Below are 57,052 nucleotides of genomic sequence, written 5' to 3' on the forward strand. Positions count from 1 at the left end.
TCTTCCGCTTCCAGCCAACCGACGCGTCGGCTGTCGCCAAACTGCTGGATCAGGACGCTTACGACCGTCTGATCAAAGCCAACGCCGAAGCCTGAGGAGCGCTGACATGACTCAAGTAAACCTTTCGACCGCCAACGAATTCATCGCCCGCCACATCGGCCCGCGTTCCGGCGATGAGCAAGCCATGCTCAACAGCCTCGGTTTCGACTCGCTGGAAGCCCTGAGCGCCAGCGTCATCCCGGACAGCATCAAGGGCACCAGCGTACTCGGCCTCGAAGACGGCCTGAGCGAAGCCGATGCCTTGGCCTTGATCAAGTCCATCGCCGGCAAAAACCAGCTGTTCAAGACCTTCATCGGCCAGGGCTACTACGGCACGCACACGCCGTCGCCGATCCTGCGCAACCTGCTGGAAAACCCGGCCTGGTACACCGCGTACACGCCGTACCAACCAGAAATTTCCCAGGGCCGTCTCGAAGCGCTGTTGAACTTCCAGACCTTGATCAGCGACCTCACCGGTCTGCCGATCGCCAACGCATCCTTGCTGGATGAAGCCACCGCCGCTGCCGAGGCGATGACCTTCTGCAAACGCCTGAGCAAGAACAAGGGCAGCCACGCGTTCTTCGCTTCCGTGCATTGCCACCCGCAAACCCTCGACGTATTGCGCACCCGTGCCGAGCCGTTGGGCATCGACGTGGTGGTCGGCGACGAACTCGAACTGACTGACGTGACGCCGTTCTTCGGCGCGCTGCTGCAATACCCGGCAAGCAACGGTGACGTGTTCGACTACCGCGAACTGACCGAACGCTTCCACGCTGCCAACGCACTGGTCGCGGTGGCCGCTGACCTGCTGGCGCTGACCGTGCTCACCCCGCCGGGCGAGTTCGGTGCCGACGTGGCCATCGGCAGTGCGCAACGCTTCGGTGTGCCGCTGGGCTTCGGTGGCCCGCACGCGGCGTATTTCTCGACGAAAGACGCGTTCAAACGTGACATGCCGGGCCGTCTGGTCGGTGTCTCCGTGGACCGTTTCGGCAAGCCGGCCCTGCGCCTGGCGATGCAGACCCGCGAGCAACATATCCGCCGCGAGAAAGCCACGTCGAACATCTGCACCGCGCAAGTACTGCTGGCTAACATCGCCAGCATGTACGCCGTGTACCACGGTCCGAAAGGACTGACGCAGATCGCCAATCGCGTGCATCACCTGACCGCGATTCTGGCCCAAGGCCTGAAAGCCATCGGTCTGAACGTCGAGCAAGAAAACTTCTTCGACACGCTGACGATCAAGACCGGCGCCCAAACTGCCGCTCTGCACGACAAAGCACGTACTAAACAAATCAACCTGCGCGTCGTGGATGCCGAACGTCTGGGCCTGTCCCTCGACGAAACCACTTCGCAAGCCGACGTGGAAACCCTGTGGGCCCTGCTGGCCGACGGCAAGTCGCTGCCAGACTTCGCCGCCCTCGCCGCTTCGGTTCAAGCGACTATTCCAGCCGCGCTGGTGCGTCAATCGCCGATCCTCAGCCACCCGGTGTTCAACCGTTACCACTCGGAAACCGAGCTGATGCGCTACCTGCGCAAGCTCGCCGACAAGGACCTGGCGCTGGATCGCACCATGATCCCGTTGGGTTCGTGCACCATGAAACTCAACGCCGCCAGCGAAATGATCCCGGTGACCTGGGCTGAATTCGGTGCGCTGCACCCGTTCGCTCCGGCCGCGCAAAGCGCCGGTTACCAGCAACTGACCGACGAACTGGAAGCGATGCTCTGCGCCGCGACCGGTTACGACGCGATCTCGCTGCAACCGAACGCGGGTTCGCAAGGTGAATACGCTGGCCTGCTGGCGATTCGTGCCTATCACCAGAGCCGTGGCGAAGACCGCCGCGACATCTGCCTGATCCCGTCCTCGGCTCACGGCACCAACCCGGCCACCGCCAACATGGCCGGCATGCGCGTGGTCGTGACCGCGTGCGATGCCCGTGGCAACGTTGATATCGAAGACCTGCGCGCCAAAGCCATCGAGCACCGCGAACACCTCGCCGCGCTGATGATCACCTACCCGTCGACCCACGGCGTGTTCGAAGAAGGCATCCGCGAAATCTGCGGCATCATTCATGACCACGGCGGCCAGGTGTACATCGACGGCGCCAACATGAACGCGATGGTCGGCCTCTGCGCGCCGGGCAAGTTCGGCGGCGACGTGAGTCACCTGAACCTGCACAAAACCTTCTGCATTCCGCACGGCGGTGGCGGCCCGGGCGTTGGCCCGATTGGCGTGAAATCGCACCTGACGCCGTTCCTGCCGGGCCATGCCCAGATGGAACGCAAGGAAGGCGCGGTCTGCGCCGCACCGTTTGGCAGCGCGAGCATTTTGCCGATCACCTGGATGTACATCCGCATGATGGGCGGCGCCGGTCTGAAACGCGCTTCGCAACTGGCGATCCTGAACGCCAACTACATTTCCCGTCGCCTCGAAGAGCATTACCCAGTGCTCTACACCGGCAGCAACGGCCTGGTCGCGCACGAATGCATCCTCGACCTGCGTCCGCTGAAAGACAGCAGCGGCATCAGCGTCGATGACGTCGCCAAACGCCTGATCGATTTCGGCTTCCACGCCCCGACCATGTCGTTCCCGGTCGCCGGCACGCTGATGATCGAGCCGACCGAAAGCGAATCCAAGGAAGAACTGGACCGCTTCTGCGACGCCATGATCCGCATCCGCGAAGAAATCCGCGCAGTGGAAAACGGCACGCTGGACAAGGACGACAACCCGTTGAAAAACGCTCCGCACACTGCGGCGGAAATCGTTGGCGAGTGGACGCATCCGTATAGCCGTGAACAAGCGGTTTACCCGGTTGCATCGCTGATCGAAGGCAAATACTGGCCACCGGTCGGTCGCGTCGACAACGTGTTTGGCGATCGCAACCTGGTTTGCGCCTGCCCGTCGATCGAAAGCTACGCTTAAAACTGTGTGGGGCGGTTAATCCGCCCCACCGCATTACCCCTTGTGGGAGCGGGCTTGCTCGCGAATGCGGTGGATCAGTCACCTCAATGTTGCCTGACCTACCGCATTCGCGAGCAAGCCCGCTCCCACAGGGGACCGTGCAAAGTCCCAGATTCCGCGAACTCCTATAACAAGAAACCGGAGAACAACTCATGTCGTTAAGCGTGTTCGACCTGTTCAAGATTGGTATCGGCCCCTCCAGCTCCCACACCGTTGGCCCGATGCGTGCTGCTGCGCGTTTCGCCGAAGGTCTGCGCCGTGAAGGGCTGCTGGCCGCAACCGCCTGCGTCAAAGTCGAGCTCTACGGCTCGCTCGGCGCCACCGGCAAGGGCCACGGCAGTGACAAGGCTGTGTTGCTCGGCCTGGAAGGCGAACACCCGGACACCGTGAACACCGAAACCGTCGCCGCCCGCCTGCAAGAAATTCGCGGTAACGGTCGCCTGAACCTGCTCGGTGAACACAGCATTGCGTTCAACGAAAAAGAACACCTGGCGATGATTCGCAAACCGTTGGCCTATCACCCCAACGGCATGATCTTTCGCGCCTTCGATGCCGCCGGCATACAGATTCGCAGCCGCGAGTACTACTCGGTCGGCGGCGGTTTCGTTGTCGATGAAGACGCCGCTGGCGCCGACCGTATCGTTGAAGACGCCACACCGCTGACCTTCCCGTTCAAAAGCGCCAAGGACTTGCTCACTCACTGCACCACCTACGGCTTGTCGATCAGCCAGGTGATGTTGACCAATGAAAGCGCCTGGCGCCCGGAAGCGGAAACCCGCGCCGGACTACTGAATATCTGGCAAGTGATGCAGGACTGCGTCGCCGCCGGTTGCCGCAACGAAGGCATCCTGCCCGGAGGCTTGAAGGTCAAGCGCCGTGCCGCTGCTCTGCATCGGCAACTGTGCAAAAACCCGGAATCGGCATTGCGCGACCCGCTGTCGGTGCTGGACTGGGTCAACCTCTACGCCCTGGCGGTCAACGAAGAAAACGCCAATGGCGGACGCGTCGTCACTGCGCCCACAAACGGTGCAGCGGGGATCGTCCCGGCCGTATTGCATTACTACATGCGCTTCATCCCCGGTGCCAACGAAGACGGCGTCGTGCGCTTTCTGCTGACCGCAGCAGCCATCGGCATTCTTTATAAAGAAAACGCCTCGATCTCCGGCGCTGAAGTCGGTTGTCAGGGTGAAGTCGGCGTCGCCTGCTCGATGGCGGCCGGCGCCTTGTGCGAAGTCCTCGGCGGCAGCGTGCAACAAGTGGAAAACGCTGCGGAAATCGGCATGGAACACAACCTCGGCCTGACCTGCGACCCGATTGGCGGGCTGGTGCAAGTGCCGTGCATCGAGCGTAACGCCATGGGCTCGGTGAAAGCGATCAATGCGGTGCGCATGGCCCTGCGCGGCGACGGTCAGCATTTCGTCTCCCTCGACAAGGTCATCCGCACCATGCGCCAGACCGGCGCCGACATGAAAAGCAAATACAAGGAAACCGCCCGTGGCGGTTTGGCGGTCAACATTATCGAGTGCTGATGCGCGCGCATTGGCATCTGCACACTTTTTCAGGAGCTGAATATGTCCACCGAACAATTGCTGAAAACCCCGTTGCACGCACTGCACATCGAACTCGGCGCGCGCATGGTGCCGTTCGCCGGCTATGACATGCCGGTGCAATACCCATTGGGCGTGATGAAAGAACACCAGCACACCCGTGAGCAGGCCGGATTGTTCGATGTCTCGCACATGGGCCAGATCCGCCTGACCGGCGCCAATGCCGCCAAGGCCCTGGAAACTCTGGTGCCGGTGGACATCATCGACTTGCCGGTGGGCATGCAGCGTTACGCAATGTTCACCAACGAGACCGGCGGCATTCTCGACGACCTGATGGTCGCCAACCTCGGTAACGACGAACTGTTCCTGGTGGTCAACGCCGCTTGCAAGGATCAGGACCTCGCACACTTGCGCCAGCACATCGGCGATCAGTGCACGATTGAGCCGCTGTTCGAAGAGCGCGCGTTGCTGGCGTTGCAAGGTCCGGCCGCCGTGACCGTGCTCGCTCGTCTGGCGCCTGAAGTATCGAAAATGACCTTCATGCAGTTCGCCCGCGTGAAATTGCTGAGCGTGGACTGCTTTGTCAGTCGTTCGGGCTACACCGGCGAAGACGGTTTCGAAATCTCTGTGCCGGCCGCCAATGCCGAAGCCCTGGCTCGCGCCCTGCTGGCCGAACCGGAAGTGGCTGCCATCGGCCTCGGCGCTCGCGACTCCCTACGCCTGGAAGCCGGCCTGTGCCTCTACGGCCACGACATGAACACCCAGACCACGCCGATCGAAGCGAGTCTGCTGTGGGCCATCTCCAAGCCGCGTCGTGCCGATGGTGCGCGGGCGGGCGGCTTCCCGGGCGCTGAAGCAGTGTTCGCTCAACAACAAGGCGGAGTCAGCCGCAAGCGCGTTGGCCTGCTGCCGCAAGAACGCACGCCGGTGCGTGAAGGCGCGGAGATCGTCAACGAAGCCGGCGAGATCATCGGCAGCGTGTGCAGCGGCGGCTTCGGGCCGACCCTGGGTGGTCCTCTGGCCATGGGTTACGTCGACAGTGCTTATATCGCTCTCGATACGCCGGTTTGGGCAATTGTTCGTGGGAAAAAGGTGCCTTTGCTTGTAAGCAAAATGCCATTTGTTCCACAACGCTACTATCGCGGTTGATTGACTGTTTCTATAAGTAACGGGGTTGCGTTAACAGTGCACTAATCTGTAACGCAACCGCCATAAAACAGTGCAACCGTTCGATAATGAACTTGGCTTATAACGATCGAAAACAATTGAACAGCGCCATCGTATAAGCCCGCACTAGTGGACCGACTAACAGCCACCAACCTGAGTAAAACCGGGCCCCTCACAGGGGCTTGTTTTTTATTGGCTAGTTGGCGTAGAGTTTGTTCACTGTGTTTGCATGGGTCGCTTGGAATCGTGACCTGGGCAGTAGCCTACAAGTTAGCTACATCCCGTTCGACGTCTTCTTACTCTCCTGCAACCAGCCCCAGTACTCTTTCATGAGAAAGAGACTGTCATTAATTTTTGCGTCAAAGGAAATAAGAAATGTCCCAACGTCAGAGCGGTACCGTCAAGTGGTTTAACGACGAGAAAGGTTTTGGTTTTATCACTCCCGAAAGCGGTCCGGATCTGTTCGTGCATTTCCGCGCCATCCAGGGCAACGGCTTCAAGAGCCTTAAAGAAGGCCAGAAAGTGACTTTCGTCGCTGTGCAAGGCCAGAAAGGCATGCAGGCTGACGAAGTACAAGCAGAAGCCTAACCTTCTGTAACGAAAAAGCCCCTGATGCTGACATCAGGGGCTTTTTTGTGCGCGTAAATCCGTAAAATGGCTTCTTTTTCCGCCAGAGGCTGCCATGTCGAAACACCTGCTCAAACCCCAGGGCGACTTTCCCGCCGCCACCTTGGGTCGTCGCCTGGCAGCGATGTTCTATGACTTCCTGTTGTGCACCGCCCTGCTGATCGTCACCAGTGGCGTTTACAAGATGATCCAGATGGCGATCATCGGCGAAGACAAGATGCGCACCCTGACCGAAGCCGGGGCGCTGGACGGCGATCCGTTGCTGTCGACGGTGCTGTTTTTCGTGCTGTTCGGTTTCTTCGCCAAGTTCTGGACCTGGTCCGGCCAGACCCTGGGCATGCAGGTGTGGGGTATCCGGGTGCAGAATGCCGATGGCTCGTCCATCAGCCTGTGGCAGGCGTTGTTGCGGTTTGTGGTGTCGATCGGGTCTTGGCTGTGCGTGGGCCTGGGGTTTCTCTGGCCGCTGTTCGATAAGCAGAAGCGCAGCTGGCATGACATATACTCGAATACGCAGCTTGTGCGAATCCCGAAGAAAACCAAGTAATCCAGCCATACAAAAATCAATGTGGGAGCGGGCTTACTCGCGAAGGCGGTCTATCAGTCGACATTTACAGCGACTGAAACACCGCTTTCGCGAGCAAGCCCGCTCCCACAGTTTTTTTGTGACTCAGGCGTTCCCGGCCAACTTCATCCGCGCCGCCTGGGTGAAATCCAGCATCCGCTTCAACGGCCGAATTGCCTGCGGAATCAACGCCGGATCAACAAAGATCTCGTTCGTCCCTTCCTTCAAGCTCTTGAGCGTGCGCTCAAGGGTATTCATCGCCATCCACGGGCAATGCGCGCAACTGCGGCACGCAGCACCGTTACCAGCCGTTGGGGCCTCGATGAAGACCTTGTCCGGGCACAGTTGCTGCATCTTGTAGAAGATGCCGCGGTCAGTGGCGACGATCAGGGTCTTGTTCGGCAGGCTTTGCGCCGCTGCGATCAACTGACTGGTGGAACCGACAGCGTCCGCCAGCTCGATCACCGAGGTCGGCGACTCCGGGTGCACCAGAATGGCGGCGTCCGGGTACAGCGCCTTCATGTCTTCGAGCTGCTTGGACTTGAACTCCTCGTGAACGATGCAGGCACCGTCCCACAGCAGCATGTCCGCGCCGGTCTTGCGCTGGATGTAAGTGCCCAGGTGCTTGTCCGGGCCCCAGATGATCGTTTCGCCGTTATCCATCAGGCTTTCGACGATCTCCAGCGCGCAGCTTGAAGTCACCACCCAATCAGCCCGAGCCTTAACCGCCGCCGAGGTGTTGGCATACACCACCACCGTGCGTTCCGGGTGCTGATCGCAGAACGCCGAGAACTCGTCCACCGGGCAACCCAGGTCCAGCGAACAGGTCGCTTCCAGGGTCGGCATCAGCACGCGTTTTTCGGGGTTGAGGATCTTCGCGGTCTCGCCCATGAACTTCACGCCAGCGACCACCACGGTCTTGGCCGGATGGGCATTGCCGAAGCGGGCCATTTCCAGCGAGTCGGAGACGCAGCCGCCGGTTTCTTCGGCCAGGGCCTGAATCACCGGATCGCAATAGAAGTGAGCAACCAGCACCGCGTCCTGAGCCTTGAGCTCGGCGGCAATAGCAGCGCGGTAATAAGCCTCTTCTTCGACGGTCAGCGGCTTGGGCTGCTTGGCATCGAGGTGAGCTTGAACCAGTAGGCGTTCAGAAATTTGCGTCATGATCGCAAGACCTGCGGGCGCTTTCGCGCGAAAGTCGAGTATACACCCGGCTCCGGACCCCTTGAGGGTACCGCCGGGAGCGTTAGTATTCATCAGGCACAACGTTGGAGCCGGGCAAGGCTACAGAATATCCCGCGGATGCAAAAGATGATTCTGACCTGCTTCACGCGGTGCAGCCCCGCGTTGAGCCGAGCACAAATCGCGGGCAAAAAAAAATCCGGAAATCCTCACTTGCGTGGGCCTTCCAGACTTTTAAAACTGCTACAAAAATGGTGGGTCGTGTGGGATTCGAACCTACGACCAATTGGTTAAAAGCCAACTGCTCTACCAACTGAGCTAACGACCCGCTGTGTGGTGGCGCGTATAATACTGATTTTTAAGGACTATTCAACACCTAATTTGAAATAAATCAAAAATAAGGTGTTGGGTCACTGATTCCGGCCGCTGCAAAGCCTTCTGCACGCAGGCGGCAGCTGTCGCATTTGCCGCACGCATAGCCTTTATCGTCCGCCTGATAACAGGAAACGGTCAGCCCGTAATCAACGCCCAGCTTCACGCCGGCCTCGACGATCTGCGCCTTGCTCAGGTTTTGCAGCGGCGCCTGTATACGGAAACCGTTACCTTCCACACCAGCCTTGGTCGCCAGATTGGCCATACGCTCGAAGGACTCGATGAACTCGGGACGGCAGTCCGGGTAACCGGAGTAGTCCACCGCGTTCACACCTATAAAGATGTCACGGGCGCCAAGCACTTCGGCCCAGCCCAATGCCAGGGACAGGAACACGGTGTTGCGTGCCGGCACGTAAGTCACCGGAATGCCTTCACCTGGCGCTTCCGGAATATCGATGCTGGTGTCGGTCAGTGCCGAGCCGCCCATACCGTTCAGGTTTAGGCCGATCACCTTGTGCTCGACCACACCCAAGTCGCGGGCGACACGCGCGGCGGCGTGCAATTCTGCGTGGGAGCGCTGACCGTAGTCGAAGCTCATGGTGTAGCAGGCATAGCCTTCAGCGCGGGCCATGGCCACGACGGTTGCCGAGTCCAGGCCGCCGGACAGCAGGATCACCGCGCGTTTTTCGGTCGTGTTCAGTTGTTCAGTCATATCAGCGCCCCGGCTCGTCATTCCAAAGATATTTGTGCAGCTGCAATTGCAGACGCACTGGCAAATTGTCCGCCACCACCCAGTCAGCCAGATCCCGTGCATTAAGGTCATGGTGACTTGGCGAGAACAGGACTTCGCCGGCACGTCGATCAAGACCGTACTGGATCAGCTTGGACACGGCCCAGTCGTAGTCTTCCCGCGAGCAGATGACAAACTTCACCTGATCATTGGGCGTCAGCAGTTCGATGTTCTCATAGCGGTTGCGGTGCGCTTCTTTCGAACCTGGGGTTTTCAGGTCGACGACGCGACTGACCCGGGAATCTACCGCCGAGATGTCGAGAGCACCACTGGTTTCCAGTGACACTTCGTAACCGGCGTCGCACAACTGCTTGAGCAATGGAATGGCATTGGGTTGAGCCAACGGCTCGCCGCCGGTGACACAGACGTAACGCGGACGGAAACCGGCCACTTGCTCGAGGATATCGTCGAGAGGGCGAACGGTGCCGCCAGTGAACGCGTAAGCGCTGTCGCAGTATTGGCAACGCAATGGACAACCGGTCAGGCGCACAAAAACAGTGGGCAGCCCGGCAGTCCGCGTTTCACCCTGCAACGAGTAGAAAACTTCGGTGATTCTCAATGTGTCTTGCATAGTCGCCACGGGCGTAACAGCTAAACAGGCTGTCCGCCTCCGTCAGGCTCTTCAAGGAACCCCGCCAACGCGCGAATCCCAAAAAGCGTGTTTCAGAAAAAGGGCGTGAATTCTAACGAAAAAACCCGCAACGAGTGCGGGTTTCTTCAAAACGGTTCAAACAGGCTTACATGCGCTGCAGATCGCGTTGAGCCAGCTGAGCGGCGGAAGTGCCCGGATATTGGGACACCACCTGCTGCAGAATGCCTTTGACCTTGTCGGTATGACCCAGGCGGCGCTCTACGTCAGCGAGCTTGTACAGCGAGTCAGGCACTTTGGCGTGCTTGGGGTACAGCTGCGAAACCTTGGCAAACGCCTGACCTGCACCTTGCAGATCGCCTTTAGCCAAATTGACTTCGCCCAACCAGTACTGGGCATTGCCCGCATATTGGCTGTTCGGGTACTTGCGTAGGAAAGCGGCGAAAGCCTGGCTGGCCTTGTCGAAATCCTTGGCTTTGATCAGGTCGAAGGCTGCGTCGTAATACAGTTTTTCCTTCGCCGGATCACCCGGTTCACTGCTGGCGGCCGGGGCTTGAGCGGCGACCGCTCCAGCACCTGCGCCTGCGCCTGCGCCTGCAGCGGCTGCTGCACCGGGGGCATTCAACGTGCCACCGGTGGAAGAATTATCAGGAGTCGCGGCTGGTGCACCGCCGGATCCTATGCGCCGATCAAGATCCTGGTATCGCTCCAGGTTCTCTTGCTTCATGCGCGCTACATCATTTTGCAGAACTTCGATCACACCCTGTTGGCGTGAGATCTGCTCCTGCATGGATTGCAGTTGGTTGAACAGCTCGCCCTGTGCCGAGACAGGGGCCGAAACCCCTCCCCCGGCATAGGCGCCGTTCGTACCGTAACCCGCAGGCGGATAACTGGTCCCGCTATTGTTTCCGGAATTGTTATCGACCACAGGAACCGCAGCCCACACCGCAAGCGGTGCGAGACTGAGAGCCAAAACAGTTACAGCACGACGGCACGTTCGCATGACGAATTACTTACGCAGTTCGACGCGACGGTTTTGAGCCCAGGACTGCTCGTCGTTGCCGGTAGCAACTGGACGCTCTTCGCCGTAGGAAACCAGTTCCAGCTGAGCTGGGGAAACACCTTGCAGTACCAGGTAGCGCTGAACGGCTTTCGCACGACGCTCGCCCAGTGCCATGTTGTACTCACGAGTACCACGTTCGTCGGTGTTGCCTTCCAGAACAACGCGAGCGCCGTTTGCTTTCAGGTCTTTAGCGTGAACATCCAGAGCGCGCATGGCTTCTGGCTTCAGGTCCGAGCTATCGTATTCGAAGTAGAAAGTGGTGATTGCGCGCAGAGCAGCTTCTTCGCTCAGGGAGCCGTCAACTGCACCAGTGTTAGCGCCGTAACCAGCGTTTGGATCAACAGCGCCTTCACCGGCATTGTCGCCGCCTTTGGACGAGCAACCTACAGCTACAGCCATGGCCAGAGCCAGCGCAGCAAATTTACCAAACTTCAGCATTTCCATCGTGAAACTCCTAATGAACCCCAGTGTGTTAAGTAAAACGTGTAGCGCCGCGTCAGTTCAGGTAAGGGGACCAGGAAGGTTCTCTGACTTCGCCTTGTGCGGTAGGAAGCGGGAGCCTTACGCGTCCATTAATGGACACGAGCATCAAGACTCCCCGGCCCTGCTGGCGGGTGGCGTAGATTACCATGGTGCCGTTGGGCGCAACAGTAGGCGACTCGTCCAGAGTGCTATCAGTGAGGATTTTTACGCTTCCGCGCTGCAAATCCTGGGCCGCCACCTTGAAATTAGTGAAGCCATCCTGGCGGTGAATCATCACCAGGGTCTTTTCATCGGCCGAAAGTTTCGGGTTTGCGTTGTAGTTACCGATGAAAGTCACACGTTCCGCACCGCCACCACCGACGCTGGTCTTGTAGATTTGTGGCTTGCCGCCACGGTCGGAGGTGAAATAGATGGTCGAACCATCCTTGCCCCAGAACGGTTCGGTGTTGATGCCAGGACCGTTGGTGACACGCGAGATCTGACGCGAACCCAGGTTCATCACGTAGATGTCCGGGTTGCCGTCTTTCGACAGTACGAATGCCAGGCGATTGCCATCCGGCGACCAGGCTGGCGCGCCATTCAGGCCTTCGAAGTTGGTGATCTGCTCACGGCGACCGGTATCGATGTTCTGCATGAAGATGCGCGGGCGCTTCTGCTCGAACGAAACATAAGCGATGCGCTTGCCATCCGGTGCGAAACGCGGCGACAGGATCGGCTCGCGTGATTGCAGCAGAGTCACGGCGCGCGCACCGTCATAGTCCGAACGTTGCAGCGTGTAGCGCGTGTTCTTCTCGGAGAAACGCTCGGCCGTCACGTACAGCAGGCGTGTCGAGAACGCACCTTTAATACCGGTGAGCTTTTCGAACGACTGGTCAGCGATGTAGTGCGCCATGTCGCGCAACTGATCGACGCTGCCCGACACGCTGCCGGTCAGCACTTGCTGCTCGGTGGCGACGTTGAACAAAGCGTACTGAACCTGCAGGCGACCGCCCGCTGGAACAATGCTACCGACCATGATGTATTGAGCGCTGATCGCCTTCCAGTCACGGAAGATGATTTCGCTGGCCTGGCTCGGCTGGCTGATCATCTGCTGCTTTGGAATCGGCGAGTAGTAGCCCGAGTTGCGCAGATCGTTACCAATGATTTCGGCCATGTCGTCCGGCAGGACGGTGCCGCCCTGGAAGCCGAACGGCACTACCGCGATCGGGGTAGCCCGATCACTGCCGCTGGTGACCAGAATGTTTTTTTCATCTGCTACCGCCATCCCTGCCAGGCAGCAGATAACGACAAGCATTCCTCGAAGAAGGTTTCTCACAAGGCTAGATCCTCAGGTGTGAATGTCATCTTGAATGAACGATACGGAGCGAAATCGCTCGTTTTCATTCCCTGCATTTCTGTCAAACGTCCAATATTCTTGACCGCAGCCACAGCAGACGCGTCGAACGGACCATCGCCACTGGACTTGGCAACGCTGACCGAAGTCACCGTACCGTCCGGCAACATGCCGATCTGCAACACGACCGTCATGCCTTTGCGTGCCGAAGGTGGACGAGCCCAGCCTTCCGCTGCACGAGCACGAATCAGGTCATCGAAACTGCCGGCGACTTCGTCACCCTGCTCATCGGCCAACGCCTGCTGACGCTGTGGCGTGTCGGAAAGCAAATCTGCCAAGGCCTGGGCCTTTTTGTCTTCGGTAGATTTACGTGCCGCGTCCTGCGATTTCTTCTTCGCAGCATCGGCAGCAGCTTTCTTCTTCGCTTCGTCGGCGACTTTCTTCTTCGCCTCTTCAGCTTCAGCTTTCTTCTTGGCGTCGTCCGCGGCTTTCTTCTTCGCGTCTTCGACGATCTTTTTCTTCGCTTCTTCAGCGGCCGCTTTCTTGGCCTCTTCTTCAGCAGCCTTCTTGGCTTCTTCTTCAGATTTCTTCTTGGCTATATCAGCCAATTGTTTCTCTTCAGCCTTTTTGGCTTCGGCGGTCTTCTTGGCTTCGTCAGCTTTCTTGGCTTCATCAGCCTTTTTCGCTTCCTCAGACTTCTTGGACTCGTCGGCCTTCTTGGCTTCCTCGGCTTTTTGAGCCGCTTCTTCTTTCTTTTGTTCCGCAGCCTTCACCGCTTCCTGCTCGACCTTCTTCTGTTCCATCTGTTCGACTTCGGTTTGACGCGCAGCAGACTTCACCGCTTCACCCGCAATCTTCTGATTGGTCTGGGTGGTCGCCCGACTTTTCGATTTCAGCTGGTACAGGGTCGCCTGGACAATCGGCTTGGCCGGCGGCAACTCAGGCGTCATGGCGAAACTGACGAACAGCATGCCGAAAACCAGCACGTGCAAGCCAATCGCCCAAACACTAGGCCAGAAGTAGCTTTCCGAGGCTGTTGGCTCTCGTTGTTGCTGCATCAGGGCGCCTCGGTAATCAAGCCAACATTACCGACTCCGGCCTTCTGCAATCCGCCCATGGCGCCCATGACCGAACCGTAGTCGACGGTCTTGTCGCCACGAATGAAGACTTGGGTGTGCTTGCCGTTTTCGTTGCCGGCGCTGATGATTTTGGTCACCGCGCTGGTCATCTGCGGCAAGGTCATGGCCTTGTCCTGCTGCTTGTCGGTGTCGACTTCGCTGCCAAGGTTCCAGTAATAGGTCTTGTCAGACTTGATCGAAATGGTCAGGACCTGGGTGTTGTTGTCCTGCGGCAAGGCTTCGCTGGAAACCTTGGGCAGATCAACTTTCACGCCCTGATTGAGCATCGGCGCGGTCACCATGAAGATGACCAGCAGTACCAGCATCACGTCGATGTAAGGCACTACGTTCATCTCGGCGACCGGCTTGCGCTTTTTGCGAGCTCGAGCGATTAAAGCCATTGGAAATTACCTGCTTATTCTTCGCTGGTGTGCACTTTGCGGTGCAGGATCGCCTGGAATTCGTCGGCGAAGGTGTAGTAGCGGCTCAGCAGGGTTTCGCTGCGAGCAGCAAAACGGTTGTAAGCAATTACCGCTGGGATAGCTGCGAACAGGCCGATGGCGGTGGCCACCAGTGCTTCGGCGATACCCGGGGCCACGGTGGCCAGGGTCGCTTGCTGGGCAGTTGCCAGGCCACGGAAGGAGTTCATGATGCCCCAGACCGTACCGAACAAACCGATGTACGGGCTGACGGAACCGACGGTGGCAAGGAACGGCAAGCTCTGCTCGAGCTTTTCTTCTTCGCGGGAAATGGCCACGCGCATGGCACGGGCCACACCTTCCATGACCGCTTCCGGGTCAACGCCTGGCTGCTGGCGCAGACGGGAGAATTCCTTGAAACCGGCACGGAAGATCTGCTCGACGCCCGAATCCGGATCAGGGTTGCTGCCGGCCTGACGGTAGAGTTTGGACAGGTCGATACCCGACCAGAAGCGCTCTTCAAAGCTCTCCAGGGCACGCCGACCGGCACGCAACAAGTTGCTGCGCTGAAAGATCATGATCCATGAGGTTACCGATGCGGCTACCAGAATCAGCATTACCAACTGCACCACAACGCTGGCATTGCTGACCAGGCTCCACATGGAGGAATGGTCGACGACGTTAGCTTCCACGCTTTATCTCCTGCTTTAAGTGTGTACCCGCGCCGCTCACGTCGGCAAAGGCCGCACGTAGAGCTTCGGGAATGGCCCGGGGTTTCAAACTGTTAGTGCGCACACAGGCCACCAAAAACTGCCCTTCGCAGAGCAGCGCATTATCCGTAGCCCGCCTGACCTGCTGTTTAAAGCGCAGGCTGACACGGTTCAATTCGATTACTTCAGCGCTTACCAGCAGTTCGTCATCCAGTCGCGCCGGCGCGTGGTAACGCGCTTCGCTGGAATGCACGACGAACAACAGGTCCTCCCCTGCCAGCTGGGATTGGGCAAAGCCCAGTTCCCGGAGCCGCTCGGTTCGAGCCCGTTCCATAAACTTGAGGTAATTAACGTAATACACGATGCCGCCCGCATCGGTGTCCTCGTAATAAACGCGACAACGATGTGCGAAAGGCTCAAGCCCGTTTTGCGCGCGCATACTCTAGTGCTTACTCCTCAGGTTGCCAATCCGGCGAGGCAACTGTTTTTCATTGTTCTGCGGCTTTCTAGTGAAAGATTCGTCATGTGAGCCACTAGGACCACACAAACCCCCAATCGATCAGCCCGCAAACGTTAATTAATCGTCCACTGCATCGAGAAATTCGTCTACCACGGGCATCTCGCCCAATCGTGACGGAATGTTTAAACCAAAATGCAGATAGGCGTGCCGCGTCACCACCCTCCCCCGTGGGGTTCGCATGATATAGCCCTGCTGGATCAGGTACGGCTCCAGCACGTCTTCAATGGTGTGACGCTCTTCGCTGATGGCCGCTGCGAGGCTGTCCACCCCCACCGGGCCACCGTCGAATTTCTCGATCATGGTCAACAGCAGACGCCGGTCCTGGTGATCGAAGCCACGTTCGTCGACATCCAGCAGGTTCAGGGCCAGGTCGGCAATCGGCTTGGTGATGTGCCCCTTGGCGCGCACTTCAGCGAAATCCCGCACGCGGCGCAGCAAACGGTTGGCAATCCGCGGAGTGCCACGGGCACGGCGGGCGATTTCAAAGGCGCCCTCCGGGTCCAGCGGCAAGCCGAGAATGCTCGCCGAACGGCTGACAATCGTCGCCAGGTCGGCGGTGCTGTAGAACTCCAGACGCTGGACAATCCCGAAACGGTCGCGTAACGGATTAGTCAGCATGCCGGCACGGGTAGTCGCACCGACGAGGGTGAACGGCGGCAGATCAAGCTTGATCGAGCGAGCTGCAGGCCCTTCGCCGATCATGATGTCGAGCTGAAAATCTTCCATGGCCGGGTACAGCACTTCTTCGACGATCGGCGACAACCGATGGATTTCGTCGATGAACAGCACATCGTGAGGTTCAAGGTTGGTCAGCAGTGCAGCGAGGTCACCCGGACGCTCAAGGACCGGGCCCGAGGTGCTTTTGATCGACACGCCCATTTCCTGGGCGATGATGTTGGCGAGCGTGGTTTTACCCAGGCCCGGCGGACCGAAGATCAGCGTGTGGTCCAGGGATTCGCTGCGACCACGGGCGGCCTGGATGAACAACTCCATTTGCTCGCGGACGGTCGGCTGGCCAATGTACTCGGCCAGACTGAGGGGACGAATCGCCCGGTCCTGGACTTCCTCGCGGTCGCGAGGGCCAGGCGTGGCGGCAATCAGACGATCAGCTTCAATCACTTAAATCATTCCCTTCAGGGCACGACGAATCAGGTCTTCACTGCTCAAGCCTTTCTCCTTGATCGAGGTAATCGCCTTGCTAGCTTCTTGCGGCTTGTAGCCCAAGGAGACCAGCGCGCTGATCGCATCACTCTCGGCGGTGACCACCGAGGCTGGCGCATCCGGCCCACCCGGCTGGTTCGGCACCAGGGCAAACATCGCCGGCACGGTTTCCCAGGCCTTGAAGCGGTCCTTGAGTTCCACCAGCAGGCGCTCGGCGGTCTTCTTGCCCACGCCCGGCACCTTGGTCAATGCCGAGGTGTCCTGGGACTGCACGCAACGAACCAGCTCATCGACTTCCAGGCTCGACATCAGGGCAAGGGCCAATTTCGGTCCTACACCATTGAGACGGATCAACTCGCGAAAAAAGTCTCGCTCACGCTTGCCGTAGAAGCCATAGAGTAACTGCGCGTCTTCGCGTACGACCAAATGGGTGTGCAACGTCAGCGGTTCACCGACCGACGGCAAGCGATACAGCGTGGTCATGGGCACTTCCAGCTCATACCCCAGGCCGTTTACATCCAGAATCAGGTGCGGCGGCTGTTTCTCAGCCAGGGTGCCGCGCAAGCGTCCAATCACGTTTCGAATCCTTGAGCGTTGGCCAGCCCGAGGCCAGCGACTGACAGAGCAAGGGTTTTGCGCCGACAACCCAGGCGCAAAACCCTCATCCCGTAAAAATGATTGCTGATGCTATCAGAGACGCAGGCGCCCGCCACGACTGCGTGCCGCCCCCAGACCATGAGGCAACAGGCTGGAACGGGTATGCGCATGACAAATCGCGATAGCCAGGGCGTCCGAGGCATCGATTTGCGGCTTGCTGGTCAATTTGAGCATGTGCATGACCATCATTTGTACCTGCTCTTTATTCGCCGCGCCGGTGCCGGTTACAGCCTGCTTGACCTGAGTCGCAGTGTATTCGGCGATTTCCAGGCTTTCTTCGGCGCCGGCGACGATGGCTGCACCACGGGCCTGGCCCAGTTTCAGCGCGGAGTCGGCATTGCGGGCCATGAAAACCTTTTCGATGCCCATGGTCGTCGGGCCGTAGGTCTGGATAACTTCCCGCACGCCGCGATAGACGATTTGCAGACGTTCGTGCAACTCGCCGGAGCCAGTGCGAATGCAGCCCGAGGCCACGTAGACGCAGCCGCGCCCGGTATCACGTACCACGCCATAACCGGTAATGCGCGAACCGGGGTCGATACCAAGGATTAAAGTCATAACGCCTGCGGGTTCAGTAAAAGCAAGATATCCAATACACCAAATAAAATGTGGGAGCGAGCCTGCTCGCGAAAGCGGTTTCATATTCAGCAACGATGTTGCCTGAAAATCCGCATTCGCGAGCAGGCTCGCTCCCACATTGAGTCCTTGTCGCCCTTAACCCAGCTGTGCGGCAACCGACTCTGGAATGTCCGCATTGGAGTAGACGTTCTGCACGTCATCCAGGTCTTCAAGCATGTCGATCAGCTTGAGCACCTTCTCGGCGCCGTCCAGGTCCAGTTCGGCACTGGTGGTCGGCAGCATCACGATTTCTGCGTCATCACCTTTGAAACCGGCCGCCTCCAGCGCATTACGCACGGAGTAGAACCCGGCGAACGAGGTGAACACGTCAATCGAGCCGTCTTCGTGGGTCACCACGTCGTCGGCGTCGGCTTCCATGGCCGCTTCCATCAGCGCGTCTTCATCGACGCCCGGCGCAAAGGATATCTGCCCCTTGCGTTCGAACAGGTAGGCCACCGAACCATCCGTGCCCAGGTTGCCGCCGCACTTGCTGAACGCGTGGCGAACAGCCGCTGCGGTACGATTACGGTTATCAGTCATGCACTCGACCATCACCGCCACGCCACCCGGGCCATAGCCTTCGTAGCTGAGTTCGACCATGTCGTCGGTGTCGGCCGCACCGGCACCGCGGGCTACCGCGCGATCAATGATGTCGCGGCTCATGTTTGCACCGAGGGCCTTATCCAGCGCCAGGCGCAGACGCGGGTTGGAGCCTGGATCGCCACCACCCTGACGGGCCGCAACGGTCAGCTCACGAATCCACTTGGTGAAAATCTTGCCCTTCTTGGCATCCTGACGTTCTTTGCGGTGCTTGATGTTCGCCCACTTGGAATGACCCGCCATATCTCGCTCCGAATTCTCTTTGAAACATTGCCCGCCGCGCGTTTCAGCGCAGGCCAGCAAGAAAAAAATCTCGACCTATAAAAAAGGCGCATCCCATAAGGATGCGCCTTCAGGTCAGCCTTACTCAGCCTTTGGCGTTTCGCGCAGACGAATGTGCAGTTCGCGCAATGCCTTGGCATCTACAGCGCCCGGAGCCTGAGTCATGACGTCAGCCGCGCTCTGGGTTTTCGGGAACGCGATCACTTCACGGATCGACTGGGCGCCAGTCATCAGCATCACCAGACGGTCCAGACCGAAGGCCAGACCACCGTGTGGCGGCGCGCCGTATTTCAGGGCGTCGAGCAGGAAGCCGAATTTCTCTTCCTGTTCCGCTTCATTGATACCCAACAGGCGGAATACCGTCTGCTGCATTTCCTTGCGGTGGATACGGATCGAACCGCCACCCAGTTCGGTGCCGTTCAGGACCATGTCGTAGGCACGGGACAGAGCGGTCGCCGGGTTGGCTTCCAGTTCTTCCGGGGTGCACTTCGGTGCGGTGAACGGGTGGTGCAAGGCGGTGAAGCTGCCGTCGTCGTTCTCTTCGAACATCGGGAAGTCGACGACCCACATTGGCGCCCACTTGCAGGTCAGCAGGTCCAGGTCGTTACCGACCTTGATCCGCAGTGCACCCAGGGCTTCGCTGACGATCTTCGACTTATCAGCGCCGAAGAACACGATGTCGCCGTCAACCGCGCCAACGCGATCGAGGATCACATTGAGGTTGGCTTCAGGGATGTTCTTGACGATAGGCGACTGCAGGCCTTCAACACCTTTGGCGCGCTCGTTGACCTTGATGTACGCCAGGCCCTTGGCACCGTAGATGCCGACGAACTTGGTGTAGTCGTCGATCTGTTTACGCGGCATGCTCGCCCCGCCTGGAACGCGCAAAGCGGCAATGCGGCATTTCGGGTCGTTGGCCGGGCCGCTGAACACCTTGAAGTCGACTTCTTTCAGTTGGTCGGCAACGTCAACCAGTTCCAGCGGGTTACGCAGGTCCGGCTTGTCGGAACCGTAACGACGCATGGCCTCTTCGAAGGTCATGTGCGGGAAATCGCCGAATTCCAGATCCAGCACTTCCTTGAACAGGTTGCGGATCATTTTTTCGGTGATGGCCATGATCTCTTTTTCATCGAGGAAACTGGTCTCGATGTCGATCTGGGTGAATTCCGGCTGACGGTCGGCGCGCAGGTCTTCGTCGCGGAAGCACTTGGCGATCTGGTAGTAACGGTCAAAACCGGCAACCATCAGCAGTTGCTTGAACAGCTGCGGCGATTGCGGCAAGGCGAAGAAGGAACCGGCGTGGGTACGGCTCGGCACCAGGTAATCGCGAGCACCCTCAGGCGTGGCGCGAGTCAGGATCGGCGTCTCGACGTCGAGGAAGCCGTTCTCGTCGAGGAAGCGACGGATGCTGGTGGTCATGCGCGAACGCAGACGCAGCTTCTCGAGCATTTCCGGGCGACGCAGGTCGAGGAAGCGATAGCGCAAACGGGTTTCTTCGCCGACGTCGGAGAACTCGTTGAGCGGGAACGGCGGTGTTTCCGATTCGTTCAGCACTTCCAGCTCGTAGCCCAGCACTTCGATCATGCCCGACGCCATGTTGGCGTTGGTGGCACCGGCCGGACGCAGGCGCACCTTGCCGGTGACCTTGACTACGTACTCGCTGCGCACGCGGTCGGCGACGGCGAAAGTTTCAGCGCGGTCCGGGTCGAACACCACTTGGGCCAGACCATCACGATCACGGATATCGAGGAAAATCACCCCACCGTGGTCACGGCGACGGTGAACCCATCCGCAAAGGGTAATTTCCTGGCCTTCCAGGGCTTCGTTCAGTTGGCCGCAATAATGGCTGCGCATCATGGTAGTGGTTTCACTTCTCGTAATCGAAATTCGGTTGGAGACCTTGCAGATGATGCAAGAGCTCGCGCGTGTCGTTCAACTCAGGTTCCAGACCTTAGTCAGCTTTGTCGCCGCCGGCCAGATTCTTCTTGGAACCGGTCTTGAAGTCGGTTTCATACCAGCCGGTGCCACTGAGGCGGAAACCCGGCATGGACAGCATCTTCTTGAGCTCTGGCGCCTGGCACGCAGGGCAGTCGACCAGCGGTGCTGAGCTGATCTTTTGAATGGCTTCCAACTGATGACCACAGGAAGCACATTGATAGTCGTACATCGGCATGGGGGTTGTCTCGGCGATCAGATTGCTACCGCATACGCAGGGTTTTGCGGCAAAGAGCGGGATTATATCCATTAAATGCAGCCTGTGCAGCCGTAAGACTGCACAGACTGACATACCACCCATTCCAGGCCGAAACAGGTGGGCCCAGCGTTACTTCAGGCTGTGCACGACGCAGACGACACGCACAAGTCCGGTGAAATTCTTCACCCCGCCGTGACGCAAATGCACCTCGCGATCCACGTGGGACAACAACGCACTGACCGAACAGCTATTGAGCGTGGCCATTTCGCCCAGGATTTCCCAGTAGACCTGCTCAAGCCGCAAGCAGGTCGCAAAACCGTTCAAGCGCACCGATCGGGATAAAGGCATGGCCAGCCCCATATCGAACTCACTGACGAACGGATCGATCTTTATCGCCTGCGGGGCTCCGAGCCTCCACTCGCCGCGACCTTCTCCATAAACCATACCGTTGACACTCCTTTGTCATCCTTGCTTTTTTATAGGAGCCAGCTCCTGTTCCCTTATAAAAACGCAGGCGCAAAGTTATATCCAGATGACTTTATGACCATCAACGTAGGATAAGCCAACAGGTGAGTGAGGATCATGGACACGGTCCTACGCCGGACCGTTTCCTACAAAACCCGGGATATTTTCTTTAGCGGAAAGGGCATTTGACTGCGAGAAAAAGCTGCACGCGAACAACGCTCCCGGCGTCATTCGCGCACCCGCGAGGTTACTGATCCAGCAACGAGCGCAGCATCCACGCCGTTTTTTCATGGACCTGCATCCGCTGGGTCAGCAAGTCCGCCGTCGGCTCGTCGCTGACTTTGTCCAGCAACGGGAAGATCCCGCGGGCGGTCCGCGTCACCGCTTCCTGGCCGTCGACCAGTTGCTTGATCATGTTTTCGGCACTGGGCACACCCTCTTCTTCTTTAATAGAAGAAAGACGCGCATACACCGAATAGGCACCAGGCGCCGGAAAGCCCAATGCACGAATTCGCTCGGCAATCGAATCAACCGCCAAGGCCAACTCGTTGTATTGCTCCTCGAACATCAAGTGCAGGGTGCGAAACATGGGCCCCGTGACATTCCAGTGGAAGTTATGGGTTTTCAAATAAAGTACGTAAGTGTCCGACAGCAGACGCGACAGCCCGTCGACGATGGACTTGCGGTCCTCTTCGCTGATACCGATATCGATTGCCATGCTTATCCCCTAATGAAATTCATCCGACAAGTGCAGGACCACTGTAGCAAGGCTGCTTACACCCTGCAGCCCGGGATGGCCCGCCGACCTGCGACAAATCGCCCCCAGGGCACCGCCGGACTGCCTGATTTGAGTAGCTGCGGGCTTTGCTGTTAAATAGGCAGTGTGTCGCTATGCCCCTATTTTCCGGGCGCAGCGCATAGGCTGGTAGCGGGTACGTGTCCACCGCCTCTTATTGTTCTGAAGCGGACCGTGCTCAATCAGCTCTTCCTTGTGATCCGTCTTAACGTGAGTCAATCAAAATGTTGAAAATCGTCCACCTGCTAATGGGCGCAGCAGCCTTGCTGCTGTCCTTCATCCCTAGCCTGCGATCCGAAGCGGTACCTTACCTGCAACAACCCGATGCGCTTTACCTGGCCTTTTTCGGCCTGCTTAACCTGACCCTCGCTCCGGTTATCCCTTACTGGAACAAAGGTCCTCGTCACCAACTGCAAAACCTGGTCAGCGCCTTGCTGGTCCTGGCTGTCGTACTGCAAACCCTGACACTGATCGCGCCAATGCCGGTTATCGCCGGTCAACCCGCTGTTCTGTTCAGTCTCGTCGTTACCCTGGTGGCGGTGTTCCTGCACCTGGCCATCAGCTTCTACAAATCGTCACCGGCCGCCGCCTCGCCAAGCTATGACATGAGCAACCGCGATACCGGCACCGTCAAGTGGTTCAACACCTCCAAAGGCTTCGGCTTTATCTCCCGTGATTCCGGCGATGATATTTTCGTGCACTTCCGGGCCATTCGTGGCGAAGGTCACCGCGTCTTGGTCGAAGGCCAGCGCGTAGAGTTCTCCGTGATGAATCGAGACAAAGGCCTGCAAGCCGAAGATGTGATTGCCGCATTGCCCCGTCGCTGATCCCGAGCGATAAAAAAACCGCGAACAGCCTGGCTGTTCGCGGTTTTTTATTGCCCGGCGTTTAGCCGTCTCACTCAACGCCTTTGAGTCAGTAGTGCGGCGGTGGCGCCTCTTCTTCAGAGGACTCGAACTGGCCGGCCATTTCTTCCTGACGCCGCAGCAGCGCAGCCATTTGCAGTTGCAGGCGCTCGACCACCCGCTGTTGCGTCACCAGGATATCGTTCAATGACTGAATGGTGTCGTCCTGGAACGCCAGTTGGCTTTCCAGATCGTTGACGCGCTCTTCCAGGCTCATGGCTCAGCCCTCCAGAAACGTGAATTGATCGGTCAAGACCAGTCGCAGTCGTTCGCGAATCACTGCGACCTGCTCGGCGCTGTAGGGCTTGGCGGGGTGTTTACCCCAGACCGGGGCCGGCCAGGCGGCATCCTCATGTTTGCGCACAATCACATGCATATGCAGTTGGCTGACCACGTTACCAAGAGCGGCGACGTTCAACTTGTCGGCGTCGAACGAGTCCTTGAGCATCTCCGCCAGGGCCGTCGTTTCCTGCCACAGCTGCTGTTGATCGGCGACATCTAACTGAAACAACTCGCTGATATCTTCGCGGCGCGGCACCAGGATGAACCAGGGGTAGTTCGAATCGTTGGACAAGAGCAACCGGCAGAGTGGGAAGTCCCCGATCGGTAAGGTGTCTTGTTGAAGTCGTGGATCTAAAGCGAACACTGTGCGCACTCCCGTCGGGTTCATCATTTTCAGCTTAGCGCCCCTCAATAGAGGCTGCGCGCCAAGCGACAGGACCGCAGCATACCTGCGAATGCCCTCGGCTTCACGACGAACCTTGAGCACAGCTCGCCTGGTTAATTCAGTCGCAAGGAACACACGCCCCGACATGAGACATTTTTCGTCGGAGCGCACCATTACAGAACCGATACCGCGACAAAAAACACCGAAATGACCAAGAAACACCCACCCGTTCACACCCTATGCATGGCGCCGCTGTATGAATTGCGTACAGCGATTAAAATTTTTTGCACCAAAACCGCACATCGCGTCTACGCTGAGTCCTTCGGGGATCCGCCGATTACTCACTTTGGGGGTGAACCGGTAACGTTTTTTGTGGTCGCGCAATTGTCACGCTGGCGCAACACTATGCAAAGCATGGCGTCAAGTGCAAACAAAACGCGCTTGAAACCCCCGGTTTTATGAGGTTTTTACAGCAACAAACGTGCGCTCAGAAAAAAACAGCAACAGAATTCTGGTTTGAGCACGCTTGTTGCATTCACACCCATATCGCCTGTAACGCGTCCGCTGGAAGTGGAGGTGTTCAGGCAAATAAAAATAGCGGCAGGATTGCCCGATGGAGATTCAAACGTTTCACCAGGGACTCTTTTTACTGATGCTAAAGCCTTGGAAAACAGCGCTGAAGTTGTTAATCCGCTTGCATCGAGGTTGTAAATTTGCGACATCTACGAAGCTCTTTGCGACAGTGTCGTAAAGAAGCTGAAAGGTTAGATGCGCAAGTATCGCCAACATTGTCGGCGTGATATAAGTTTGCGCCGACACAAAAAGAAAGAGCCGCCCAGATAATAAATCAGGTGGGACGGCAGTACTCTTCTAAAAACCAAAGGAGCAAATCACGATGCGCGTGATGAAGTGGAGCATGATCGCACTGGCTGTTTCAGCAGGCACCTCGCAGTTCGCAATCGCGTCCTCTCAGGACGATTCCAAAGGCTTTTTCGAAGACCAAAGTCTGAAAGCCAAGACTCGTATTGAGTACATGAATCGCGACTTCAAGAATGGCGCCGGTAACGTTGCCAAACCAGGTGGCGGCTTTGAAAGCGGCTATCGCCAGGACACCGGTATCAGCGAACTGCTGACCTATGAGTCCGGCTTCACTCAAGGCACTATTGGCGTGGGCGTTGACGCCATGGCAATGGGCTCGGCCAAGCTTGATGGCGGTTCGGGCCGTCGCGGTAACGGCCTGTTCGCTAACGACAGCGACGGCAATCCAGAAAAAACCCAATCCAAAGTGGGTGGCGCAGTCAAATTCCGCCTGTCCGACACCACTCTGAAATACGGTCAGCAATTCGTTGCCAGCCCAGTATTCGCTACCGATGACAGCCGTCTGCTGCCAGAAGTCGCTACCGGTACCCTGATCACTTCCAAAGAGATCAAAGGTCTGGAACTGAGCGCAGGTCGCTTCACTTCCCTGAGCAAACAAACCGGCATGGGTCGCGACAGCATTGGCGGCCTGCCTGACGAAGATGGTAACGGCGGTAAAGGCCTTACCAACATCAACATCTTCGGCGCAAGCTACGCTTTCACCGACAACTTCACCGGTGCACTGGCTGCGTCCGACGCTGATGACTACTTCAAGAAGCAGTACATCAACCTGAACTACACCCTGCCGATCAACGACGAACAGTCCCTGAACTTCGACTTCAACGGTTACAAGACCGAAGGCGAGAAGCGCGGCGATCTGGTTGACGCAATCGGCGACGGTACCGCCGGTGTGGACAACAAACTGTGGTCCCTGGCAGCTGCTTACAGCATCGGCGCTCACAAGTTCACCGTTGCTCACCAGCGCTCCAGCGGCGACAACGCTTACTACTATGGCGTTGACGGTAACAGCACCATCTTCGTTGCCAACTCCATTCAGATCTCCGACTTCGTGGGCCGCGAAGAGCGCTCCTGGCAGGCTCGCTACGACCTGAACATGAAAACCTACGGCGTTCCAGGTCTGAGCTTCATGACCCGTTACGTGATGGGTGACAACATCAAGACCAACGGTCTGGGTGAAGGCAAGGAAAACGAGTGGAACCTCGAGTCCAAGTACGTTCTGCAAGACGGTCCAGCCAAAGACCTGTCCTTCCGTCTGCGTTTCGCCAACTACCGCTCGAACGGCGCGTACAGTGGCTATGCGTCTGACAACTACGACACTCGCCTGATCGTAGAGTACCCGCTGACCATCCTGTAATCGGGATGTAAACCGGTCGTACTGTAGAGCACTGCTCTAACAAAACCGCTCACCTGTCTCAGGTGGGCGGTTTTTTTATGGCTGTTGCCCGGCAACTTCGCAAGCAAGCTAACTAACTTCAACTAATAACATTAGGCAGCTATCTTTCTTTAGCGATAGTCATAAAAAAACCCAAGAGCCTTATCGACTCTTGGGTTCAGGCCTTTAACTTGACCGGACAGCCAAGTTAAAAAAGCATTGTTACTGTGGCGTTGCTTCCTGAACCACACGAATGACTCGCTGCGGGAACGGGATATCAATGCCGGCAGTTTTCAAACGGTCACGGGACTGCTCGTTGAACATGAACATCACATCCCAGTAATCCGCAGTCTTGACCCACACTCGCAGGGAAACAGTAATCGAACTGTCGCCCAGGGTCGAAATCACGGCCTGAGGAGCCGGTTCGGCCATTACGCGCTCATCTTTGGCCAGTTCCAGCAACACTTCACGGGCTTTCTGCAAGTCCGCTTCGTAGTCCACGCCAACATCAAACACGACTTTGCGGGTCGGTTGACGGTTAGTGTTGGTGATGATGCCGTTCGACAAGTTGCCGTTCGGAACGATGATGGTTTTGTTATCGCCCGTGCGCAGCACCGTGTGGAAGATCTGAATGCTGTCGACCGTACCGGCAACACCTTGGGCTTCGATCCAGTCGCCAATGCGGAATGGACGGAACAACAGAATCAGCACGCCGCCGGCGAAGTTCGCCAGGCTGCCTTGCAACGCCAGACCGATGGCCAGGCCCGCCGCACCGATGGCCGCGACGAACGAGGTGGTTTCCACACCGATCATCGAAGCGACGCTGACAATCAGCAATACCTTGAGAATGATGTTGGCCAGGCTGCTGATAAAACCTTGCAGCGCCAGGTCAGCGTTACGCAGGGCCAGCAGACCACCCAGTTTTTGCGTGACCTTGTTGATCAGCCACCAGCCGACAGCCAGGGTGATTACCGCCAGCAGTACGCGGCTGCCGTACTCCATGATCATCGGAATCCAGGCTTGAGACGCCTTGACCAGATTGTCCACTTCAGTATTCAAGTCCATCTACTTTCTCCTGATTTCCGGCCATCCGGCACGCGAAAAATAAGCGGCAGAATAGAACCGCCGGGGTTTAGCACAATGCAGTGTGGGAGCGGGCTTGCTCGCGAAGAGGGAGTGTCAGTCGACATCGCTGCTAAATGACGCGCCGCTTTCGCGAGCAAGCCCGCTCCCACAAGGTTTCCGCGTCGCAAGGTCAGTCGCGGAAGTTATTGAACTGCAGCGGCATGTCGAACGTCTTGGCGCGCAGGGCCGCGATGGCTTCCTGCAAATCGTCACGTTTTTTGCCAGTGATGCGCACTTGCTCGCCCTGAATGGCAGCCTGGACCTTGAGCTTGGCGTCCTTGACGTGAGCAACGATTTTCTTCGCCAGCTCTTTGTCGATGCCTTCCTTGAGGACGGCTTCCTGCTTCATCAGCTTGCCCGAAGCATAGGCGTCCTTGACCTCAAGGCACTGCACGTCGATCTTGCGCTTGACCAGGGCCAGCTTGAGGATCTCGATCATCGCTTCGAGCTGGAAATCCGCTTCAGCGGTCAGGTTGACGGTCAGGTCCTTTTCCTTGAACTCGAAGGTGCCCTTGCCTTTCAGGTCATAACGACGATCGAGTTCCTTGACGGCGTTCTCGACCGCGTTGGTGACTTCGTGTTTGTCCAGTTCGGATACCACGTCGAACGACGGCATGTAGTTTCTCCAATAAAAAGGCGCGCTCGATCACGATGGAGCGCGCTTGGCTTGCGGTTAAAATCGGGCTCATTATAACGGGTCTTTCCTCACCGATACTGCGAGCCTCACATGCCTGCCTCAATCCGAGCAAAAAGCTGATGTCTACCCCCTGGCATGTTCTGGGCGCCGGTAGCCTCGGCACGTTGTGGGCCACTCGCCTGGCAAGGGCCGGTGTGCCGGTCCGGTTGATCGTGCGCGATGAGCAACGCTTGCAGTCGTACCAGACGGCCGGCGGTCTGACGCTGGTGGAGCATGGCGAAGCAAAAACCTATGCCATTCCCGGCGAAACCGCCGACAGCCGCGAACCAATCAGTCGACTGCTGGTGGCCTGCAAAGCCTACGACGCCGAACAAGCCGTGGCCCGACTGGCGCCGCGCCTGGCCCCTGGCGCCGAGTTGATTCTGCTGCAAAACGGCCTCGGCAGTCAGGATGCGGTCGCGGCGCAGGTGCCTCAGGCACGCTGCATCAGCGCCTCAAGCACTGAAGGCGCGTTTCGCGATGGCGACTGGCGTGTAGTGTTCGCCGGCCACGGCTATACCTGGCTGGGAGATGCCGGCCATCCGGTAGCGCCGATCTGGCTGGACGACTTGAATGCCGCCGGGATCCCCCACGAGTGGAGCACCGAGATCCTGACCCGTCTGTGGCGAAAACTGGCGCTCAACTGTGCGATCAATCCTCTGACAGTGCTGCACGATTGTCGCAACGGCGGCTTGCAGCAGCACCATTGTGAAGTGGCCACCCTCTGCGCCGAACTGACCGATCTGCTGGAACGTTGCGGTCAACCGGACGCCGCCGAACACCTGCAACAGGAAGTCGAACGGGTGATTCAGGCCACCGCCGCCAATTACTCCTCGATGTATCAGGATGTCGCCAATCAGCGCCGCACCGAAATCAGCTATCTATTGGGTCATGTCTGTAAAGTCGCAGCGCGACACCAGTTGAACCTGCCGCACCTCAATCAATTACAGCAGCGACTGGTCGCCCATCTGCACAGCCTTGGATTGCCCAGCGACTGAGCAGCGGCTACGCTGGCCACTTGTTCCTTTGCAGCGATGAACCTGATGCCACTGCGCCAGCGCCTCGAAAACCTCCCCGTCGGCCAGAAACTGCTGGCCGCCCTGCTGGTGCTGTTAATCACCGTCCTGCTGGTCGCCAACCTGACTTTTATCAGTGCCGCGTACTACATCTCCCAGGAAAGCATGGCGCCCCAGGCCCTGCAGACCATCGGCCGGCTGGTGTCGAACCCGAGCCTGGTGTCTGAAGCGTTGAAATCGCCGCAAAGCGCCGAGCGCCTGCTCAATGAACTCAACAGTTATTCACCGTTGCGGGCCGCAGCGCTGTATGACGGCGACGGCGTACGCCTGGCGCAGTTGCAGCACGGCGAAAAGCTCAAGCTGCCAGAGCGCTACCGGCATATCGAGGCGTGGCAAGCCACGGAGTTTCGCAGCAATCAAATCATCACCCTGCCCCGCCCTGGCACCGAGCCGGGCCATCTGCTGCTGGTGGCCAGCAGCGAACTGCCGGTGGCGTTCTATACCGGCACCCTGACGGCTAGCCTGGGGATCCTGATCTTCAGCGTGCTGCTGTGGCTGGTCATCGCCCGGCAGATCAAACGCCTGATCACCCGGCCGATTCATGAACTGGAAGAATTATCCCGGCAGGTCACCCGGGAAGAGAACTATGCGTTGCGCGCCTCCCGGGGCAACCACGATGAAATCGGCAGCCTCGCTGAGGCATTCAACACCATGCTTTCGCGCATCGAAGCCCGGGAACAACAGCTCAAACGTGCCCGAGACGACTCACAGGCCGCTTACGATCAGGCCCAGGGGCTGGCGGAAGAAACCCGTCACACCAACCGCAAGCTGGAACTGGAAGTCCAGGTCCGGAGCAAGATCGAGAAAAAACTCACCGGTTTCCAGAACTACCTCAACAGCATCATCGACTCCATGCCGTCGGCCCTGATCGCCCTCGACGAACAGCTCTACGTGACCCAGTGGAATCAGGAGGCCAGCGCCCTGTCCGGCACGCGCCTGGATGAGGCGCTAAACCAGCCGATCTTTCTGGCGTTCGAACCGCTCAAACCGTTTCTGCCGCAACTCAAGCAAACCGTCGAGCAACACACTGTGGCCAAGATCGAACGGGTGACCTGGTTCAAGGACGATGAGCCCAAGCACTACGCCCTGACCTTCTACCCGTTGATGGGCGGCGCCGGGCGTGGCGTGGTGATCCGGATCGACGACATTACCCAGCGCCTGTCCCTTGAAGAAATGATGGTGCAGTCGGAAAAAATGCTCTCGGTTGGCGGCCTCGCCGCTGGCATGGCCCACGAAATCAACAACCCCCTGGGCGCGATCCTGCATAACGTGCAGAACATTCGCCGGCGGTTGTCGCCGGATCTGCCGAAAAACCTCGAGCAGGCCGAACACATCGGTATCGAACTGGAAACGGTCAATCAGTACCTGAAAGCGCGGGAAGTACCGCAGTTGCTCGACGGCATCCAGCAGGCTGGCGCGCGGGCGGCGAAAATCGTGACGCACATGCTCAGCTTCAGCCGTCGCAGCACCCGGCAGATGGCGCCGTGCGACCTACCCGCGCTGATCGATCAAGCGGTGGAAATCGCCGGTAATGACTTCGACCTCGCCATCGGCTTCGACTTCAAGGGCCAGGCGATCATTCGTCAGTTCGACCCGGCGCTAGGCCCGGTGCCCGGCACTGCCAACGAACTGGAGCAGGTGCTGCTCAACCTGTTGAAAAACGCCGCCCAGGCGATTCATCAGCGTGAAGACGATCGCGAGCCCGGCCGGATCATCCTGCGCACCAGACTCAACCCACCGTGGGCGGAAATCCAGGTCGAGGACAATGGCATCGGCATGAGCGAGAACGTGCGCAAGCGCACTTTCGAGCCGTTCTTCACCACCAAGGAAATCGGCCAGGGCACTGGCCTCGGGCTGTCAGTGTCGTATTTCATCATCACCAACAATCACAAGGGTCAGATGGAAGTGCAATCGACCCTCGGCCAAGGCACGTGTTTCACCTTGCGCCTGCCGTTGGCGGGCACCCCGCTCGTCTCCCAAGAACTCAATCAGCTACCGAGGTAACCATGGGCTTTCGCTTGTCGAAGATTTATACCCGCACCGGCGACAAAGGCGAAACCGGCCTGGGCGATGGCCGCCGCGTGCCTAAGGATCACCCGCGGATCGAGGCCATTGGCGAAGTCGATACGCTGAACAGTCAGGTGGGCGTGCTGCTGGCCGGGTTGGCGGCGGAAAGTGGGACGTATCCGGGTTTGAATGAAGTGATCGAGGTGCTGGCGCCGTGTCAGCATCGGCTGTTTGACCTGGGTGGTGAACTGGCGATGCCGGTGTATCAGGCACTGAATACTGCAGAGATTGAACGGCTGGAAGCGGCGATCGATGTGTGGAATGAAGAGTTGGGGCCGCTGGAGAATTTCATATTGCCGGGCGGTTCGGCACTGATTGCCCAAGCCCACGTCTGCCGTAGCCTGGCTCGCAGTGCGGAGCGGCGGTGTCAGCATTTGAATGCGGTTGAGCCGCTGGCCGGGGTTGGCCTGGCGTATATCAATCGGTTGTCGGATTTGCTGTTTGTGGTGGCGCGGTTGATTGCCAAGCGCCAGGGGATTGCCGAAATATTGTGGGAGCCGGCGGCCAAACCTCAGGTTTAGTCGGCGCATCTAAGGACGCCTTCGCGGGCAAGCCTCGCTCCTACAGGTTCGGTGTCGTTCACGGATTTTGTGAATGACACCGAACCTGTAGGAGCGAGGCTTGCCCGCGAAGAGGCCAGTAGCTACACCAAAGAATCAGGCCAAAACGCCCGAATCCCCGCCACTCCCTGCGCCCCGATTTCCCAAGCCTTCTGCCGCTCCGCCGGGCCAACGCCACCCAGCAAGAACACCGGTTTGCTGAAGCCCGCGATCAGCGTTTCAGCCTGTTCCCAACCCAACGGCTGGCCATCCGGATGCGTCTGGGTCAGTTGCACCGGCGACAGGGTCACGAAGTCCACACCCATCTGCTCGGCCAACGCCAGCTCTTCAGCGTTATGGCAGGACGCCGCCAACCAGCGTGACGCCGGCAGCGGTCGGCCCGCCGCCGCGTACTTGCGCAGTTGCGCGGCGGTAATGTGCCAACCGGCGGACGGGAAATCGCCCAGCCACTCGAACGGCCCCTTGATCATCAACTGCGCCTTGCCCGCACACAGCCCCGCCGCATCCACCGCCAGGTCGCGGTATTTGGGGTCGTAGCCGTTGGGCGCTCGCAACACAATCAACTTGATGCCACCGGCAATGGCTTTCTGGATACCGCGCAGCAACGCTGGGGTTTCCAGGTCTTCCGGTGTAACCAGGTATTCCGCCGGCAGCCGTGCAGCAGCAACGATTGGCTGGTTCGCCGCCGGGAACTCGTAGTTCAGCAGGTCACGGGGCGCGACCCATTCCAACGGCTGGCCTTCGGCACCGTGGGGTTCGCCGGTAAATGCCGAAACTTCCCAGACATCCAGCAACACCTGTTTGTCCGGGTAGTCGTGTTGAACCTTGATCAACGGTCGTGCAGCCCCGACGACAATGCCCAACTCCTCCTGAAGCTCACGGGCCAGAGCCGACGCGACCGACTCGTCGGCCTCGACCTTGCCACCGGGAAACTCCCACAAACCGCCCTGATGCTGAGTGTCGGCACGGCGCGCGATAAGAATCTTGCCAGCGCTGTCACGGATAACAGCGGCGGCGACGTGTACTCGTTTCACTTTCCTACCTCCTCCAGTCCTGCCTTCTGCCAGGCCTTGAACGCTGGCCATTGGTAGATGGTTTCGACGTAAGCCTCGTCGACCGCCGGCAGCTTCACTCGGTAGGTGCGCAGACGCACGGCAATCGGCGCAAAGAACGCATCGGCCAGGGTCGCGCGGCCAAACAGGAACGGACCGGTTTCGGTGGCAACAGCGCGGCATTCCGCCCACAACGCCAGCATCCGCTCAATGTCTGCCTGAGCGTCAGGCGGGGTCGAAGCCAGCGCTTCGTCACGGCTCAGATCAAACGACATGTTGCTGCGCATTCCGAAGAAACCGCTGTGCATCTGCGCGCACGCCGAACGGGCCTGGGCACGGGCGGCGGTATCTTTCGGCCAGAGACCGGCATCGAGGAACTGCTCGGCCAGGTATTCGGCAATCGCCAGGGAATCAGCGATGACGCCGTGTTCGGTTTTCAGCAGCGGGACTTTACCGGTCGGCGAATGCTTGAGCACGCGCTCACGGGTGTCCGGCTGGCCGAGTTTGATCAGCTCTTCGGTGTAGGGAGCGCCGGTCAGGTCAAGGGCCAGTGCACCGCGCAGGGACCAGGAGGAAAGCAGTTTGTCGCCGATGATCAGGTGGAGGCTCATGTTTGGCGCCTTTTGATGAAGGTAGCAGCCAGAATCTCTAGCGTCGGGGGAGTCTGTCATCGCGAGCAAGCTCGCTCCCACATTGGATTTATGGCGTTCACAAAACCTGTGGGAGCGAGCTTGCTCGCGATGGGAGCAACTCGGTTGCTGACCTTGTTTAAGTCCGGTACTCAGCGTTGATCTTCACGTATTCGTGGGACAGGTCGGTGGTCCAGATGGTTTCGCTGCAATCGCCGCGACCCAGCTCGATACGGATAGTGATTTCTTCCTGCTGCATCACCGCCGAGCCCTGGGCTTCGGTGTAAGTCGAGGCGCGGGCGCCATGGCTGGCGATGCACACTTCACCGAGGAACACGTCGATCTTGCTCACGTTCAGATTCGGTACGCCAGCACGGCCGACGGCGGCCAGGATACGGCCCCAGTTCGGATCGGAAGCGAACAACGCGGTCTTGATCAGCGGCGAGTGGGCCACGGTGTAGCCGACGTCCAGGCACTCCTGGTGATTGCCGCCGCCGTTGACTTCAACGGTCACGAACTTGGTCGCGCCTTCGCCGTCACGCACGATGGCCTGGGCCACGTCCATGCAGACTTCGAACACCGCTTGCTTGAGTTTGGCGAACAGCTCACCGCTGGCCGAGGTAATTTCCGGCAGCGCGGCCTGACCGGTGGCGATCAGCATGCAGCAGTCGTTGGTCGAGGTGTCACCGTCGATGGTGATGCGGTTGAACGACTTGTTGGCGCCGTCCAGCAGCAGGTTTTGCAGGACTTCGCGGGAGACTTTGGCATCGGTGGCGATGTAGCCGAGCATGGTCGCCATGTTCGGACGGATCATGCCCGCGCCTTTGCTGATGCCGGTGACGGTGATGGTCACGCCGTCATGCTCGAACTGGCGGCTGGCGCCCTTCGGCAAAGTATCGGTGGTCATGATGCCGGTAGCAGCGGCTTCCCAGTTATTCACCGACAGGTCGTCAAGGGCGGCTTGCAGCGCACCTTCGATTTTCTCGACCGGCAGCGGCTCGCCGATCACACCGGTGGAGTACGGCAGTACCAGGCTGGCATCGACGCCGGTGAGTTCAGCCAGTTTCGCGCAGGTGCGCTCGGCCGCTGCCAAGCCAGGTTCGCCGGTGCCGGCGTTGGCATTGCCGGTGTTGGTCAGCAGGTAACGCACCGGGCCTTGCACGCGTTGCTTGGCCAGGATCACGGGAGCGGCGCAAAACGCGTTCAGGGTGAACACGCCCGCAACGGTGGAACCTTCGGCACAGCGCATGACCACGACATCCTTGCGCCCAGGGCGCTTGATGCCGGCCGAGGCGATACCGAGTTCAAAACCGGCAACCGGGTGCAACGTTGGCAAAGGACCAAGACCAACAGCCATGAATGCGCTCCTTTATAAATGATGTCTGCACCGTTTTCAGGAAGAACGGTGGGTTTAAATGGCAAAACGCCGCGACGGCTGATGCCGGTCGCGGCGCGGGTATTTCAGCGATTGAAACGGGTTTTACTGGATCTGCCCGTGGCAATGCTTGAATTTCTTGCCCGAACCGCAGTAGCACAGTTCGTTACGGCCCAGCTTCTGTTCGTTGCGTACTGGTGCGGTGGCAAGGGCGACATCGACCTCTTCACCGAGCAGTTCCGGTTGTTCAAGACCCGGCGCTTCGTCGTGCTGGAACTGCATGCGGGCAGCCAGTGCTTCGGCTTCCTGACGCAGGCGTTGCTCTTCTTCGATCGGATCTTCGCGGCGAACCTGAACGTGGGACAGCACACGGATCGAGTCGCGCTTGATCGAATCCAGCAGCTCGGAGAACAGCGTGTACGACTCGCGCTTGTACTCTTGCTTCGGGTTCTTCTGCGCATAACCACGCAAGTGGATGCCGTGACGCAGGTGATCCATGGTCGACAGGTGGTCTTTCCACAGGTCGTCGAGGACACGCAGAACGATTTGCTTCTCGAAGGTGCGCAGCGCTTCGGCGCTCGCTTGCTCTTCTTTCTCGTTGTACGCCGCCAGCAGCTCGGTCATGAGCTTCTCGCGCAGGGTTTCTTCGTACAGGTGATCGTCTTCGTCGAGCCATTTCTGGATCGGCAGCGCCACACCGAAGTCGCTCTGCAATGCAGCTTCCAGACCGGCCACGTCCCACTGCTCAGGCAGCGATTGCGGTGGAATGTGCGCACTGACGGTAGCGTTGAGCACGTCCTGACGGAAGTCAGCGATGGTTTCGCCAATGTTGTCGGCGGCCAGCAACGTGTTACGCATGTGATAGATCACTTTACGCTGTTCGTTGTTGACGTCATCGAACTCGAGCAGTTGCTTACGAATGTCGAAGTTACGGCCTTCAACCTTGCGCTGCGCCTTTTCGATGGCGTTGGTCACCATGCGGTGCTCGATCGCTTCACCGGACTGCATGCCCAGGGCCTTCATGAAATTCTTCACCCGGTCAGAGGCGAAGATGCGCATCAGGCTGTCTTCCAGCGACAGATAGAAACGGCTGGAACCGGCGTCACCCTGACGACCGGCACGACCACGCAACTGGTTGTCGATACGGCGCGATTCGTGACGCTCGGACGCGATCACCTGCAAGCCACCGGACTCCAGCACTTGCTGGTGACGTTTCTGCCAGTCGGCTTTGATCTGGGCGATTTGCTCTGGCGTTGGATCTTCCAGGGATGCCACTTCCACTTCCCAGTTACCGCCCAACAGGATGTCGGTACCACGACCGGCCATGTTGGTGGCGATGGTCAGTGCGCCTGGGCGACCGGCCTGGGCAATGATCTCGGCTTCCTTTTCGTGGAACTTGGCGTTCAGAACCTTGTGTTCGATGCCTTCTTTCACGAGCAGGCTGGACATGTGTTCCGACGTTTCAATCGTTGCAGTACCCACCAGCACCGGACGGCCCTGGGTCATGCATTCCTTGATGTCGGCCACGATCGCGGCGTATTTCTCGTCCGCGGTGAGGAACACCAGGTCGTTGTAGTCTTTACGCGCCAGCGGCTTGTTCGGCGGGATAACCATCACCGACAGACCGTAGATCTGGTGGAATTCGAACGCTTCAGTGTCTGCGGTACCGGTCATGCCGGACAGCTTGTTGTACAGACGGAAGTAGTTCTGGAACGTGGTCGAAGCCAAGGTCTGGCTTTCGGCCTGGATGTTCAGGTTTTCCTTGGCTTCGATGGCCTGGTGGAGGCCTTCGGACAGACGACGGCCCGGCATGGTACGACCGGTGTGTTCGTCGACCAGCACAACCTGACCGTCCTGCACGATGTATTCGATGTTGCGATGGAACAGCTTGTGCGCACGCAGACCGGCATAAACGTGGGTCAGCAGGCCCAGGTTATGCGCCGAGTACAGGCTCTCGCCTTCGGCCAGCAAGCCGATACGGGTGAGCATTTCTTCGACGTACTGGTGACCGGCTTCGTTGAGTTCGACCTGACGGGTCTTCTCATCGACGGTGTAGTGGCCAGCCTTGGTGACTTCGCCTTCGACTTCTTCGACGTGCAGTTCCAGTTGCGGGATCAGTTTGTTGATCTCGACATACATCTTGGAGCTGTCTTCAGCCTGACCGGAAATGATCAGTGGGGTACGGGCTTCGTCGATGAGGATGGAGTCGACTTCGTCGATCACGGCAAAATTGAGTTCGCGCTGGAATTTTTCTTCCATGCTGAACGCCATGTTGTCGCGCAGGTAGTCGAAACCGAATTCGTTGTTGGTGCCGTAGGTGATATCGGCAGCGTAAGCCAGACGCTTCTCTTCCGGCGGCTGGAACGGCGTGACCACGCCGACCGTCAGGCCGAGGAATTCGTAGAGCGGACGCATCCAGTTGGCGTCACGACGGGCCAGGTAGTCGTTCACGGTAACAACGTGCACGCCTTTGCCGGACAGCGCGTTCAGGTAAACGCCCAGTGTTGCCACCAGGGTCTTGCCTTCACCGGTACGCATTTCCGCGATCATGCCTTCATGCAAGGTCATGCCGCCGATCAGCTGGACATCGAAGTGACGCATACCCATGACGCGCTTGCCGGCTTCGCGGGCGACCGCAAAGGCTTCTGGCAGCAGTTTGTCGAGGGTTTCCCCTTTGGCGATGCGGGCCTTGAACTCGTCTGTCTTGGCACGCAATTGATCGTCCGAAAGGGCCACCATTTGCTCTTCGAAGGCATTGACGAATTGCACCGTCTTGAGCATGCGTTTGACTTCACGCTCATTCTTGCTTCCAAAAAGTTTCTTTAACAAAGGCGCAAACATATCGGCAGGATCTTCCACACTAAAGGGATGGAGGGCGGCCCCGTGAGTCGCCCGTGCAGCCCTCATGGCCGCATGCGAACGAGCATTCTACCCGGAAACGATGGTGAGGAAAGTGGCGTTATTCCACGATGCATGCACTGCGCTGTTACGGGGCTCACTTAAAATAAGGGCTTTTTGCTGAACTTCAACCCATTCACGGCAGAAGTTACTTGTTGATTTAATGGGTAAAGCGCTCGCAAAGCAATGGGTCGGGTGCATCGGGTGCTTTCTGCTACCATGGCCGCTCTGTTACTTCAGGTGTCTGATCATGGCATTTCGCCCTCTCACGGCCAGAGCACCCGCCGTTCTGCTTCGCGAAGCCAAACCGCTGAAAGCCATCTTTGGCCAAGCTCAACGCCTGGGTCATTTACAACGCCTAGTGGAAAGCCAGTTGCAGCCTGCCGCCCGCGAGCACTGCCATGTAGCTTCGTGGCGCGAAGGCAGTTTATTGCTGATTGTCACCGATGGTCATTGGGCCACCCGCCTGCGCTACCAGCAAAAACGCCTGCAACGACAACTGCAGTTGTTCGATGAGTTCGCCAGCCTGACGCGGATTCTGTTCAAGGTGCAACCACCGACCGTCCAGCAGGGCGCGGCTGGGCATACCATCAGTTTGTCCAGCGATGCGGGCGCGACCATTCAGGCGACGGCTGATGGCATCAGCGATCCTAATTTGCGCGCGGCGCTGGAGCGTCTTGCGGCGCACGCCAAACCCAAGGATTAAAAGCAAGATCAAAAGATCGCAGCCTTCGGCAGCTCCTACAGGGTGTACGCCATCAAATGTAGGAGCTGCCGAAGGCTGCGATCTTTTGCTTTTTAGCGGCGTTTGCTGCCACCGAGTAGCGAGCCCATCAGCCCGCGCACCAGCTGTCGGCCCAACTGGTTAGCCGCCTGTCGCATTGCCGATTTCAGCGCCTGCCCCGCCGCCGTGCCGAGGAATTCCCCGGCCTTGTCGGTGAAGCTTGGCTCTTCAGCGGCCGGTTTGCCCGGTGCAACTTCAGCTTCGGGCGCCAGGCCCTTACGTCCCATCAACACTTCATACGCGGATTCGCGATCAATCGGCTTGTCATATCGGCCCTTGAACGGCGACCCGGCGATCAGCATCGTGCGCTCGGTTTCGGTCAACGGCCCGATCCGCGATTGTGGCGGCGCGACCAATACCCGCTGGACCATCTCCGGCGTGCCCTTGTCCTGCAAGGTGCCGACCAGCGCCTCGCCGATCCCCAGTTCGGTCAACACCGACAAGGCATCAAACGCCGGGTTCGGCCGGAAGCCCTCAGCCACGGCGCGCAAGGATTTCTGCTCCTTGGCGGTGAACGCCCGCAAGCCGTGCTGAACACGCAAGCCGAGTTGGGCCAGCACGTCGTCCGGCAAGTCTCCCGGTGATTGGGTGACGAAATACACGCCCACGCCTTTGGAGCGAATCAGCCGCACCACTTGCTCCAGGCGATCCTGCAACGCCTTGGGGGTATCGGCGAACAACAAGTGCGCTTCGTCGAAAAACAGTGCCAGCAGCGGTTTATCCGCATCGCCGCGCTCCGGCAGTTGCTCGAACAACTCCGCCAGCAACCACAACAGGAACGTCGCGTAGACCTTCGGCGCTTCGTGCACCAGACGACTGGCATCCAGCAAGTGGATGCGCCCGCGGCCATCGGCGGTCGGTTGCAGGATGTCTTCGAGTTGCAGCGCCGGTTCGCCGAACAAGGCTTCAGCGCCCTGCTGCTCCAGGGTCGCCAGGCGCCGCAACAGCGCCTGACTGGAACCGGTGGTCATCAATGCCGCGTCTTCGCCCAGCAGTTGCGGGTTGTCCCGCAGGTGATTGAGCAGCGCCTTCAAATCCTTGAGGTCCAGCAGCAACAAGCCTTCGCGGTCCGCGACCTTGAACGCGGCGTACAGCGCCGACTGCTGGCTGTCGGTCAGTTCCAGCAGGGCGCCGATCAGCAATGGCCCCATTTCACTCAGAGTGGTGCGCAATGGATGACCGGACTCACCGTGAATGTCCCACAAGGTCACCGGGTACGCCTGGGGCTTGTAGTTCAGCCACGGCATCCCGGCGATCCGCTCGGCGACCTTGCCTTGCGGGTTGCCGGCGGCGCCCAGGCCACACAGGTCACCTTTGATGTCAGCGGCAAACACCGCCACACCGGCATCGCTGAAGGCTTCGGCCAGGCGCTGCAAGGTGACGGTCTTGCCGGTGCCGGTGGCGCCCGCGACCAGACCGTGACGGTTCGCCAGGCGCATGGCCTGGGCGATCGGCTGCCCCGCGAGGTCGGCGCCGATAACGAGTTGCGATGAGTCAGGCATTTTGTCACCCATGGTTAATCTTTGATCCTTCACGGCCGATAAAAAGAAGTGAGAGACCAGACTGAAAAGAGCGTCGGTAATTCCCTAAGGAGAGACGGAATATCAGCTTACTTTCAACACTGCCCATTTTGCGCGCCTTTATAAAAGCACGCCCTGGACATTAAGACCTTAGCGGACACCCCAAGCCATGAATAAAAATCTGCGCTTCAGCCATAAAATCCTGCTTGCCGCCGCCCTCATTGTTATTGCTGCCTTTGCCTCGTTCACGCTGTACAACGACTATTTGCAGCGCAATGCGATTCGCGAAGACCTGAACAATTACCTCAATGAGATGGGAGAGGTCACCGCCAGCAACATTCAAACCTGGTTGGCCGGTCGCATCCTGCTGATCGACAACCTTGCGCAAAACATCGCCATCAACCCTGAACCGTCCACCGTCGCCAGCCTGCTTGAGCAGAAAGCCCTGACGTCGACGTTCATGGCGTCCTACCTGGGTGATGCCACCGGGCACTTCACCATCCGCCCGGACGCCAAAATGCCTGACGGCTTCGACCCACGGGTTCGCCCCTGGTACAAAGGCGCCGAAAGCAGCAGCACGCCAACCCTGACCGAACCCTACATCGATGCGGCCACCGGCCAGACCATCATCTCCATCGCCACCGCCTCGAAAAAGGCCGGACAAAGCGTCGGCGTAGTGGGCGGCGACCTGAGCCTGCAAACCCTGATCGACACCCTCAGCGCCCGGGATTTCGACGGCATGGGTTATGCCTTCCTGGTCAGCGCCGACGGCAAGATCCTGGTGCACCCGGACAAAGCCATGGTGATGAAGTCCCTCAGCGAGGCCTACCCGAAAAACACCCCGCGCATCAGCAGCGATTACAGTGAAGTAGACGTCGACGGCAAGACTCGCATCGTCACCTTCACGGCGATCAAAGGCCTGCCGTCGGTCAACTGGTACATCGGCTTGTCGGTGGACAAAGACAAAGCCTTTGCCATGCTCAGCGAATTCCGCGCCTCGGCGGTCGTTGCCACGGTGATTGCGGTGGCCATCATCATCGCCCTGCTCGGTATGCTGATCCGCATCCTGATCCAGCCGCTGCACGTCATGACCCGCGCCATGGAAGACATCGCCGACGGTGAAGGCGACCTGACCAAACGCCTGACCATTCAGAATAATGACGAATTCGGCATCCTCGGCACCGCTTTCAACCGGTTCGTGGAGCGGATTCATACCTCGATTCGCGAAGTGTCCTCAGCCACCGGCCAGGTCAACGAAGTCGCCCTGCGTGTGGTGGCGGCCTCAAACTCGTCGATGTTCAACTCCGACCAGCAGGCCTCGCGCACCAACAGCGTGGCCGCCGCAATCAACCAGCTCGGTGCCGCCGCCCAGGAAATTGCGCGCAACGCCGCGCAAGCGTCGAATCAGGCCAGCGACGCCCGCAGCCTGGCTGAAGACGGCCAGCAAGTGGTGGATCGCAGCATCAAGGCGATGAATCAGCTGTCGAGCATGCTCAGCGCGTCGAGCACCAACATCGAGTCGCTGAACAGCAAAACCGTGAACATCGGCCAGATTCTCGAAGTGATCACCAGCATTTCCCAACAAACCAACCTGCTGGCGCTCAACGCCGCGATTGAAGCGGCACGCGCTGGTGAAGCCGGACGTGGTTTCGCGGTGGTGGCCGACGAAGTTCGCAACCTTGCGCATCGCACCCAGGAATCGGCGCAACAGGTGCAGACCATGATCGAGGAGCTGCAAGTCGGCGCCCGGGAGTCCGTCAGCACCATGAGCGAAAGCCAGCGCCACAGCCAGGACAGCGTGGAAATCGCCAACCTGGCCGGCGAACGCCTGAACAGCGTGACCTTGCGTATCGGCGAGATCGACGGCATGAACCAATCGGTGGCTACCGCGACCGAAGAGCAAACCGCTGTTGTGGAGTCGATCAACGTCGACATCACCGAGATCAACACGCTGAACCAGGAAGGCGTGGAGAACCTGCAATCGACATTGCGCGCGTGCTCGGACCTTGAGCAGCAGGCGGCGCGGTTGAAGCAGTTGGTGGGCAGTTTCCGTATTTAGTGCCTGATCCGCCCCCTTCGCGAGCAAGCCCGCTCCCACACTGGATCTGCTGTGAACATATCCATTGTGTGCACTACAGATCCAGTGTGGGAGCGGGCTTGCTCGCGAAGGCGGCCTCACTAACACCACATCCCTCGCTACCCCCCACCGCAAAACCCCAAACGAACATCTATCCTTCATAAAGGTCAACCTAGGGAGAGGACCGGACCGGAGGGATGTTCATCGTGCATATCGCTGACATAACCATGTTCTACGCCCCTGCCAGCGGTGGCGTGCGCACGTATCTGGATGCCAAGCACCGTCGCCTCAGCGTAAAGCCGGGCATTCGTCACAGCCTGTTGATACCGGGTAAACACCTCAGCGAACAGGATGGTGTCTATCAGGTTCCCGCCCCCGCCCTGCCCTTCGGCAAGGGTTATCGCTTTCCTCTCCGTTTGGCGCCATGGCGCAATGTCTTGCAGGACTTGCAGCCCGACCTGATCGAAGTCGGCGACCCGTACCTCACGGCCTGGGCGGCGCTGGATGCCCGGCGGCAACTGGATGTGCCGGTGATAGGTTTTTATCACTCGGACCTGCCGTTGCTGGTCAGCAATCGCATGGGCAATTGGGTCACCACCAATGTTGAAGCCTATGTCAGCAAGCTCTATGGCAACTTCGACCGGGTGCTCGCGCCGAGCCAGGTCATGGCCGATAAGTTGACCGGTCTGGGTGTGCGCAATGTCTTTGTGCAGCCGCTGGGCGTCGACCTGCAAACCTTCAACCCTGGTGCCCGCGATCTGGGCCTAAGGGCCGAACTTGGAATCGATGAAAACACCCGGTTGCTGATTTTCGCCGGCCGCGGTTCCAAGGAAAAAAACCTGCCGGTGCTGCTCGCCTGCATGAAACGCCTGGGGCCTCGCTACCACTTGCTGTTGGTGGGCTCATCGATGCCAGCCCAGGTGCCGGGCAACGTGACGGTGATGGATAAATTTTGCCCGGCAGCGCAAGTCGCGCGATTACTGGCCAGTGCCGATGCGCTGCTGCATGCAGGTGATCAGGAAACCTTCGGCCTGGTGATCCTCGAAGCCATGGCCAGCGGCATTCCGGTAGTCGCCGTGGCGGCCGGGGCCTTTCAGGAAATTGTCACCGATCAATGCGGCTTGCTGTGTACCCCCAACAATCCCCTGGCGATGGCCAACGCGGTACGCGAGTTGTTCAGCCGTGGCAGTGTCACGCTGGGCGAACAGGCCCGGCAACATGTCGAACGGCATTACGCCTGGGACGCGGTGGTCAACAGCCTGTTGGGGCACTATCACGCCGTGCTAGGCAGCCAATGGCCGCTGACTGCCAATGGCTGACTCCATCCCCCCTCGGGCGTTGCTGCTGGTGTTGCACGATGTCGCACCGCAGACCTGGGCCGATTACCAACCTTTTGTCGAAGCCGTCGATGCCTTGGGCGCAGTGCCGATAACCTGGCTGGTGGTGCCCGACTTCCACAAGCACAACGATCTGGAGGCTCATCCAGGATTTCGTCGGATGTTGAGCGGTCGTGTCAACCGGGGCGACGAGTTGGCGCTGCACGGTTACTTTCATTGCGACGACAGTCCGCCGGCCACGACGCCTAGGGACTGGCTCATGCGGCGCATCTACACCCACGAAGGCGAGTTCTACAGCCTGTCTTTGGAAGCCGCCCTCGCCCGCCTGCGCGCCGGTATCGAAGTGTTTCACCGCTACAATTGGCCCTTGCAGGGTTTTGTCGCCCCCGCCTGGCTGATGAGCGAAGGCACGCGCCAGGCATTGCGTCAGTTGTCATTGAGTTACACCAGCGATCCACAACATCTGTATCGTCTGCCGGACTTCTGCGCGATCGATGCCCCCGGTTTGGTCTGGAGTGCGCGCAGTGCCTGGCGCCGCGGGCTATCGAAACTGGTCAGCGATCAACGCGAACAGCGCTGGCAGCAAGCACCGGTGATTCGCCTCGGCCTGCACCCGGTGGACATGCGTCATGGATTTTCCCGCAATTACTGGCTACAAACCCTTAAACGCTTACTCGACGAGGGCCGTGTGCCAATGACCAAGGCCAACTGGCTGACGCTGCACCAAGACCGTATCGGCCGCGCCGCATGAGTCGGGGGATTCTGCTGTTTCTCGCCCTGCTCGCGGCGGTACTGATTCCGTTGGTGCTGGGCGGCAACGAAACCTGGTCGCGCCTGCAAAGCTTTCCGTTGAGCGGCTTGCTAATCATGTTCGGCATGATCTTGCTGTGCTGGGTCGTGAACACGATGCGCTTGCGCCTGTTGCTGGGCGATCAGCGCGACAAGGTCAGCCGCGTCAAAAGCCTCGGCGTGGTAATGGCCGCCGAGTTCGCCTACTGCGCCACACCCGGCGGCAGTGGCGGGCCGCTGACCATCATGGCTCTACTGGCCCGCAACGGCGTGCGCCCGGCCAGGGGCAGCGCGGTATTTGCCATGGACCAGTTGAGCGACCTGCTGTTTTTCCTCTGCGCCCTGAGCGGGATTCTGATTTATGCGCTGTTCCAGCACCTAAGCCAGCGCATGGAGTGGCTGCTGACGGTCAGCGCCATCTCGATGTTCGGCGGGTTGGTCAGTTGCGTGGTGGTGGCACGTTATCACCGCTTGTTGATTCGCCTGAGCGGCCGGTTGCTGGCGCGCATGAACGTCAAAGCGACCACACGCCTGCGCTGGGCGCGAAAACTCCTGCATTTTCTGGCGGCGTTCACCGACACCTTGAAGCTGCCCTATCAGACATTGATCAAAGTCTTTGCCTTGACCTGCGTGCATTGGGCGATCCGCTACAGCGTGTTGTATCTGGCGTTACGCGGGCTCGGGGCGGATTTGCAGTGGGCCTGGACGTTTCTGATCCAGATGCTTTCGCTGAGTGCCGGGCAATTCAGCCTGTTGCCGGGCGGTGCCGGAGCGGCGGAATTGACGTCGGCGGCGCTGTTGGCGCCGATGGTGGGGAAATCCACCGCAGCAGCGGCGATCCTGATCTGGCGGGCGGTGACGTATTACTTTTATCTGGTGGTCGGCGGGCCGGTGTTTTTAATGATGCTGGGGCGGCCGCTGCTCAAGAAGTTGATGAAGTTCAAACAAGCCTGAAGCCCAATGTAGGAGCGAGGCTTGCCCGCGAAGACGGCGAGACATTCAATATTGATGTTGGCAGACACAGCGCTTTCGCGGGCAAGCCTCGCTCCTGCATTTGGAACGCATTCCACCCCTAGGAGCTGCCGAAGGCTCGGGCCGCGATCGGATGATCTTTTCAGGGTTTAACCCCTTCGTCGTCGGACTCCGGCTTCAACTCTTCCCATAACTCCGCCGCTCCGGGAAATTCCGTCCCGTCCTCCGGGCTCATGTCGTCCGGGTCATAACGACTCAAGCAACCTTCGCCCAATGTGGCGGGCGCCTTGGACGTGGCTTTGTCCAGTGGATCGGCCATGGTCAATGTCCTCAGTGCAGAAACGGCGAAGGGCCTGAAGCGATTGAACGCCCAGGCCCTTCGAATTTCAACTGCGCGGTGGTTAGAACACGACAGTTTTATTGCCGTGCACCAGCACCCGGTCTTCCAGGTGATAACGCAAACCACGGGCCAGCACCATCTTCTCGACATCACGACCGAAACGCACCATGTCTTCGATGCTGTCGCTGTGGCTGACGCGCACAACGTCCTGCTCGATGATCGGGCCGGCGTCCAGCTCTTCAGTGACATAGTGGCAAGTGGCGCCGATCAACTTCACGCCGCGCAGGGAAGCCTGGTGATACGGCTTGGCCCCGACGAACGACGGCAGGAAGCTGTGGTGAATATTGATAACTTTGTGGGCATATTCGCTGCACAGCGCCGGCGGCAGAATCTGCATGTAACGGGCAAGTACCACCACTTCGGCATCGTGATGTTTGACCAGACGCGAGACTTCAGCAAAGGCTGGCTCTTTGTCCTGCGGATTGACCGGTACGTGGTAGTACGGAATGCCGTGCCACTCGACCATGCTGCGCAAGTCATCATGGTTGGAAATCACGCAGGAAATTTCGCAGTCCAGTTCATCGCTGTGCCAGCGGTGCAACAAGTCGGCCAGGCAATGAGATTCACGGCTGGCCATCAACACCACGCGCTTCTTTTGCGCGGTATCGGTAATACGCCAATTCATCGAGAACTCTTCAGCGATCGGCGCAAAAGCTTCGCGAAAAGCTTCGAGACCGAAAGGCAGCGAGTCGGCACGAATTTCGTGACGCATGAAGAACCAGCCACTGAGATTATCCGAGTGATGGCTCGCTTCAGTGATCCAGCCGTTATGTGACGCCAGAAAGTTACTGACTTTAGCAACGATACCGACGCGGTCCGGGCAAGCAATCACCAGCCGAAAAGTGCGCATGAGGGTCAAACTCCAGAACTTCGCAAAGGCCGCCATTCTAGCGATTGCGCAGCAAAACTGCAGTATTGATCACACCTGGCCATGCACGCTGTTCAGCAAAACGGATTTGCGCCAGCACCGCTACCCTCGCGATGGTGTTCTTGCAGCCCATCTTCAAGTGATCAATTGTGAATATCTGTGATGAATACCCTGACACTATTTAACAACACATCAGATTTGTGACGGACTCACCGCAACTAAATTAAATAAACACCGGTTAAATGTTTACTTGATGAAACACCCTGACTATTATTGCCGCACTGTCCCCTGCCATCCTGCGTCCTACATAAGGTAGTCCTCATGTCCTTGATCAACGAATACCGTGCCACCGAAGAAGCTATCAAAGAGCTGCAAGCCCGTTTGAAGAATCTGTCCCAAGACGACAAACTGCAAACCGAGCTGGAATTCGAAGGCAAACTGCGCACCCTGATGGGTGAATACTCCAAATCCCTGCGTGACATCATCGCGCTGTTGGATCCAGAGTCCAAATCCAAAGCTCCACGCGGCGGTGCAGTAAAAACTACTGGCACCAAGCGTGCTCGCAAAGTTAAACAATACAAAAACCCGCACAACGGCGAAGTCATCGAAACCAAAGGTGGCAACCACAAAACTCTGAAAGAGTGGAAAGCCAAGTGGGGCGGTGACGTGGTTGAAGGCTGGGCTACCCTGCTGGGCTAAGCTGCACGCCTGTTGCAGACTGATTCTGCAACACAAAAGAACGCCAGCTGATGCTGGCGTTTTTTTATGCCTGGAATTCAACAATCATCATTTTCGATTTCAAAGACTCAAACGTTTGCGTAATGCCTGGACATAATTCCGCCATTCATCCAGCACCTCTTGCTGAAACGGTGTAGCACTAGTCGCCAATTGAGTCGTGGCCTCTGCAAAAGATTCGAGGGTATTGGGTGCCCCCCACTCCGGCGCAGTCAAACGCTGCTGACAAAATATCCGCCAGCGTTCTTGCTCTTCGAAATTCAACGTATCGGGGAAGTTGCGTGCTCGATATCGAAACAATAATTGCGGTAAACGTTCATCATCGAACGGCCATTGTTGTTGTGCTAATTGCACAGGGTCAGCGGCCCGGACTTGCTCACATAGACGCCGATCCCGATCACCGATAAATCCATCGTATAACTGTTGCTCCGGGTCTTGGCTCGCAGCGAAATCTTCGCGGGCATAAATCGCCATGACTTTATCTTGCCAAACTTGTTGTGCGTCACTTAGCCGCAGCGCCCGCTGCTGATATAGCGCCATATCCAGCCCCAGGCGTTGCTGATCTTGCGGACGAAGTACCGACAGCGGCGCCACCACCGGGCATTTATTGATATGAATGAGTTTGAGCGGCACCGGCAGCTCACCGTCAGCCAGATCATCGCGGCGGGTATACAGGCGCTGACGCAAGGTCTCGGCATCCAGATCAAGCAGGCCCTGGGGGTCCAGGTGCAGGTCACAGACAATCAGCGCGTTCTTGTTCCGCGGATGCCAAGCCAGGGGCAACACCACACCGATATAACTGCGATCCGCCGAAAAACGCCCGGAGATGTGCACCATCGGTTGTAACAGCCGAACCTGATCCATCACCTTCTGTTTACTGCGCAACTGGAACAGCCAGTCAAACAGCTTCGGTTGTTTTTCCCGAATCAGGCGGGCCAGGGCAATCGTCGCCCGAACGTCCGACAAGGCTTCGTGAGCATTGCCGTGATCGATGCCATTGGCGACCGTCAGGCGATCCAGTTTGAGCGTCACCCGCCCTTCGTCGTCCGTCGGCCAGGCCAGGCCATCGGGACGCAAGGCATAGGCCGCGCGCACCACATCGATCAGGTCCCAGCGACTGTTGCCGCTCTGCCACTCGCGGGCGTAAGGATCGAAAAAGTTTCGATACAGGCTGTAACGGGTCATCTCGTCGTCAAAACGCAACGTGTTGTAACCCGCCCCGCACGTACCGGGAGCCGCGAGTTGGGCATGCACCCGCGTCATGAAGTCGGCTTCGCTCAACCCTTGTTCGGCCAGTCGACTCGGCGTGATACCGGTGATCGCGCAGGCTGCCGGATGCGGCAGGATGTCGTCACTGGGCTGGCAATACAGATTGACCGGCTCGTCTATTTCATTGAGGTCGAAGTCGGTGCGAATCCCCGCGACTTGCAGCGGGCGGTCGCAACGGGGGTTGATGCCAGTGGTTTCATAGTCGTACCAGAAGATGGAGGTCACGGGCTGTTCCTGAACTGAAGACCGGCGAAGTCTAGGCGCAGACCAGTCGCTGCGGCCAGTCATCTTGTCATTCAATCATTTGCGGCCTTGCATCGTGCAATACATAGTTATGTCGTTTCCCCCCGAGAGGCTGCTAGCATCGGACAGACATTGAATCCCGATCCGGCCACATCATTCAGGTTGCCCATGCTCGAGACCACAGCACTGCCAAGGAAAGCGACGCTGTCCCCGCCACTGGACACGCGGTATCAAGTCGAAACGCCCGAAGGCATCGACTTGCCACTGCGTCCGGCCGGGTTGATGGTCCGTGCGCTGGCATTCACCATCGACCTTGGCCTGCGCGGGCTGATCCTCGGTGTGTTGTTCATCGTTTTGGCGTTCCTCGGCAAACTTGGCGCCGGGCTGGGTTCGATCCTGCTGTTCGGAGTCAGTTGGTGGTACATGGTGCTGTTCGAGGTGCTCAACCAGGGCCGCTCGCCCGGCAAGCAGTGGATGGGCCTGCGGGTGGTGCAGGACGACGGTACGCCGGTTGGCTGGTCGGCCTCGCTGCTGCGCAACCTGCTGCGGTTTGTCGACCTGTTGCCGTTCGGCTACTTCCTCGGCGCCATCAGTTGCCTGCAACATCCGAGCTTCAAGCGTCTCGGCGACCTTGCCGCCGGTACGCTGGTGATCTACAGCGAACAACGCCTCACCCGCCCCGACCTGCCCGACGCCCAACCCCGGCGCCCGACCTTTGCCCTGACGCTCACCGAGCAGCGCGCCATCCTCGGTTTTGCCGAACGCCAAGGCGAACTCTCCCCGGCACGGGTCAATGAACTGGCGACCATCCTCGCTCAACCGTTGCAAGTTCCGCCGCCGCGAGCCGTGGCCGAACTCAATGGCATTGCCCGCAGCTTGTTGGGCCCCACATGAAGCAAAGCCTTTTCGAAAGTCGCCACAAGGCCGAATGGGAGCAGTTCGCCCTGCTCCTCGACCGTTTGGAACGAGGCAAGGAAGCCTCCCGCATCGTCAGTTTCCCGAAAGATTATCGCCGCCTCTGCCACCACCTGGCCCTGGCCCGGGAGCGCGGCTACAGCAGTTTCCTGGTGGATTCGTTGCAGCATCAGGTGCTACGCGGGCATCAACAGTTTTATCGGCATCGCAGCCGGTTGGGGGCTAACGCGCTGGCATTTATCCTGGCCGACTTCCCGCGCCTGGTGCGCCAGCAGTGGCCCTTCGTGCTCGCCGCCGGGCTGATGTTTTTTGGCAGCCTGGTCGGCATGGGTTTGCTGGTGTATCTGTTCCCGGATCTGATCTACAACCTGATCCCGGCAGATCAGGTGAGTGAGATGCAAAGCATGTACGACCCGGTCGCCGGGCACCTCGGGCGCTCGGCCGAACGGGCGGCCAGCGAAGACTGGGTGATGTTCGGCTACTACATCATGCACAACATCGGCATCGCCTTTCAGACCTTCGCCAGCGGTTTGCTGTTTGGCCTGGGCAGCGCGTTTTTCCTGCTCTTCAACGGCTTGACCATCGGCGCGGTGGCCGGGCACCTGACCCACATCGGTTACGGTCAAACCTTCTGGTCATTCGTGATCGGCCACGGCGCTTTCGAGTTGAGCGCCATCGCCCTGTCTGGCGCCGCCGGTTTGCAACTGGGCTGGGCCTTGATTGCACCGGGTCGCCTGCCCAGAGCTGAAGCGTTGCGTCTCGCAGCGCGTAAAAGTGTGCTGTTGATCTGCGGGGTGATGCTGTTTCTGCTGATTGCGGCGTTTATCGAAGCCTACTGGTCGTCCATGACCGCACCGGCGCCGCTGACCAAGTACCTGGTTGGCGCCGGGCTCTGGGTTCTCATGGCGGTATACCTTCTATTTGCCGGACGGACTCGCCATGCGCCTGAATGACGCCACCGTGGTGATTCGCCCGCGCAATACCTGGGAAGCCATGGACCTGGGTGTGCTGCTGACTCAGCGGCATCGTCGGTTGTTGATGACCAGTTGGGCCATCGTGACTTTGCCGGTGTTCATCCTGCTCAGCCTGCTGCTGTGGGATTCACCGTCCCTGGCAGTGTTTATTTTCTGGTGGCTCAAACCGGCGTTCGACCGGCTGCCGTTGTACATCCTGTCGAAAACCCTGTTCGGTGAAACGCCAACGCTCAAACAAGCCCTGCGCCAATGGCCGCAATTGCTCAAGCCGCAACTGTTGGCCAGCCTGACCTGGCGCCGCCTGAGCCTGAGCCGCAGTTTCTTGATGCCCGTGGTGCAACTCGAAGGCCTGGACGGCACGGCACGCCAACACCGCTTGCATGTGCTGCTGCAACGTAATGCCGGCGCCGCGCAATGGCTGACGATCATCGGCGTGCACCTGGAAAGCGCCTTGTGGATCGGCTTGATGGTGTTGTTCTACCTGCTACTGCCGCAACAGATCGAACTCGACTGGGACTGGCAGACCCTCATTGCCGCCGCCACTCACGACTGGCGCTGGCTGGAACACCTGACCAATGCCTTTTACGCGCTGGTGCTGGTGGTGTGGGAACCGATCTATGTGGCCTGCGGTTTCAGCCTCTACCTGAACCGGCGCACGGTGCTGGAGGCCTGGGACATCGAACTGGTGTTCCGCCGAATGCGCCAGCGCCTGAGCAGCACGGCGGTCGCCCTGTTGCTGGCGGTGCTAGTGATGATGCCAACGGCGCAAAGCGTCTGGGCCGCCGAGCCGGTGATTTCGCCGGACACGCCACGCCTGCTGGACCAGCCCCTGACCAGTCAGGCGTCCCGTGACAGCATCAAGGCGATCCTTGAGCAGCCGCCGTTCAAGAACAAGGAGTCCGTCACCCGTTATCGTTTTGGTGAAGAAAAACCTGCCACTCAGACCAAAGCGGACGATGGCACCACGCCCGAATGGTTGAAGGCGCTGCTGCGGCTGCTGGATAACCCTCGCTTCGGTGCCATGGCCACGCTGATCGAAGTGTTGCTGTGGAGCACCGTAATCGCGGCCATCGGATTATTGATCTGGCGCTATCGCGACTGGTTGCAAGCGTTTGTCAGCCGCAGGCCAACCCGGCGCCACAGGATGGAACGCCCGGCGCCGAAGCAACTGTTCGGGCTGGACGTGCATCACGAAACCCTGCCCGCCGATGTCGCCGCCAGTGCCGAAGCGCTCTGGCAGACCAACCCTCGCGAAGCCCTCGGCCTGCTATATCGGGCGCTGCTCAGCCGCTTGTTGCATGATTTCAATCTGCTCTTGAAAGACGCCGACACCGAAGGCCAGGTGCTGGAGCGCATCGGGCAACTGCAGCAACCGGCGTTGCTGGCCTTCAGTCAAACCCTGACCCGCCACTGGCAGAACCTGGCCTATGGGCATCGCCTGCCGCCAGCACAGTTGCAACAGGAACTCTGTGACGGCTGGCGCGCGCTGTTCAATCCGGGAGCCGCCCGTTGAACCGGCGTGGGTGGCAGGCACTCGGCGCGGTGTTCGCGGTGCTGTTCGGCGCGTTGTGCTTTTATCTGTACCTCAAGGCCACGCCCTATCAGGAGATCGTCGATCACGGCCCTTCCCCCGAAGCCCGGGCCAATCCCTATCTGGCGGCGGAGCAATTTCTGCGCAAGCAGGGAGTCGCGGTCACGCACGCCAACAGCCTCGACGTGCTGCCCGGCATCGATCCGCGCCAACACAGCCTGTTGCTGTTCGGTGATCGCTCGAACATGACCCCGCGCCAGATCGATCAAGTACTGAACTGGACCCGCGCCGGTGGCCGCCTGCTGTTTGTCGCCGAGTCCCTGTGGGATGAGAAGACCGGCCAGAGCAATGACCTGCTGCTCGACCGGGTGCAGTTGCATCAATCCTTGAGCAAGGATCTCAAGGATTTACCGCCCGACCCCATCGACGATCCGTATCCGGACCTGACCAAGCTCTACCTGGAAGACGAAGACGCCCCGGCCTACGTAAGTTTCGATACCGCGTTCCATCTCGAAGACCCGAAGAACCTCGCCCAGGCCTGGGCCAACAGTGGCAAGGCCACGCACATGATGCAACTGAGCCACGGGCTCGGCTCGATCACCGTGGTCACCGACGCCGACCTGTGGAAAACCCCGGCCATCGAGCAATACGACAATGCCTGGTTGCTTTGGTATTTGAATGCCGACACCAGTGTGACGTTGCTCTACAACACTGATCACGATTCGCTGCTGACCTTGCTACTGCGCTATTTCCCCCAAGCGCTGATCGCCCTCGCCGCCCTGATCGGCCTCGGTTGCTGGCACGTCGGCGTGCGCCATGGCCCGCTGCTGCAACCGGCGCCAAGAGCCCGTCGCCAACTTCAGGAACACCTGCGCGCCAGCGCCGATTTCATGCTGCGCCGCCATGGCCAGGACAGCCTGTTGCAGGCCTTGCAGCAAGACGTCTTGCGTCGCGCCCGACGCCGTCATCCCGGTTTCGAACAATTGGCGGTTGCCGAACAATGGTTGGTGCTCGCGCGCCTGACCCGGCAACCCACCCGCGCCATCAGCCAGGCCCTGAGCCCGCGCCCGAAACAGCGGCTGTCCAGCGCTGAATTCAGCCGTCAGGTCGCCCACCTGCAAACCTTGAGGAATGCCTTATGAGTGACATCGAGCCCGGCACACCCAACCACGCCGCCCAGCAACGCCAGCGCGCCAGTCAATTGGCCCAGGCGGTGCGCAGCGAACTGCAGAAAGCCGTGATCGGCCAGGACATCGTGATCGATAACGTGCTCACCGCGCTGATTGCCGGCGGCCATGTGTTGCTCGAAGGCGTGCCGGGGCTGGGCAAGACCTTGCTCGTGCGGGCACTGGCGCGCTGCTTCGGTGGCGAGTTCGCGCGCATCCAGTTCACCCCGGACCTGATGCCCAGCGACGTCACCGGGCATGCGGTGTACGACCTGCAAACCGAGCAGTTCAAACTGCGTAAAGGCCCACTGTTCACCAACCTATTGCTGGCCGACGAGATCAACCGTGCCCCGGCGAAAACCCAGGCGGCGCTGCTTGAAGCGATGCAGGAACGCCAGGTCACGCTGGAAGGCCGGGCGCTACCGATTGCGCAACCGTTCATGGTGCTCGCCACGCAAAACCCGATCGAACAGGAAGGCACCTACCCCCTGCCGGAAGCCGAGCTGGATCGCTTCATGCTCAAGGTGCGCATGGATTATCCCGACGCCGAGCAGGAGCTGGACATGGTGCGCCAGGTCACCCGTTCGACCCGGGCCGACATGCTCGATGTGCAACCCTTGCGCACCGTGCTGCAAGCCAAGGACGTCATGGCGCTGCAACGGATCGCCAGCGACTTGCCCCTAGATGAACAGGTGCTCGACTACGCCATCCGCCTGGCCCGCGCCACCCGCACTTGGCCCGGCCTGACCCTCGGCGCCGGTCCACGAGCTTCCATCGCACTGGTGCGTTGCGCCCGGGCGCGAGCGTTGTTGCGCGGTGGCGAGTTTGTGATTCCGGATGACATCAAGGGCTGTGCGCTGGCGGTGTTGCGCCATCGCGTACGCATTGCACCGGAGCTGGATATTGAAGGGCTGGACGTCGATCAGGTGCTCGGCCAGATGCTCGAACAAGTCCCGGCGCCGCGCCTGTGATCGCCGCCATGTACATAACCCTTGTGGCGAGGGAGCTTGCTCCCGCTGGGCTGCGAAGCGGCCGCAAAATTTCAGGTTCAGCAGATTTACGACTGCTGCGCAGCCGAACGGGAGCAAGCTCCCTCGCCACAGAAAGCCCGCGCCTATGAAGCCTTCTCGCCTCTTGCTGATCTGGCTATCCGTCCTGCTCGCCCTGGGCATCGCGCTGGGAACACTGCGGGCGCTCGACATTGCGCTGCCGAAAAACCTGCAATCGATCAGTTGGGCGTTGTTGCTCGCGCTGCTGGTACTGGCGGTCTACGACGCCATCCGTCTCAAGCGCCTGCCTTCGCCGCGCCTCAAACGGTTAATGCCGGGCAGTCTGGCACTGGGGCGCTGGGGCGAAGTGCAGTTAGAAGTTGAACATGATTTTGCCCAGCCGCTGAATGTAAACATTTTCGATCACGCCCCCGACGGGCTGAGCGTCGAACACCTGCCGCAAACCGTCGAACTGCAACCCGGCCAGCGCAGCCTGATCCGCTATCGCCTGCGGCCCCTGCGCCGAGGGTACTTCGCTTTCGAACACTGCGAAATCAACCTGCCGAGCCCATTGGGTCTGTGGTCCGACAAACGCTTGCTGGCCGTGAGCGACAGCACCCGCGTCTACCCGGACTTCGCCCGGCTCTACGGCGGCCAGTTACTGGCGGTGGACTACTGGCTCAGCCAACTCGGCGTACGCCAGCGCCAGCGCCGTGGGCTGGGGCTGGAGTTTCACCAATTACGTGAATTCCGTGAAGGCGACAGCCTGCGGCAGATCGACTGGAAAGCCACCGCCCGCCAGCGCACGCCGATTGCCCGGGAGTACCAGGACGAACGCGACCAGCAGATCATTTTCATGCTCGATTGCGGCCGCAGCATGCGCAGCCAGGACGATGAGCTGACGCACTTCGACCACGCACTCAACGCTTGCCTGCTGCTTAGCTACGTGGCGTTGCGCCAGGGTGATGCCGTGGGTCTGTGCACCTTTGCCAGTGACCGGCAACACTACCTGGCACCGGTCAAAGGTGGTGGGCAACTCAATGTGTTACTCAACGGTGTTTACGATCTGGAAAGCACCCAGCGCCCCGCTGATTATCAGGCCGCCGCCAACCAATTATTGGTCCGGCAGAATCGCCGATCGCTGGTGGTGCTGATGACTAACCTGAGGGACGACGACGATGACGAACTGCTGACCGCCGTCAAACGCCTGGGCACCCATCATCGGGTACTGATCGCCACCCTGCGTGAGCAGGTGCTCGACACTTTGCGACAGGCCCCCGTGCAAACCCTGAACGAAGCACTGGCTTACTGTGGAACCGTCGAATACTTGAATGCACGGGCCGAACGCCACGAGCGATTGAGTGCTCATGGCGTTGCGGTGCTGGATGTCCCGCCCGGCGAGCTCGGCGCGGCGCTGGTCACGCGCTATTTAAGCTTGAAAAAAGCCGGCGCCCTATAGCGACGCTATTGCACTATGAGCGTCGTCGACGTCGTTACCGTACCCACGGGATTGTTAACTGTTGCCGCAATTGCAACATTGCGAACCGCCAAGCTGCTCTGATAGACCCATTTAGCCCACCCCTGCCCGTCGCTGTAGGTCTGACCCAGAGCGTTGCCATCGGCCGCCCACATCACCAGGATACCTTCTAACGGTGTCACCCCATTCTTGACCACTTGAACCCTGATCGTAGACATGGAGCCAGCCCGAATAATGGCGGGCAACGCGTAAATGCTGCGCAGCAGCACACTGGGCAACTGTTCCACAGTAATGCGCTGGGTCTTGGCCCCTGGAAGGCCAGACGCTAGCGAAGCCACCAGATCAAACTCACCGGCGGCAGGTGTTACGAAAGTCATCTCTGCCATGCCAGTGATGTCGGAAAAGGATTCGGATAGCGACTGCCCCGCAAACATCCAGCTGACCCGGATGCCCTGCAACGGCTTGCCACCGTCCGACGCAAGTACCCTGGCCCCGGCGCGGACCGTATAACCGGTAAAACTCTGGGTTCTGTCACAGGTAAGGGCGTCGATGACCGGCACCACCACCTGATTCAGCGCCAGCAGCGCCATGTCCCAACCACCCTCACCGCCCTCCACCATAGCCACCAGCGTACTCTCCTGCTCGGCGGACAGCGTAAAGCCCAACCAGGCAAACCCGTCTGCATCGGTCAAACCGGACGGCAAGCGTGAACCGTTCAACTCCCACATCACACTCACGCCTTGCAGCGGTTCGCCGGTGCGGCTGGAGGCCACCTTGACCCGTACGCGCGCAGGCTCCTGCTCCGTGCCGGCCACTTCAATCAACTCAACGATTTTGCGCGGTTCATTCAGGGTGAAACCCAAGGTCGTCGACTCCGAGTACAGCGCATCTCCCACCGTCGCCGTCAGCTGCGCCGCGCCCGGCTGCGTCGGGATGAAATTGATCTTCGCCACGCCATAGAAATCCGTTACCGACGTCACCGTACCCAGATCCGGGCTACGCCAGGTCACGGTCAAACCCGCCATCGGTTTGCCGCTGATCGCCGACACTACCGTGACCTGTTCCATCAGCGTCTGCCCCCAATCCAGTGTCTGGGTCACACGGTTGCCTACCCGGAACTTGACCACCTGCATCCCTGACCCGAGCGACATCGCATTAGCCGGTGACAACCGGGCGAGCCGGCCGGCGGACAGGCGCAGGGCAAATGCACCGTCCTTCACATCGCCGACCACAAAGCCGTAGTGCAGGCCGATGCTGGAAAACCAGCGCGGCGTCCCGAGCGCGTTCATTGGATCAAAACGAATCCCCAGCTCCGCCGGCCCGGTGCCGGTCAACCCCAGCACCAGTTCCTGACCGAACAAAGGACTGTTGTCGGCCGCCATGACCTCAATCACGTGATTGCCTTTGCGTCGCGGGAAACAGGTTTTTTTGCCCCAGGGTTCTGGCGGCAGACCGTCAAAGCTGACCGTCAC

General features: G+C 59.2%; 55 protein-coding genes, 1 tRNA gene and 1 pseudogene (2 of these 57 running past the window's edge). 24 read left to right on the forward strand and 33 right to left on the reverse strand.

The features are described 5' to 3' along the window. From gcvH to ACWIKB_RS14245, 6 genes are all read left to right on the forward strand, one after another. Positions 1–95: the final stretch of a glycine cleavage system protein GcvH gene (gene gcvH / locus ACWIKB_RS14220; RefSeq protein ID WP_008027813.1), read on the forward strand. 289 nt of this gene lie to the left of the window's left edge; the window shows 95 of its 384 coding nt (coding positions 290–384); its start codon lies beyond the left edge, outside the window; its stop codon occupies positions 93–95. An 11-nt stretch (positions 96–106) separates the two neighbouring features. Continuing rightward, positions 107–2,959 carry an aminomethyl-transferring glycine dehydrogenase gene (gene gcvP / locus ACWIKB_RS14225; protein WP_475267583.1) on the forward strand — a complete coding sequence of 951 codons (2,853 nt, stop codon included), beginning with the start codon at positions 107–109 and terminating at the stop codon, positions 2,957–2,959. Between the two features lie 191 nt (positions 2,960–3,150). Then, complete coding sequence (locus ACWIKB_RS14230; protein WP_475267584.1) at positions 3,151–4,527, forward strand: L-serine ammonia-lyase; 1,377 nt, start codon at positions 3,151–3,153, stop codon at positions 4,525–4,527. A gap of 42 nt (positions 4,528–4,569) precedes the next feature. Then, positions 4,570–5,694, forward strand: a complete 1,125-nt coding sequence (gene gcvT / locus ACWIKB_RS14235; protein WP_475267585.1) for a glycine cleavage system aminomethyltransferase GcvT — start codon at positions 4,570–4,572, stop codon at positions 5,692–5,694. Positions 5,695–6,087: 393 nt separating this feature from the next. Beyond that, positions 6,088–6,300, forward strand: coding sequence for a cold-shock protein (locus ACWIKB_RS14240; RefSeq protein ID WP_003175786.1), 213 nt, complete (start codon positions 6,088–6,090; stop codon positions 6,298–6,300). A gap of 94 nt (positions 6,301–6,394) precedes the next feature. Continuing rightward, positions 6,395–6,883: an RDD family protein gene (locus ACWIKB_RS14245; protein WP_475267587.1), complete on the forward strand. Its 489-nt coding sequence runs from the start codon at positions 6,395–6,397 to the stop codon at positions 6,881–6,883. A gap of 123 nt (positions 6,884–7,006) precedes the next feature. On the opposite strand, the gene nadA is transcribed toward ACWIKB_RS14245, so the two are convergent. From nadA to ACWIKB_RS14340, 19 genes are all read right to left on the reverse strand, one after another. Beyond that, positions 7,007–8,065: a quinolinate synthase NadA gene (gene nadA / locus ACWIKB_RS14250; protein ID WP_475267589.1), complete on the reverse strand. Its 1,059-nt coding sequence runs from the start codon at positions 8,063–8,065 to the stop codon at positions 7,007–7,009. Between the two features lie 270 nt (positions 8,066–8,335). Next, positions 8,336–8,411: transfer RNA gene (locus ACWIKB_RS14255), tRNA-Lys, on the reverse strand. A 63-nt stretch (positions 8,412–8,474) separates the two neighbouring features. Then, positions 8,475–9,167 (reverse strand): 7-cyano-7-deazaguanine synthase QueC, encoded by a 693-nt coding sequence (gene queC, locus ACWIKB_RS14260; RefSeq protein ID WP_475267590.1) that lies wholly within the window; start codon positions 9,165–9,167, stop codon positions 8,475–8,477. Between the two features lies 1 nt (position 9,168). Further along, positions 9,169–9,816: a 7-carboxy-7-deazaguanine synthase QueE gene (queE, locus tag ACWIKB_RS14265; RefSeq protein ID WP_475267592.1), complete on the reverse strand. Its 648-nt coding sequence runs from the start codon at positions 9,814–9,816 to the stop codon at positions 9,169–9,171. 166 nt (positions 9,817–9,982) lie between these two features. Continuing rightward, positions 9,983–10,837 carry a tol-pal system protein YbgF gene (gene ybgF, locus ACWIKB_RS14270; RefSeq protein ID WP_475267593.1) on the reverse strand — a complete coding sequence of 285 codons (855 nt, stop codon included), beginning with the start codon at positions 10,835–10,837 and terminating at the stop codon, positions 9,983–9,985. A 6-nt stretch (positions 10,838–10,843) separates the two neighbouring features. Next, a complete protein-coding gene (pal, locus tag ACWIKB_RS14275; protein ID WP_003178634.1) occupies positions 10,844–11,341 on the reverse strand; it encodes a peptidoglycan-associated lipoprotein Pal in 498 nt (165 codons plus the stop codon). A 52-nt stretch (positions 11,342–11,393) separates the two neighbouring features. Then, on the reverse strand, positions 11,394–12,644 hold the full coding sequence (gene tolB / locus ACWIKB_RS14280) for a Tol-Pal system beta propeller repeat protein TolB (protein WP_054044985.1): 1,251 nt from the start codon (positions 12,642–12,644) through the stop codon (positions 11,394–11,396). 47 nt (positions 12,645–12,691) lie between these two features. After that, a complete protein-coding gene (gene tolA, locus ACWIKB_RS14285) occupies positions 12,692–13,771 on the reverse strand; it encodes a cell envelope integrity protein TolA (RefSeq protein ID WP_475267595.1) in 1,080 nt (359 codons plus the stop codon). Continuing rightward, a complete protein-coding gene (tolR, locus tag ACWIKB_RS14290) occupies positions 13,771–14,223 on the reverse strand; it encodes a protein TolR (RefSeq protein WP_161807657.1) in 453 nt (150 codons plus the stop codon). Before tolR ends, tolA begins: the two co-directional genes overlap by 1 nt. 23 nt (positions 14,224–14,246) lie before the next feature. Continuing rightward, entirely contained in the window at positions 14,247–14,942 is a 696-nt protein-coding gene (tolQ, locus tag ACWIKB_RS14295) for a protein TolQ (RefSeq protein WP_054044990.1), read from the reverse strand. After that, positions 14,932–15,399: a tol-pal system-associated acyl-CoA thioesterase gene (gene ybgC / locus ACWIKB_RS14300; protein ID WP_475267596.1), complete on the reverse strand. Its 468-nt coding sequence runs from the start codon at positions 15,397–15,399 to the stop codon at positions 14,932–14,934. Before ybgC ends, tolQ begins: the two co-directional genes overlap by 11 nt. A 138-nt stretch (positions 15,400–15,537) precedes the next feature. Then, complete coding sequence (gene ruvB, locus ACWIKB_RS14305; protein WP_054044994.1) at positions 15,538–16,599, reverse strand: Holliday junction branch migration DNA helicase RuvB; 1,062 nt, start codon at positions 16,597–16,599, stop codon at positions 15,538–15,540. Then, the gene (gene ruvA, locus ACWIKB_RS14310; protein WP_475267597.1) at positions 16,600–17,217 is read right to left on the reverse strand and encodes a Holliday junction branch migration protein RuvA; all 618 of its coding nucleotides are present in this window, start codon (positions 17,215–17,217) and stop codon (positions 16,600–16,602) included. A 114-nt stretch (positions 17,218–17,331) separates the two neighbouring features. Next, positions 17,332–17,856 carry a crossover junction endodeoxyribonuclease RuvC gene (ruvC, locus tag ACWIKB_RS14315; protein ID WP_475267598.1) on the reverse strand — a complete coding sequence of 175 codons (525 nt, stop codon included), beginning with the start codon at positions 17,854–17,856 and terminating at the stop codon, positions 17,332–17,334. Positions 17,857–18,012: 156 nt separating this feature from the next. Next, a complete protein-coding gene (locus ACWIKB_RS14320; RefSeq protein WP_046049662.1) occupies positions 18,013–18,759 on the reverse strand; it encodes a YebC/PmpR family DNA-binding transcriptional regulator in 747 nt (248 codons plus the stop codon). Positions 18,760–18,879: 120 nt separating this feature from the next. Further along, entirely contained in the window at positions 18,880–20,655 is a 1,776-nt protein-coding gene (aspS, locus tag ACWIKB_RS14325) for an aspartate--tRNA ligase (protein ID WP_475267599.1), read from the reverse strand. 94 nt (positions 20,656–20,749) lie between these two features. After that, complete coding sequence (locus ACWIKB_RS14330) at positions 20,750–20,971, reverse strand: FmdB family zinc ribbon protein (protein ID WP_475267861.1); 222 nt, start codon at positions 20,969–20,971, stop codon at positions 20,750–20,752. Between the two features lie 150 nt (positions 20,972–21,121). Next, a complete protein-coding gene (locus ACWIKB_RS14335) occupies positions 21,122–21,436 on the reverse strand; it encodes a ribbon-helix-helix domain-containing protein (protein WP_475267601.1) in 315 nt (104 codons plus the stop codon). A 268-nt stretch (positions 21,437–21,704) separates the two neighbouring features. Beyond that, positions 21,705–22,175, reverse strand: a complete 471-nt coding sequence (locus tag ACWIKB_RS14340) for a Dps family protein (protein ID WP_475267603.1) — start codon at positions 22,173–22,175, stop codon at positions 21,705–21,707. Between the two features lie 302 nt (positions 22,176–22,477). Here ACWIKB_RS14340 and ACWIKB_RS14345 point away from each other — a divergent pair, with 302 nt between their 5' ends. Next, positions 22,478–23,080: a cold-shock protein gene (locus ACWIKB_RS14345; protein WP_475267605.1), complete on the forward strand. Its 603-nt coding sequence runs from the start codon at positions 22,478–22,480 to the stop codon at positions 23,078–23,080. 88 nt (positions 23,081–23,168) lie between these two features. On the opposite strand, the gene ACWIKB_RS14350 is transcribed toward ACWIKB_RS14345, so the two are convergent. The 3 genes from ACWIKB_RS14350 to ACWIKB_RS14360 all read right to left on the reverse strand — a co-directional run bounded on the left by ACWIKB_RS14350 (position 23,169) and on the right by ACWIKB_RS14360 (position 24,547). Next, positions 23,169–23,375, reverse strand: a complete 207-nt coding sequence (locus ACWIKB_RS14350) for a SlyX family protein (protein ID WP_054045009.1) — start codon at positions 23,373–23,375, stop codon at positions 23,169–23,171. Between the two features lie 3 nt (positions 23,376–23,378). Beyond that, positions 23,379–23,804 carry an HIT family protein gene (locus ACWIKB_RS14355; protein ID WP_475267862.1) on the reverse strand — a complete coding sequence of 142 codons (426 nt, stop codon included), beginning with the start codon at positions 23,802–23,804 and terminating at the stop codon, positions 23,379–23,381. A gap of 488 nt (positions 23,805–24,292) precedes the next feature. Further along, entirely contained in the window at positions 24,293–24,547 is a 255-nt protein-coding gene (locus tag ACWIKB_RS14360; protein WP_475267608.1) for a hypothetical protein, read from the reverse strand. A gap of 173 nt (positions 24,548–24,720) precedes the next feature. Here ACWIKB_RS14360 and ACWIKB_RS14365 point away from each other — a divergent pair, with 173 nt between their 5' ends. Continuing rightward, entirely contained in the window at positions 24,721–26,058 is a 1,338-nt protein-coding gene (locus ACWIKB_RS14365; RefSeq protein ID WP_475267609.1) for an OprD family porin, read from the forward strand. A 240-nt stretch (positions 26,059–26,298) separates the two neighbouring features. Here ACWIKB_RS14365 and ACWIKB_RS14370 read toward each other — a convergent pair whose 3' ends face one another. Further along, positions 26,299–27,141 carry a mechanosensitive ion channel family protein gene (locus ACWIKB_RS14370; RefSeq protein ID WP_475267610.1) on the reverse strand — a complete coding sequence of 281 codons (843 nt, stop codon included), beginning with the start codon at positions 27,139–27,141 and terminating at the stop codon, positions 26,299–26,301. Between the two features lie 190 nt (positions 27,142–27,331). After that, positions 27,332–27,817, reverse strand: a complete 486-nt coding sequence (locus tag ACWIKB_RS14375; RefSeq protein WP_007906601.1) for a YajQ family cyclic di-GMP-binding protein — start codon at positions 27,815–27,817, stop codon at positions 27,332–27,334. A 140-nt stretch (positions 27,818–27,957) separates the two neighbouring features. Here ACWIKB_RS14375 and ACWIKB_RS14380 point away from each other — a divergent pair, with 140 nt between their 5' ends. The 3 genes from ACWIKB_RS14380 to ACWIKB_RS14390 are packed head-to-tail and all read left to right on the forward strand — an operon-like array spanning position 27,958 to position 31,541. Further along, complete coding sequence (locus tag ACWIKB_RS14380) at positions 27,958–28,875, forward strand: putative 2-dehydropantoate 2-reductase (RefSeq protein ID WP_475267611.1); 918 nt, start codon at positions 27,958–27,960, stop codon at positions 28,873–28,875. A gap of 45 nt (positions 28,876–28,920) precedes the next feature. Continuing rightward, complete coding sequence (locus ACWIKB_RS14385; RefSeq protein WP_475267613.1) at positions 28,921–30,957, forward strand: sensor histidine kinase; 2,037 nt, start codon at positions 28,921–28,923, stop codon at positions 30,955–30,957. Between the two features lie 2 nt (positions 30,958–30,959). Next, positions 30,960–31,541 carry a cob(I)yrinic acid a,c-diamide adenosyltransferase gene (locus ACWIKB_RS14390; protein ID WP_475267614.1) on the forward strand — a complete coding sequence of 194 codons (582 nt, stop codon included), beginning with the start codon at positions 30,960–30,962 and terminating at the stop codon, positions 31,539–31,541. 122 nt (positions 31,542–31,663) lie between these two features. On the opposite strand, the gene ACWIKB_RS14395 is transcribed toward ACWIKB_RS14390, so the two are convergent. The 4 genes from ACWIKB_RS14395 to secA form a co-directional block, all read right to left on the reverse strand. Beyond that, a complete protein-coding gene (locus ACWIKB_RS14395; protein WP_475267615.1) occupies positions 31,664–32,614 on the reverse strand; it encodes a Nudix family hydrolase in 951 nt (316 codons plus the stop codon). Next, positions 32,611–33,243, reverse strand: coding sequence for a glutathione S-transferase family protein (locus ACWIKB_RS14400; protein ID WP_475267617.1), 633 nt, complete (start codon positions 33,241–33,243; stop codon positions 32,611–32,613). The genes ACWIKB_RS14395 and ACWIKB_RS14400 overlap by 4 nt, the downstream gene beginning before the upstream one ends. Before the next feature lie 157 nt (positions 33,244–33,400). Next, a complete protein-coding gene (argJ, locus tag ACWIKB_RS14405) occupies positions 33,401–34,618 on the reverse strand; it encodes a bifunctional glutamate N-acetyltransferase/amino-acid acetyltransferase ArgJ (RefSeq protein WP_475267618.1) in 1,218 nt (405 codons plus the stop codon). Positions 34,619–34,741: 123 nt separating this feature from the next. Beyond that, positions 34,742–37,477, reverse strand: coding sequence for a preprotein translocase subunit SecA (gene secA / locus ACWIKB_RS14410; protein ID WP_475267619.1), 2,736 nt, complete (start codon positions 37,475–37,477; stop codon positions 34,742–34,744). A gap of 307 nt (positions 37,478–37,784) precedes the next feature. Here secA and ACWIKB_RS14415 point away from each other — a divergent pair, with 307 nt between their 5' ends. After that, positions 37,785–38,240, forward strand: coding sequence for a DUF721 domain-containing protein (locus ACWIKB_RS14415; RefSeq protein WP_054613720.1), 456 nt, complete (start codon positions 37,785–37,787; stop codon positions 38,238–38,240). 92 nt (positions 38,241–38,332) lie between these two features. Here the strand turns inward: ACWIKB_RS14415 and ACWIKB_RS14420 are convergent, their stop codons facing one another. Next, on the reverse strand, positions 38,333–39,820 hold the full coding sequence (locus ACWIKB_RS14420) for a helicase HerA-like domain-containing protein (RefSeq protein ID WP_475267620.1): 1,488 nt from the start codon (positions 39,818–39,820) through the stop codon (positions 38,333–38,335). A 187-nt stretch (positions 39,821–40,007) separates the two neighbouring features. Between ACWIKB_RS14420 and ACWIKB_RS14425 the strand changes: the two are divergent. The 5 genes and pseudogenes from ACWIKB_RS14425 to ACWIKB_RS14445 all read left to right on the forward strand — a co-directional run. Next, positions 40,008–41,039 (forward strand): annotated as a pseudogene (locus ACWIKB_RS14425) (HAMP domain-containing protein); the annotation flags it as partial. A 93-nt stretch (positions 41,040–41,132) separates the two neighbouring features. Beyond that, positions 41,133–41,897 carry a methyl-accepting chemotaxis protein gene (locus ACWIKB_RS14430; RefSeq protein WP_375538741.1) on the forward strand — a complete coding sequence of 255 codons (765 nt, stop codon included), beginning with the start codon at positions 41,133–41,135 and terminating at the stop codon, positions 41,895–41,897. A 215-nt stretch (positions 41,898–42,112) separates the two neighbouring features. Beyond that, positions 42,113–43,234, forward strand: coding sequence for a glycosyltransferase family 4 protein (locus ACWIKB_RS14435; protein ID WP_475267621.1), 1,122 nt, complete (start codon positions 42,113–42,115; stop codon positions 43,232–43,234). Next, positions 43,227–44,003 carry a DUF2334 domain-containing protein gene (locus ACWIKB_RS14440; RefSeq protein ID WP_475267623.1) on the forward strand — a complete coding sequence of 259 codons (777 nt, stop codon included), beginning with the start codon at positions 43,227–43,229 and terminating at the stop codon, positions 44,001–44,003. Before ACWIKB_RS14435 ends, ACWIKB_RS14440 begins: the two co-directional genes overlap by 8 nt. Beyond that, entirely contained in the window at positions 44,000–44,995 is a 996-nt protein-coding gene (locus ACWIKB_RS14445; RefSeq protein WP_475267624.1) for a lysylphosphatidylglycerol synthase transmembrane domain-containing protein, read from the forward strand. The genes ACWIKB_RS14440 and ACWIKB_RS14445 overlap by 4 nt, the downstream gene beginning before the upstream one ends. Before the next feature lie 160 nt (positions 44,996–45,155). Here ACWIKB_RS14445 and ACWIKB_RS14450 read toward each other — a convergent pair whose 3' ends face one another. Both ACWIKB_RS14450 and purU read right to left on the reverse strand, forming a co-directional pair. Next, on the reverse strand, positions 45,156–45,332 hold the full coding sequence (locus ACWIKB_RS14450; RefSeq protein ID WP_265040532.1) for a hypothetical protein: 177 nt from the start codon (positions 45,330–45,332) through the stop codon (positions 45,156–45,158). An 82-nt stretch (positions 45,333–45,414) separates the two neighbouring features. Next, entirely contained in the window at positions 45,415–46,263 is an 849-nt protein-coding gene (gene purU / locus ACWIKB_RS14455; protein ID WP_475267625.1) for a formyltetrahydrofolate deformylase, read from the reverse strand. A gap of 339 nt (positions 46,264–46,602) precedes the next feature. Here purU and mvaT point away from each other — a divergent pair, with 339 nt between their 5' ends. Continuing rightward, positions 46,603–46,980 carry a histone-like nucleoid-structuring protein MvaT gene (gene mvaT, locus ACWIKB_RS14460; protein WP_007945872.1) on the forward strand — a complete coding sequence of 126 codons (378 nt, stop codon included), beginning with the start codon at positions 46,603–46,605 and terminating at the stop codon, positions 46,978–46,980. Positions 46,981–47,079: 99 nt separating this feature from the next. Here the strand turns inward: mvaT and sbcB are convergent, their stop codons facing one another. Next, entirely contained in the window at positions 47,080–48,510 is a 1,431-nt protein-coding gene (gene sbcB / locus ACWIKB_RS14465) for an exodeoxyribonuclease I (RefSeq protein ID WP_475267626.1), read from the reverse strand. A gap of 186 nt (positions 48,511–48,696) precedes the next feature. Here sbcB and ACWIKB_RS14470 point away from each other — a divergent pair, with 186 nt between their 5' ends. The 6 genes from ACWIKB_RS14470 to ACWIKB_RS14495 all read left to right on the forward strand — a co-directional run bounded on the left by ACWIKB_RS14470 (position 48,697) and on the right by ACWIKB_RS14495 (position 55,562). Then, entirely contained in the window at positions 48,697–49,422 is a 726-nt protein-coding gene (locus ACWIKB_RS14470) for an RDD family protein (protein ID WP_475267627.1), read from the forward strand. Beyond that, complete coding sequence (locus ACWIKB_RS14475) at positions 49,419–50,396, forward strand: stage II sporulation protein M (protein ID WP_475267629.1); 978 nt, start codon at positions 49,419–49,421, stop codon at positions 50,394–50,396. The genes ACWIKB_RS14470 and ACWIKB_RS14475 overlap by 4 nt, the downstream gene beginning before the upstream one ends. Continuing rightward, positions 50,383–51,930, forward strand: coding sequence for a DUF4129 domain-containing protein (locus ACWIKB_RS14480; protein WP_475267631.1), 1,548 nt, complete (start codon positions 50,383–50,385; stop codon positions 51,928–51,930). The genes ACWIKB_RS14475 and ACWIKB_RS14480 overlap by 14 nt, the downstream gene beginning before the upstream one ends. After that, a complete protein-coding gene (locus ACWIKB_RS14485) occupies positions 51,927–53,090 on the forward strand; it encodes a DUF4350 domain-containing protein (protein ID WP_475267632.1) in 1,164 nt (387 codons plus the stop codon). Before ACWIKB_RS14480 ends, ACWIKB_RS14485 begins: the two co-directional genes overlap by 4 nt. Beyond that, on the forward strand, positions 53,087–54,085 hold the full coding sequence (locus ACWIKB_RS14490) for an AAA family ATPase (RefSeq protein WP_054045051.1): 999 nt from the start codon (positions 53,087–53,089) through the stop codon (positions 54,083–54,085). Before ACWIKB_RS14485 ends, ACWIKB_RS14490 begins: the two co-directional genes overlap by 4 nt. Positions 54,086–54,230: 145 nt before the next feature. Next, complete coding sequence (locus tag ACWIKB_RS14495; RefSeq protein ID WP_475267634.1) at positions 54,231–55,562, forward strand: DUF58 domain-containing protein; 1,332 nt, start codon at positions 54,231–54,233, stop codon at positions 55,560–55,562. A gap of 5 nt (positions 55,563–55,567) precedes the next feature. Here the strand turns inward: ACWIKB_RS14495 and ACWIKB_RS14500 are convergent, their stop codons facing one another. Continuing rightward, a protein-coding gene (locus ACWIKB_RS14500) for an Ig-like domain-containing protein (RefSeq protein ID WP_475267635.1) crosses the window boundary here: on the reverse strand, positions 55,568–57,052 show its 3' end. Its footprint extends 2,832 nt past the window's final position; 1,485 of the gene's 4,317 nt are visible here — the last part of the coding sequence; the start codon falls outside the window, past its right edge — the gene reads right to left on this strand; the stop codon is at positions 55,568–55,570.

The sequence above is a fragment of the Pseudomonas sp. 5Vm1k genome, assembly GCF_056161485.1.

Coding starts and splice junctions, on each gene's coding strand:
- gcvP (WP_475267583.1), top strand. CDS start 107: ATGACTCAAGTAAACCTTTCGACCGCCAACGAATTCATCGCCCGCCAC.
- ACWIKB_RS14230 (WP_475267584.1), top strand. CDS start 3,151: ATGTCGTTAAGCGTGTTCGACCTGTTCAAGATTGGTATCGGCCCCTCC.
- gcvT (WP_475267585.1), top strand. CDS start 4,570: ATGTCCACCGAACAATTGCTGAAAACCCCGTTGCACGCACTGCACATC.
- ACWIKB_RS14240 (WP_003175786.1), top strand. CDS start 6,088: ATGTCCCAACGTCAGAGCGGTACCGTCAAGTGGTTTAACGACGAGAAA.
- ACWIKB_RS14245 (WP_475267587.1), top strand. CDS start 6,395: ATGTCGAAACACCTGCTCAAACCCCAGGGCGACTTTCCCGCCGCCACC.
- nadA (WP_475267589.1), bottom strand. CDS start 8,065: ATGACGCAAATTTCTGAACGCCTACTGGTTCAAGCTCACCTCGATGCC.
- queC (WP_475267590.1), bottom strand. CDS start 9,167: ATGACTGAACAACTGAACACGACCGAAAAACGCGCGGTGATCCTGCTG.
- queE (WP_475267592.1), bottom strand. CDS start 9,816: ATGCAAGACACATTGAGAATCACCGAAGTTTTCTACTCGTTGCAGGGT.
- ybgF (WP_475267593.1), bottom strand. CDS start 10,837: ATGCGAACGTGCCGTCGTGCTGTAACTGTTTTGGCTCTCAGTCTCGCA.
- pal (WP_003178634.1), bottom strand. CDS start 11,341: ATGGAAATGCTGAAGTTTGGTAAATTTGCTGCGCTGGCTCTGGCCATG.
- tolB (WP_054044985.1), bottom strand. CDS start 12,644: ATGGCGGTAGCAGATGAAAAAAACATTCTGGTCACCAGCGGCAGTGAT.
- tolA (WP_475267595.1), bottom strand. CDS start 13,771: ATGCAGCAACAACGAGAGCCAACAGCCTCGGAAAGCTACTTCTGGCCT.
- ybgC (WP_475267596.1), bottom strand. CDS start 15,399: ATGCGCGCGCAAAACGGGCTTGAGCCTTTCGCACATCGTTGTCGCGTT.
- ruvC (WP_475267598.1), bottom strand. CDS start 17,856: ATGACTTTAATCCTTGGTATCGACCCCGGTTCGCGCATTACCGGTTAT.
- ACWIKB_RS14320 (WP_046049662.1), bottom strand. CDS start 18,759: ATGGCGGGTCATTCCAAGTGGGCGAACATCAAGCACCGCAAAGAACGT.
- aspS (WP_475267599.1), bottom strand. CDS start 20,655: ATGATGCGCAGCCATTATTGCGGCCAACTGAACGAAGCCCTGGAAGGC.
- ACWIKB_RS14330 (WP_475267861.1), bottom strand. CDS start 20,971: ATGCCGATGTACGACTATCAATGTGCTTCCTGTGGTCATCAGTTGGAA.
- ACWIKB_RS14335 (WP_475267601.1), bottom strand. CDS start 21,436: ATGGTTTATGGAGAAGGTCGCGGCGAGTGGAGGCTCGGAGCCCCGCAG.
- ACWIKB_RS14340 (WP_475267603.1), bottom strand. CDS start 22,175: ATGGCAATCGATATCGGTATCAGCGAAGAGGACCGCAAGTCCATCGTC.
- ACWIKB_RS14345 (WP_475267605.1), top strand. CDS start 22,478: ATGTTGAAAATCGTCCACCTGCTAATGGGCGCAGCAGCCTTGCTGCTG.
- ACWIKB_RS14350 (WP_054045009.1), bottom strand. CDS start 23,375: ATGAGCCTGGAAGAGCGCGTCAACGATCTGGAAAGCCAACTGGCGTTC.
- ACWIKB_RS14360 (WP_475267608.1), bottom strand. CDS start 24,547: ATGTCGCAAATTTACAACCTCGATGCAAGCGGATTAACAACTTCAGCG.
- ACWIKB_RS14365 (WP_475267609.1), top strand. CDS start 24,721: ATGCGCGTGATGAAGTGGAGCATGATCGCACTGGCTGTTTCAGCAGGC.
- ACWIKB_RS14370 (WP_475267610.1), bottom strand. CDS start 27,141: ATGGACTTGAATACTGAAGTGGACAATCTGGTCAAGGCGTCTCAAGCC.
- ACWIKB_RS14375 (WP_007906601.1), bottom strand. CDS start 27,817: ATGCCGTCGTTCGACGTGGTATCCGAACTGGACAAACACGAAGTCACC.
- ACWIKB_RS14380 (WP_475267611.1), top strand. CDS start 27,958: ATGTCTACCCCCTGGCATGTTCTGGGCGCCGGTAGCCTCGGCACGTTG.
- ACWIKB_RS14385 (WP_475267613.1), top strand. CDS start 28,921: ATGCCACTGCGCCAGCGCCTCGAAAACCTCCCCGTCGGCCAGAAACTG.
- ACWIKB_RS14390 (WP_475267614.1), top strand. CDS start 30,960: ATGGGCTTTCGCTTGTCGAAGATTTATACCCGCACCGGCGACAAAGGC.
- ACWIKB_RS14400 (WP_475267617.1), bottom strand. CDS start 33,243: ATGAGCCTCCACCTGATCATCGGCGACAAACTGCTTTCCTCCTGGTCC.
- argJ (WP_475267618.1), bottom strand. CDS start 34,618: ATGGCTGTTGGTCTTGGTCCTTTGCCAACGTTGCACCCGGTTGCCGGT.
- secA (WP_475267619.1), bottom strand. CDS start 37,477: ATGTTTGCGCCTTTGTTAAAGAAACTTTTTGGAAGCAAGAATGAGCGT.
- ACWIKB_RS14415 (WP_054613720.1), top strand. CDS start 37,785: ATGGCATTTCGCCCTCTCACGGCCAGAGCACCCGCCGTTCTGCTTCGC.
- ACWIKB_RS14420 (WP_475267620.1), bottom strand. CDS start 39,820: ATGCCTGACTCATCGCAACTCGTTATCGGCGCCGACCTCGCGGGGCAG.
- ACWIKB_RS14430 (WP_375538741.1), top strand. CDS start 41,133: ATGTTCAACTCCGACCAGCAGGCCTCGCGCACCAACAGCGTGGCCGCC.
- ACWIKB_RS14435 (WP_475267621.1), top strand. CDS start 42,113: ATGTTCATCGTGCATATCGCTGACATAACCATGTTCTACGCCCCTGCC.
- ACWIKB_RS14440 (WP_475267623.1), top strand. CDS start 43,227: ATGGCTGACTCCATCCCCCCTCGGGCGTTGCTGCTGGTGTTGCACGAT.
- ACWIKB_RS14445 (WP_475267624.1), top strand. CDS start 44,000: ATGAGTCGGGGGATTCTGCTGTTTCTCGCCCTGCTCGCGGCGGTACTG.
- ACWIKB_RS14450 (WP_265040532.1), bottom strand. CDS start 45,332: ATGGCCGATCCACTGGACAAAGCCACGTCCAAGGCGCCCGCCACATTG.
- purU (WP_475267625.1), bottom strand. CDS start 46,263: ATGCGCACTTTTCGGCTGGTGATTGCTTGCCCGGACCGCGTCGGTATC.
- mvaT (WP_007945872.1), top strand. CDS start 46,603: ATGTCCTTGATCAACGAATACCGTGCCACCGAAGAAGCTATCAAAGAG.
- ACWIKB_RS14470 (WP_475267627.1), top strand. CDS start 48,697: ATGCTCGAGACCACAGCACTGCCAAGGAAAGCGACGCTGTCCCCGCCA.
- ACWIKB_RS14475 (WP_475267629.1), top strand. CDS start 49,419: ATGAAGCAAAGCCTTTTCGAAAGTCGCCACAAGGCCGAATGGGAGCAG.
- ACWIKB_RS14480 (WP_475267631.1), top strand. CDS start 50,383: ATGCGCCTGAATGACGCCACCGTGGTGATTCGCCCGCGCAATACCTGG.
- ACWIKB_RS14490 (WP_054045051.1), top strand. CDS start 53,087: ATGAGTGACATCGAGCCCGGCACACCCAACCACGCCGCCCAGCAACGC.
- ACWIKB_RS14495 (WP_475267634.1), top strand. CDS start 54,231: ATGAAGCCTTCTCGCCTCTTGCTGATCTGGCTATCCGTCCTGCTCGCC.